Here is a 55037-nt window from a genome sequence, read left to right on the forward strand (position 1 = left end):
AAAGCGGAGGATTTCTGATGGAACTTCTCCAGCACTCAGCATACAGAGGGCCGCGAGATCGACTGAGGGCAGCCCTAGACAATCACAGACCGGGGCATATGGTCTGCGTCATCGGTCCGTCCGGTGTAGGGAAGACCACGATGCGTCGGAGCGTTATGCGTGAGATGTTTGGGAATCCAAACCTGTGGGAAAAGGGGAAAGTTCCTGCCATCGAGACGTTTGCGTGCTTGCCAGTTGGAGCATATTTCAGTTCGCGATACCTCGCCCGCGAGTTGTTGCAAGAGCTTAACGCGCCGACTCTGACTTGGGCGCTGGAGGGCAGATCACCTCGGTCAAGTCCCCCTTCGGACATTCAAGCCGAAGTGCGCGACAGAGACCTTCAGCTTGGACGGTATCAACTCAGGCTCACCGAAGCGGAGTGTTGGTCGTCTGTAAGGCGGTCCATGATTGCGCGTGACTGCAAGTATGTCGCTATCGATCAAATATCAGCGCTTCTGGTGAATCACAAAGACAAGTCACCTGCAGACCATGCATTGCACTTGATGACGTTAGCAGAGTCCGCCGGGTCGATGCTGATAATGAGCGGAATCCACAGGGCAGTTCAACTCTGGTCGATCGGATCCGAGCTTCGCCGAAGTGTGACGTCTATATGGGTTCCGCCATATAGCGTTAGAAGAAAGGAGGACCGGGCTCCATTCTTGCGCCTCCTTATGTCGCTAAGCGAAAGGCACAATTTCTCTAAACAGGACCTATTGATTCGAATGGCGGCGGATCTACTGGTCGCGACGGGAGGTGTCTATGGAGAGGTGGCTCAACTTCTGTCGCGAGCTGCGGATGCGGCCAAGCAGGAAGGAAGCGAGCGGATCCTTAAACGTCACATAGAGGCCTCCTACTATTCAGACAACGATCTTGCCAACCTTTGGCGAGATATCGAGGAATTCGAGGATGCAATGGAGGCTGGAAGCGTCACAGCCAGAGCGAAACAGCTCAAGTCTAGTTGGGCCTTCTCTTATGGGGAGGTGTGCCGTGAAGTCTAGCATTCACCGATTTACCTGGTCGTCCTTGCCTCCACTTCAATTGAAGGGTGTGGGAACGTCGCGAGTTGAATCCTTGGAGCACTACGTTCTACGGCAAGCGTGGACAGTCGGCGTGACCATGGCTAATATGATGTCGATAGTCGGTCCAGCTATTGCTGGTGGGCGTAGAGGACAAGTCATGGGCTCGGGCAAGTATTGCGGTCCCAGCCGTGACTTCAGTCACCGTATCAGCACGCTCAAGATGCTGACCGCCCAGGACGACCTGCAGTGCGGCACATTCTGGGTTTTGGAGGACGTACTGGCAACCTACGGAGGAGGCCGAGACACAACGCGCCGCCGCTGGTGCCCAGTGTGCTACCGCGATTGGGACGATGATCTCTCATATGAGCCGCTATCGTGGATCGTCGACATTCAAGCTGAGTGTGACCTGCATAAATGCAAGCTCGAAACCACCTGTTCAAGGTGTGGCGCGGACCAGCCGAGCTCAACAGACTACCAGCGGCGCAGAAGATGCCACAAATGCAAGCAATCGCTTTCCGGTGATGGCGCCGCCGCAGCGATTACTGGCGACGAGGCATGGGGTCAGCAGCAGCTTGCATCCATAATCGAACTTTGCGCGACGCCCTCACAACCCCAGATTCCCTTCGAAAACTATGTTCGATTCGTGAAACTGCTCGTTGACGGCCATCCGATGAGGCGGGCATATCCTAACGCTCTCAAGGCGGAATTTTACCGCGCTACCAAGAACTTGACCAGGGGTCGGACGACCATTCGTGCCATTGTCAATCTCTGCGCTCTCCAGTCCATCTCAGCACGCGACATCTTGCTAAGCCCGGATGCGGCGGCTTCCGAGCCGCTGTTGGATCTTTGGTTTAGCTATGCAACGTTAAAGCTACCTGTTGGGAGGCATGCGGAGCGGCTCGAGCGATGTGCCAAATGCTTTTCAGATGTTCTGAAAGCATCCGAGAAAGACCACTATGTGCCGCAGATGAAAGTTGTACTTAGACGCTTCAGGCTCAATAGGCAGTTGCTAAGAGAGATGCACCTTGACGTCTACGAGGAGTACAAATTGAGATACGAAGAGCAAGGTCCGTACAGTCAAAGAGTTCACTTGAACAGGGCAATGGATCTTGCGCTACAGATGGTTGAAGGAGATGCAGACCAAGCAGGATCCCACCGCAAACTTCAGCAGGCAGCCAAGCAAATCGGCCAGCGATGCAATGTGTCGCTGGATGTGGGATTCTCGGTGATGCTCGGAGCACGAAACGTGCTGAAGGCGCTAAGTGAAAACCGCTTACGAAAACAGCCGTCTGGTGGCCGGCGACCACATAGCGTCGCCTAGCCCTCGCGGCCTCTGTCAATTTTCATTCGTCTCGTGAGCCAGTCCTAACTCGGCGCGAATACGCTTCAAGACCAGATCGCGCAACGGTCTACGGAGCGAACCATCAATGGCTGCGGCATAGATGTCATCATCTCGATCTCCGATGGGCAGGCCCTCCAAGCGTAGCGAAGCCTGAGCTTCAATGATTGCTTGGCGAAGCTGACTTCTACTGGCCATTGCCGCCCCGGAGGTTTAGCTGATTCTAGCGAGAGTTCACATGACGAGGGTTTGCCATGAGGGCTCTAATCCTTCGGATCCGACGCAACTTTGACCTAACGCCGTTGCTTTCGGTGACGCTAGTAGGCTGTACCGCTCGACACCGGCGTCTCTTGGAACTTGGTGAAGTGACCGAGTTGCCTAGGATCGCAGCGGCCCGAAGCTATCCCGGCCGCATTGGCCCTGATCCAGGTCCGCTTCTGGCCAGAAGCGGATACTGCAAACATTGCTGCCTGAGCGCACTCTCCAAAGGCAAGGGGAGCGCCTGCTGTTCGCCCGCTGTCACATCAACTGCGACTAGCTGAAATCTTTGATCGCCTACCTGGGAGGGCATTCCGCGCACCAGCATCCTGTTCGATCTGATGACTAATGATTCTCAGGACTTGCTGCGGTACCGGTGTACGGCTGCCCCGCTATCACTACTTGATCAGGAAGTCATTCAGTGATTTTCCGCTTGCTACCAGCTCGGCTATCCATCGCGGTTGCCGCCCTCGACCGGACCACGTCTGGCCGCGCACTGCAGGATTGCGGTACTTGGGGGCGGTGTTGGGCACTGTCGATTTGGCAGACCTCCGATCACCTCGCTTCTTGGCGGTTTCAGAGGGCACGATCACTGAAGCGCCGTAGAGTTCCTCTATCGTGTATCCATGATCCTTGACGTACTTGTTGATCTTGGCGCGCATCGCTGTGGCCTTAGGGCGTGACAGCACTTTGGACTGCTGCTTCTCCGCCTGAGCAATCAGTGAGCGAAGTTCCTTGGCAGAAAGGCCGCTGATATCAATAGTCATGAATTCTTCCCCGCTGTCGAGGCCCTAGCCTATTCTCAAATGACATTGCGTGTCACTCCACATCCACTATGAGTCGCTCAATCACAGGATCGACTACTAAAAAGTGGATCGTGTTAGCTACTTTCTCACTACACATGATTTTTACGTGGCATATGGAACTGAGGACTAAAGACGCGCCGTGAGTGATTGCTGTGGCGTCGCCAAGAGTTCTTTGAGATCGCCAGTTTGAGGCATTGGATCAATCGACGTTAGACTCAAGTGCTTTCCGTAGCAGATCAGGGAGGCAAGGCGCATAACCGTGAGATCAATTCCCTTCATTGTCGCTGCCGCGTTGGCGGGAACTTCGCTGGCTGCAGATGCTTCTGAGGATAACCTCCATAGAGATCCTTACTTTGATCCAGGAGGCGCCGTCAGGTTCAACTATGGCTGGCTCGACTACGGGCCGACCAGCCGCCTGCAGCTTGAACTGCTGCGCGCAGACCTTGACGCTGGATCCGGACCGTTTTCCTTCTCTGCCCAGTACCGCTGGTACGATGGTTTCGACGCCGTGCATCACGCGTACGCGGGCTGGCAGTTCTCCGATGTTACCCAGCTGAAGGCAGGTATCCAGCAAGTCCCGTTCGGGCTGCTCCCTACCGTTTCGCAGAGTTTCTGGTTCGGCTCCGGCTACTACCTGGGCGTCGAGGATGATTACGATCCGGGCCTTGTAGTGATTCACCGCAGCGGCAGCACAACCTGGCATCTTGGCTGGTTCTCCGGAGACGAATACGGGTCCGGGGCTCGCTACGATCGCTACTCCTTTGATGTCGCGCAGACCGAGGCGTTGCCGTATCGCGAGCGGCAACGACTGCATGCACGCGTGGAGAGCGCGCGCGACTGGGGCGGCGGCGAACTGTTGCTGGGCGCATCAGCGTTTGCTGGCAAGGTGCAGAACACTCAGACACGGCGTCACTACGGTCATCAGGGCGCTGCCCTCCATGCACAGTGGCAGCGCGATGGTTGGACCGCGCAGCTGCAGTGGGCGCGGTACCGGTATGACGTGCCCGGAGATCGCATCGCAATGTCGGCGTTCCAATCCCCCTTCCAGGTTGCAGCGCAGGCGGATGTGCCAAGCGCCAACATCGCCTATTCGTTCGGCCAGAAGGGCTGGCTGGATGACATCACCTGCTATAACAACCTCAGCATGACCCGCCCGGTCGGGCACCGCGCGGGCCTTCGTGATTCGTGGCAGAACGTGACCGGTTGCAGCCTGCAGAAAGGCATCATGCTCACCTATGTCGACTGGATCGCTGGCCGCAACATGTGGTTTGCTGGTGGTGATGGTATCGGCATCGACGAAGGAGGCCCTTCCAGCTGGCATTCGCGGCTGAACCTCAATATCGGCTTCTACTTCTGATCGGCCTCGCGCAAGCCGCAGGTTCTTCCACCCAATAACACGGAGGTATCCATGCAGAGCACGGCTCCGCAACATCCCCCCGTTCGCCAGCGGATCCTTCCGCAGGTGTTCATTCCCACGGCAGCCATCGTCATCGCGCTGCTCGCGCTTGCCGCCTTCGCGCCCGAAATGGCCACGCGGTGGTTCACCGCGGCCAAGTCATGGGCAGCCAATGATGCAGGTTGGTTCACCATCCTTGCAGTAGCCGGCTTCCTGGTCTTCGTTGTCGGCGTCGCCATCAGCAGTTACGGCCGCATCAAGCTCGGCCCTGACCACAGTACGCCGGACTACAGCTACGGCTCCTGGTTCGCCATGTTGTTCGCTGCCGGCATGGGCATCGGTCTGATGTTCTTCGGCGTTGCCGAGCCCATCATGCACTACGCCACGCCGCCGGTTGGTTCGCCCGAGTCGGCCGCCGCTGCCCGCCAGGCGATGCGCATCACGTTCTTCCACTGGGGCATCCACGCATGGGCGATCTACGCTGTGGTGGCGCTGTCGCTGGCGTACTTTGCGTACCGACACAATCTCCCGCTGCGTGTCCGCTCCGCGCTGTATCCGCTCATCGGCGACCGTATCCACGGCCCGTTGGGACATGCCGTAGACACGTTTGCCGCGCTGGGTACCATCTTCGGCCTTGCCACCTCGCTGGGGCTGGGCGTCATGCAGATCAACGCCGGCCTGAACTACCTGTTCGGCCTGGAGGTCAGTACGCTCGCCCAGGTTGGCTTGATCACCGTCATCACACTGGTGGCCACCGGATCGGTCGTGGCTGGCCTGGACAGCGGCGTACGCAGGTTGTCCGAGCTCAACATGATCCTGGCGGCGGCGCTGCTGGCCTTCGTGCTGGTCTGTGGACCCACCGTTCACCTGATGCAGGCGCTGGTGCAGAACACCGGCATGTACGTTTCCCAGCTGTTCTCGATGACCTTCAACCTTTATGCCTACGAACCCACTGGTTGGCTGGGTGGCTGGACGCTGTTCTACTGGGGCTGGTGGATTGCGTGGTCGCCCTTCGTTGGCATGTTCATCGCGCGCATCTCACGTGGACGCACCGTCCGTGAGTTCGTGGTGGGGGTGCTGCTCGTACCGCTTGGCTTCACATTCCTGTGGATGACCATCTACGGCAACACCGCGTTGCACATGGTGCGGGCGGAGGGCATACAGCAGTTGGTGCAGGCGGTCTCAACCGACAGCTCGATGGCGCTCTTCGAGTTCCTGGAGCACCTGCCGCTGACCATGCTGACCTCTTCGCTGGCGGTCATCCTGGTTGCGCTGTTCTTCGTAACCTCAGCGGACTCCGGTGCCCTGGTAATCGACATGCTCACCTCGAAGGGTGAGCAGGAATCGCCGGTCTGGCAGCGGATCTTCTGGGCGCTGCTGGTCGGCGGCCTGGCGATTGCATTGCTGGTGGCTGGCGGGCTGGAATCGTTGCAGGCTGCCACCATTGCCAGCGCGTTGCCATTTACGATCGTCATGATCCTGATGTGCTGGGGACTGCTGAAGGCCATGCATCTGGATGCCACCAAGCGCTCGATCCTGCGCGAGGCACGTATCCTACCGGGTACCAGCGAGGATTGGCGGGCGCGCCTGCGCCTGCTGGCGCACAACCCGTTGAAGATCGAGGTGACCGGCTTCATCGAGCAGCGCGTCATTCCTGCATTGGAAGAGGTTGCCGCTGAGCTTCGCAAGCAGGATCTGCCGGTCCAGGTCTCCAAGGGAGAGGATGGTCGTGCGTGGCTACAGGTTGGCCATGGCGAGGAGATGGACTTCTTCTACTCCGTACGGCCCCAGCCCTATGAGCCGCCGACGTTCGCCCTGCAGGATCCCCGTCGGCCGGTCAGCGAGGGCACCCGTCATTACCGTGCGGAGGTCTATCTGCGGGAGGGCGGGCAGGACTACGACGTCATGGGGTGGACCAAGGTTCAGCTCATCCACGATGTGCTCGATCAGTACGAACGCCACCGTCAGTTCCTGGACAAGGTGCGCTCGTAGAATCCGTACACAGATGCCGCCCGGAGGGGCGGCATCTGCCTTGGGCCGGGCATGACCCTGCCTTTGACGTGGCCTCGGCACCCGACCGTGCTATTGATGGTCGAACTGCTCAGGAAGTAGCCCATGCTCAGCCGACTGAGGCTCGCAGCCAGCAAAGTTACCAAGCGGATGTGGTTCCGTTCGACCCTGTATGGCGCCCTAGGCATCATCACGGCGTTGGCCGGCGCGTTCCTGAAGTTCCTCATTCCCGTTGGCCTTGCCGCACGGATCGGCGCAGATTCCGTCGGCAACATCCTTGGCATACTTGCCGCGTCAATGCTGACGGTCACCACCTTCTCGCTGTCCACCATGGTCTCGGCATACGGCTCCGCATCCAGCAGCGCCACCCCGCGCGCGGCCCGCCTGCTGATCGAAGACGCCCGGGCCCAAGGTGCGCTGGCCACCTTCATTGGTGCCTTCCTGTTCTCGATCGTCGGCCTCATCGCGCTCAGCACCGGCATCTACGGAGACAGCGGCCGGCTTGTCTTGTTCGGGGCAACCATCGCGGTCATCATCGTCATCACAGTGACGTTGCTCCGGGCTATCGAGCAGTTCTCACGCTTTGGCCGCGTTGGCGAAACCATCGATCTGGTGGAGCGGGCGACCAAAGCAGCAATGAAGCGCCGCGCCGAGGAGCCTCGGCTCGGCGGAGCCAGTGCGGTCCCGGTAGGGAAGGGGGCGATACTGCTGGTTGGCGATCAAATTGCCTACGTTGAACATGTGGACGTCGCCCGGATTGACGGCATTGCACAAGAACATGATCTGCGAGTTCATCTGCTCTGCCAGCCGGGTACGTTCGCGACCCCAGCCCGTCCCTTGATAGCCATTGAAGGGAATCCACTTCCGGACGTGCAGAGTGAAGTGATCTCAGCCATCTCCTTCAGTGACGCGCGCTCCATCGAGAATGACCCACGGTTCGGGCTGGTCGTGCTTGCGGAAATTGCCCAGCGAGCCATGTCACCTGCGGTGAACGACCCTGGCACCTGCATCGACGTCATCGGGACCTGTGTCAGGCTGCTCTGTGCATGGGCCAGCCACACCGGGGACGCTGCGACGTGTGAAGTGCTCTATCCGCGTGTGCACGTGCAGTGCCTCGATGTCCGCGACATGTTCGAGGATGCATTCACACCAATCTCCAGGGATGCCGCCGGCTCGCTGGAGGTCAACATCCGGCTGCAGAAGGCCTTCGTAGCGTTGGCAGGGTCCTCGAATGAAGCGACAAGAGTCGCATCACAGGCGCATGCCCGCATTGCGTTGGAGCGCGGCCTATTGGGCATGGATTTCGAAGCTGATCGCAAGGCGCTTCGAGCCGTCGTATCTTATTTGACTCTGGAAGATGTGGACCAACGTTCGTAGTATCTTCCTATCAATGCCTTTGAAGCGCTGCGCTGGCTATCAGTACTCGGCTGTGGTCTGGAACACATACGGTCAGCTCACCTTCCACAGCATGTATGCGGCAGTAATGAAGATCAGTACTGCAAATACCGTGTTCAGAGCTCCACGATAGCTGGCAAGCTTCGTCGAAATTGCTGCTCCTGCAGTACCGCCAGCCATCCCGGCAACGACGAACACTGCCGCGAGCTTCCAGTTGATCAGGCCTGCATGCGCGTAGTTCAGTGCGGTGGTCATGCCGAATGCGGCGACGGCGAGGAGCGAGCTTCCGACTGCGGCAATGATCGGCATTCCCGTCGCGGCCACAAGTGCGGGCACGATGAGGAAACCTCCGCCAATGCCAAAGAAGCCAGAAAGCCCACCGGCAGTGGCGCCCAGCCCAATCAGTGCGGGTGCATTGCGTCTGCCGAGCCGAGCGTCCGCGAAGCCAAGCGTGTTGCGCCTGCGAAGCATGGCGATGCCGACAATGACCATGACCACAGCAAACAGCGCCAACAGCCTGTTGCCGTCGAACGCCTTGCCCAAGCTGGAACCCAGGTAGGCGCCCGCGATCCCCGCCAGGGCGAAGACCGAGGCACAGGGCCAACGAACATTCCCTCTACGGGCATGTATCACCAGATTCGACACCGCGTTGACCGCCACTGCCAGGGCGCTGGTACCGATAGCCACATGCGGATCTTCCACTCCGACCACGTAGAGCATCAGTGGTACCGCCAGGATGGATCCGCCTCCGCCAACCACGCCGAGGACGAAGCCGACCAGGACGCCAGACAGGCCGCCCAGCACCCACTGCAGCATAGATAGCGTTTCCATATGTCAGTCGGCGGACGCCGGACCTTGCTGCAGCCGTGTTGCGATGGAGGAAAGGTCGTAGCCTGCGTCCGAGGCAACAGACAGGACGTGGGCAAACGCCGCTCCGTTGTGAACGACTTCCGACAGCGCCCAAAGCATCGCAGCGCGGGTGCCGGTTCTGCAATACGCGGCAATAGGGCGTGGCAGCGCGTCGATCAACTTGGCAAAGGTATGCACCTGATCATCGGTAATGACACCAGGCACTACCGGAAGATAGGCAAATTGCATGCCCGCCTGTTGGCAGGCAGCCTGCAGCGCATGGTGACTGGGCTGCTCCGGCTGTTCGTCGTCGGGCCGATTGCAGATCACGCTCCCAAAGCCCTGCTCCTTCAGAGCTTCAATATCCTCTGGCAGGAGCTGACCGGATACCTTGAGGTAGGCAGAGAGTGGCTTGAGGTTCATGGTTGTCCCGTAGTTGCAGTGGGGCGATGAATGAGGCCATGCAGGATCACGCCTGCGATCATTGCCGTGGTGAAGATGATCGCGAAGGGCTGGCCGGTTCCCAGCAACGCGATGGCAGGGCCGGGACACACTCCGGCCAGTCCCCATCCCAGGCCGAATATCGCCGCACCGATCACAAGGCGCCGATCGATGATGCGATGGGTGGGAATGTGCAGCGATGCGGCAAGCAGCGGCGTTCTGCGGGCGCGTATCCACAAGTAGGCTGCGCTGGATGGGATCAGTGCGCCCAGCATGACCAGCGCCAGAGAAGGGTCCCAGGCGTCGCTCACATTAAGGAAAGCAAGCACGCGGGCTGGGTTGGCCATATCGGATACGACCAGTCCCAGTCCGAAGAGTGCGCCGCACAGGAACGCGGCGAGACGGGTCATGCCGTGCCTCCCGCCACAATCGGTACTAGGGTCGCCGTGGCCATGCCCATGAGCATGAACACGCAGGTAGCCATCGCCGACCGAGGCGATGCCCGGCCCAGGCCGCAGACACCGTGCCCACTGGTACAGCCAGCGCCAAGGCGAGTTCCGTAACCCACCAGCAGTCCGGCAATCACCAATACCACTGCTCCGTTTGCGGAGAGCGCCGGCAATAGTATGGGCCTGGCCGCCAATGCCAAGCCTGACGCCAGGGCAAGTCCTGCCATGAACAGGGCTGCACTCCCGCGTCCGCCGTCACCCGGCATGCCCAGTGTCTTGGCAAGCAGACCCGAGATGCCGGCAACGCGGCCGAGAAGGACCAGATAGGCACCGGCCGCTGTTCCGATCATGGCACCGCCAGCGAGCGGCCAGTACCAGGCCAAATGAGAGAGCGTCATAGCAGGTCCACCGGCAGCTTGAGGTAGCGCACGCCGTTGTCCTCGGGTTCGGGCAGATGGCCGGCGCACATGTTGACCTGCACTGACGGCAGGATCAGCCGTGGCATCGGAAGCGTGGCATCACGAGCCTCCCGCAGTTCCACAAACATGGCTTCGCTCACGCCCTCGTGCACATGCATGTTTGTTGTCCTTTCGGCACCGATGGTTGTTTCCCATGCGAAATGGTCCCGGCCGGTGGCTTTGTAGTCATGGCACAGGAATACGCGGGTGGCGTCGGGTAGGGACAGCAGGCGCTGGATCGAGCGATACAACTGGCGAGCCGAACCACCTGGAAAGTCGCATCGGGCGGTGCCGTAGTCCGGCATGAACAGCGTATCTCCAGGAAACACGGCGTCGCCGATCACGTACGCCAGACAAGCGGGAGTGTGGCCTGGCACGTGCAGCGACATAGCCTGCAGATTACCGATTCGGAAGGAGGCACCGTCGGCGAACAGGCGATCGAACTGGCTGCCATCCCGCTTGAATGCAGTACCGGCATTGAAGACCTTGCCGAAGGTTTCTTGGACTGCGGTGATGTGTTCGCCAATAGCCAGCGCGCCTCCCACCTGCTCCTGCAGCCATGGAGCCGCGGACAGGTGGTCGGCATGCGCGTGGGTTTCCAGCAACCATTGCACCTGCAGGCGCTCGGCACGCACGTAGTCCACCAACGCCGATGCGGAGGAAGTGGACGTGCGGCCTGCGGCCATGTCGAAGTCCAGGACGCTGTCGATGACGGCGCACGCTGAAGAAGTTGGATCGCGTACGACGTGGCTGGCAGTAAACGTAGCAGGATCAAAGAACGTCTTCACGGAAGGCGAGGGAAGCAGGCCGGCACGCGCATCGCTGACTAGGCGCACAGCCTGCTCCAGGGGGGCGTCTGTCTCTACGGATGGGATCATGACTGGCTCCAGGAGGCTTCGTGGCCTGAGAATTACATAGTTACCTAATATGTGCAACTATTGAAGCATGCTAGATTGGACGGGCCACCCATGGTGTTCGCATCACCTCAGCCGCCCAAGTTGCCATTGCCTGTGACCAGCCCCCCATTCAGCCCGTCTGACCTAGCCACGATGAAGGAGCGCGTGCCCGAAGTGGCCGAGTTGCTGCGCTTCATGGCCACCCCCTCGCGCCTGTTGCTGCTATGCCAGCTCGCGCAAGGTGAAATGACGGTGGGCGGACTTGAGGACGCAACTGGCATTCGACAGCCGGCGCTCTCCCAGCAACTGGCCGAACTCCGCCAACGAAAGCTTGTAGCGACCCGGCGGGAATCGCGGTCGATCATCTACCGCATGGCAGACCCGCGCGTTGCAGCACTGCTGGGCGCGATGCATGGGATTTTCTGTGCGGACGATGCATCAACTTGAAGTGGCCTAAGGCGTCCTAGAAGGGACGAGCTAGACTCACTGACCTAGGGGAATTTAGGCCATTGGCGTAGTCTGCCCCAAAACCAATTGACCGCAGCAGGCTCGAGGTCTGCTGCGGTCTAGGGATGTTTATCAGGGATGGGGTGGATGTCTGCTTATGGCCGATAGCGGGACATAGGACCCGTGGCGAATGTCCACCTGTTCTTTGGCGATTCGGTCAGAGCTCAATTCAGTCTGATCAACTGCCTACCAGCTTGTCGACCTCGCCTGCGAAATGATCTTGGGATCTGGGAAGCTACCCATTGAGAATGCACCGAGGCGACCGCAATGCCGGATTTCCCCTCAGGCGCTATGCCGGCCTACAATAGACCGTCAAATACCTAACGGATCGGCTAGCGATGACTCCACCCTGAGGCTTGATTGAAGAAGCGATCCAGACACTTAGGTCTGGAAGGGTGCCTGTTTCTTTAGTTTGGCGCGCACGGCTGTGCGCGGAGATCATTTCCTATGTCTGCAATTTATCCCCTGCGCCAGCAATGGCTCGGTAACATCCGTGGTGACCTGCTGTCGGGCATCGTCGTTGCGCTAGCCCTGATTCCTGAGGCAATCGCGTTTTCCATCATCGCCGGCGTCGACCCAAAGGTAGGTTTGTATGCCTCGTTCTGCATCGCCGTCATCACCGCCATCGCCGGTGGCCGCCCTGGCATGATCTCGGCTGCGACCGGCGCCATGGCGTTGGTGATGGTTACGCTGGTGCGCGAGCACGGCATCCAGTATCTGTTTGCCGCCACCATCCTGGCCGGCGTGCTGCAGATGCTGGCCGGCGCCCTGCGGTTGGGCTCGCTGATGCGCTTTGTGTCGCGCTCGGTGGTGACCGGATTTGTGAATGCACTGGCGATTCTCATTTTCATGGCGCAGCTTCCCGAGCTCATCGGCATGCCGTGGATGGTGTATGCGATCTGTGCTGTGGGTCTGGCAATCATCTACCTGCTGCCGCTGCTGACCAAAGCCGTTCCTTCGGCATTGGTGGCGATCGTGGTTCTTACGGCCGCTTCCATGTATTTCGGCTTCCAGGTACGCACCGTAGGCGACATGGGGGCGCTGCCTGACAGCCTGCCGTCGTTCCTGATTCCGGACGTGCCATTCACCTGGGAAACACTCCAGATCCTGCTGCCGGTTTCGGCGACTTTGGCGGTCGTTGGCTTGTTGGAATCGCTGATGACCGCGCAGATCGTCGAAGACATGACCGATACCCCGAGCCAGAAGAATCGCGAATGTGCGGGCCAAGGCTTGGCTAACACCGTAACGGGCTTCTTTGGGGGCATGGCAGGCTGTGCAATGATCGGCCAGTCGGTGATCAACATCACTTCCGGTGGCCGAGGCCGTCTCTCCTGCCTGGTGGCCGGCGTGGTTCTGCTCCTCCTCGTTGTTTATGGGTCAAACCTGGTAAGTCAGATTCCAATGGCCGCACTGGTCGCGGTGATGATCATGGTCAGCATCGGAACCTTCAGCTGGCGCTCGCTGCGCGAGCTGGCCGTTCATCCCAAGAGCTCTTCAATTGTGATGGTTGGGACGGTCATCGTGACCGTGGCTACCCACGACCTTGCCAAGGGCGTGTTGACAGGCGTGGTCCTGTCGGCCGTGTTCTTCACCCGCAAGGTCGGAAAGATGCTGAGCATCGACGACACCCAGGTCGACATCGACTCGCGCGTCTACGTTGTGAGGGGGCAGGTGTTCTTTGCGTCTGCCGGACAGTTCGTGAGCAGCTTCAACTATCTGGATGTCCCCAAGAACGTCAAAATCGATCTGAAGGACGCCCACTTCTGGGACCTGACCGCCGTTGATGCGCTCGACAGGGTAGTGATGAAGCTGCGCGAGCACGGCGCGACCGTTGAAGTGTTCGGTCTCAACGATGCAAGTGAGACCTTGGTTGATCGCCTGGGAAAGCACCGTACGCCAGGCGCCGCGCTGTCGTCGAGTCATTGAATGAGCGAAGCGGGCACCGAAAGGTGCCCGCCCTGTGCAGCAGATCCCCAACGTGGTACCGGGTGCCATGGACATTCCCACGGCCGCCAAGCTCAACGATCCGGCCGCGCAGCCACACCGGCCACGCATCCTTATCCTGTACGGGTCGCTGCGGCCGCAGTCGTTCAGTCGCAAGCTGGCGCTGGAGGCGCAGCGGCTGCTGGAGCAGTTTGGGGCGGAAACCCGCTTGTTCGATCCACATGATCTGCCGATGCTTGACTCGGTGCCAGCCAGCCACCCCAAGGTGCAGGAGCTGCGCCAGGCCTCGCTGTGGTCGGAAGGACATGTGTGGGTCAGCCCGGAACGCCACGGCACCCTTACGGCGGTATTCAAGAACCAGATCGACTGGCTGCCGCCCGAAGAGGGCAGCGTTCGCCCCACCCAGGGCCGTACGTTGGCCGTGATGCAGGTCTGCGGCGGTTCCCAGTCGTTCAACGTGGTCAACGCGCTGCGCGTGCTCGGCCGGTGGATGGGGATGGTGACAATTCCCAACCAGTCCTCGGTGGCCAAAGCCTGGTAGGAGTTCGATGACGACGGTCGAATGAAGCCTTCGGTGTACTACGATCGCGTGGTGGACGTGATGGAGGAACTGGTCAAGTTCACCCTGCTGGTGCGCGGGCGTAGTGACTACCTGGTGGACCGCTACAGCGAGCGCAAGGGGGCCGTCGAGGCAGCAGCGCTGGCCGCTGCCGCAGGCGTGGTGGAGACCGTTTTGAACCAGAAGGAAAGTGCGTGAGCGCTGTCATCTATCACAACCCAAAGTGCGGCACCTCGCGCAATGCCCTAGCGCTGATCCGCTTTGCCGGGATCGAGCCGGAAGTGATCGACTACCTGGCCAACCCACCCAGCCGTGCGCGCCTGGTCGATCTCATTGCGGCGGCGGGATTGAGCGTGCGCGATGCCATCCGGCAGAAGGGAACGCCGTATGACGAACTCGGGCTAGGCGACGCAGCACTGAGCGAGGAAGCGCTGCTTGATGCGATGCTGGCGCACCCGATACTCATCAATCGTCCTTTCGTACAGACCGATAGGGGTACTCGTCTGTGTCGGCCTTCGGAAGTGGTACTGGAGATCCTGCCGCCGCTGCCCGGGCCTTTCCGAAAGGAAGATGGAGAGTTGGTGACCGGGCACCCGGGAAGCTCGACGCCGTGATCCCAATGCCAGGCTTGGCTCGCCACCGCTGAGAACCACAGGAGGTCATGCCCCATGTCGGCGCTGAATCCCACGACAAGCGACAGCGCATGGCGCGTCTTCCTGGTGTTCCTGCGACTGGGGCTCACGTCGTTTGGAGGTCCAATCGCCCGCCTGAGCTACTTCCGTCTCGAGTTCGTCGAACGCCGCCGTTGGCTGACGGACTGTAGCTACTCCGATCTGGTGGCCCTGTGTCAGTTACTGCCAGGCCCGGCCAGCAGCCAGGTAGGCATGGCGCTGGGCTTGCGTCGCGCCGGCTGGCCTGGCCTGTTGGCCGCTTGGGCCGGCTTTACGCTGCAGTCGGCCGTGCTGATGATCCTCTTCGCTTCGGGCGTTGCCAAATACCAGGCCATCATTGAATCCGGCTGGCTGCATGGCCTGAAGATCGTGGCAGTTGCTGTGGTGGCCCAAGCAGTATGGGGAATGGCCCGATCCCTGTGCCCGGATCGTTTACGGGCAGCGATGGCGGTCTTTGCGGCTGTGTTGACCTTGTCCATGCCCTCGATCGCCGGCCAGATCGTGGTGATCATCGCCAGCGGACTGCTCGGTCGCTGGATACTGAATATCGAACCGGCGTCCGGCCAATCAGACCGCGGCTATTCCGTCTCGCGAAGAACCGGCGCGGTGACACTAGTGCTACTGGTCCTGCCGCTTGTTCTGCTGCCCTTGTGGGCGGTGGCTAGCGGCTCCCCCTTGGCCGCGCTGTTGGAGGGTGTGTACCGCGCTGGCGCCTTGGTCTTCGGCGGCGGCCATGTCGTGCTGCCGCTGCTGCAGACCGCGGTCGTCCAGAGCGGCACCGTGAGCACGGCGGACCTCCTCGCCGGGTACGGCGCGGCGCAGGCGGTGCCGGGCCCTCTCTTCTCCTTTGCAGCGTACCTGGGGGCTATGGCCGAGGGGCCGCTGGGTGGCTGGGCAGGCGGCCTTGCGCTGTTGGTGGTCATTTTCCTGCCAGCCCTTCTTGTGCTCGTGGGGGTGCTGCCGTTCTGGGAGTCTCTGCGCCCCCGCAAGGATCTCCAAGCTTCGATTGCAGGCGTCAATGCCGGGGTGGTCGGCATCCTGTTGGCGGCGTTGTATGACCCGGTGTGGACGAGCGCGATCCATGACCGATGGGATGTCGCGATGGCGTTGGTTGCGTTTGGGCTACTTGTCGTTGTGCGTGCTCCGACTGCACTGGTCGTGTTGCTGGCTGCCGTGGCGGGTTGGACGATGGCGTGATGACGCCGCCAGGCCGGTCAGGAGCGGTTCGGCAGCGGAACCTGATGTCCGCTTCTGGCCGGAAGGGGGCATTTGCCAAAGCTTAGGCTTGGGGAGCAGATATCCAATTCTGGATCTACGGACTCTTATCGGGGGTAACGAAGGCCAGTTTCCGACCCAAAGGGGCATTTAAGCCAACATCTCGCCTAGCCGACGCATCCAACCATGAACTTCGCCATCGGGATCACGCTCTTCCAACATGGCTGCTGTCATGCAAGGGAACGCATGCTGAGCCAACTTTCTCTTGGCGTTGGAGTCTTTAAGCGGACTGCCTACGCCAGCGTGGGCGACAAAAGCTTCCCCGAAGACCTTTGGAACAGCTTTGCCCGCCATGGGGTGATCAGTGACTTCAATCTCAAATCCGAACGCGAGCGCAATGGCGTCCTTGTGCAAGTAGCTCTCAATCTCATGCTTGGTTGTGACGACAGCCCATGACCCGTCCCCACGGTCATTGACCTGCTGCGCGCTTAGGGCATATGCCGGGACATCGCCGTCGTAGATGTGCACCTCCTGCTTGCCTAGGCCCCGCAGGTAGTGGTGATTGACCCAGTGCTCCAGCGTTCCACCGCCTAGGACAACAAATGCAAGTCGCTCATCGGATGAAAGATCTGGCAGGTTGGAGTCGACCTCGTGGAGCGCTTTGGAAAGGGCTTTCAAGGCCAGTACATCGGTTGGACCTTCGACGCACACTAGTACCTGGACCCGGCTGTCAGGCGTTACGCCCAATGCTTCAGCCACCTTACCGAACACGTCGACCCCCGACTCAACCTGCGGCTTTTTCGTGTCAGAGTGGCGAGAGATGTAACGAATGCTCTGCTGGGGTAGCGCCGAGGCAAATCCGGGACTGTGAGTGGTCAATATGACCTGACAGCCGGGGTCTTCTGACAACACCTTGAAGGAGTCGATGAGAATCCGTTGGTTGCTGGGGTGCTGAGCCGTCTCTGGCTCCTCGATCGCGTAGATGATGCTGCGCTTGGTGCTGGTTTTGAGCCGTCGCTCCGCTTCGGCTTTGAAGAAGCTCACCAGCACAAGCCGCCTGACGCCGCTGCCTCGCTTGTTCAACGGTATGCCACCGTCGGTGCTCAAGCCGAGCGAAAACAGTCCCTGCCACTTGGCGGCGGTGGGAGGGCTGAACTCTGGTGTAAGTTCGCTGGCAAGGTTGGGATCGATCGTGGTCAAAGCACTGTGCGTGTTCTTCGCAATCTCTTCGGCCTTCTCGCGAACCTTTGTTTGGATTCGAGCAATGTCATCTTGGACCTCTGCAATGGCAGCAGCGACGGCTGCCTTCATCGGGCTTTGGACCTCGCTGTCCGAGTCCCGACTGCTCCGATCACTTTGGAAGAGAGCGAACATCGGCAAGTGAGGCTCAATCTGGTCCCAGATACGTTTGACGTCCTCCTTGGACTTGCCGACCGCGATTGCGACCTCTTGAAGCTTGAGGTCGCCAGCGGCCGCCCAAAGTGCGCGGCGCATGCCAGGGTTGCCCTTCAATGCAACCGCCAAGCCAAGATCTTTCACCCTCTTCTGGAGCTCCTTCTCCTTCAATTCCAGCAGGTTGTCGTAATTGGCCGCAGTGGGGTGAAACGCAAGCACCAGCACTTCTGCGGATGGCTTCTTGCTGGTGCAGTCGTAGGTTTTACGAATTTTCAGCCGGCCTTCCAAGGTCAAAAGATACTCATCGGCCAACGTGGTATCTGCCCCCGCGTCTAACGTCAGTGTTGGCGGAAGCTCCGAGAACTCACACGTGATCGAAACGGTCTTGTCTACGCTGTGAACATGAGCATCTCCCTGCTCCATGGCCACCACGTCTGCGTTGAAGAATATTTCCAGCGCTTCCAGAATCGCTGACTTGCCGATGTCATTCCGGCCGACAAAAGTAGTCAAGTCGTCCAGTTCGACCCGGATCTCATCCCCATAGCAACGAAAGTTGGTAATGCTGATTGCTTCCAAGCGCATATCTTCGCTCCCCCTGAGCGCCTTCCATGCAGCCAAGCCAGCCGCCACTAGATAGTGCCTCGAGGCTGCGGAAGCGGCAACCGAGGCAATCTGAGGGCCTGAGCAAGGGCGCTAGCCTTCGGCACCTAAGATGGCCCGCTACTCTTAACGCTTCATTCTCACGAATGCGTTCTTGGCTGGCCAAACAGGCGTACGCTCTCATCTGGTTCCGCAGTTCCCTGAACTGTCGAATCTGGGAACCCACCCTGAAACTACAGTTCGGCATAGTTCGTACTCATGCGATTCGCCATAGTTGGTGCCTACAGCACTGACTTTGCCAAAGCGTCCATGAGCGAGGCAGAAAACCGGGATCAACAGGCCTGCCGTTTTGCACTACATTGGTGCAATGACCACCGCGCTCCTGCCCCCCGCCCTCGACGCCCTCGGCACCCCGGTCGCCTGGGCCGACGCCAGCGGCCGTGTGGTGGGCTGCAATCCCGCCTTCGCCCGCTGGCTGGGCGTGAGCGTGCGCCGCCTGCTGGGCCAGCCGCTGGCGTCGCTGGAGGCGCAGGGCGATGCCTTGGCCCACTTCTTGGCCCGCGATGAGCGCGACACCCTGCGCCTGCACCGGCTGGCCCTGGCGCTGCCGGGCGATGCGCCGCGCTTTGCCGAGGGGTGGCTGAGCCGCTGGGACGAGGGCGGCTGGCTGCTGGAGGCGCATCCGGTTGATGAATTCCCGGGGTTGGACCCCACCCAGGCGTTGCCCAGCGCACTCAGTGCCGCGCTCAAGGGCTTGGCGCATGAGCTGCGCAATCCGCTGGCCGGGTTGAAGGGCGCGGCCCAGCTGCTGGCGCGCCGCAACGCGCAGCGCGATCCGGATGAGCGTGAACTGATCGAGCTGATCGGCTCGGAGATCGAGCGCCTGAACGGCCTGCTCGAGCAACTGCTGTCGCCCGCGCCGGCCGCGCCGCATGCGCCGCTCAACATTCATGCCTCGCTGGAGCGCGTGCTGCGCCTGGCCGAGAGCGAGGGCGGCTGGGCGGTGCGGATACAGCGCGATTACGACCCCAGCATTCCCGAATTCGATGGCGATGCGGACCGGCTCACCCAGGCCGTGTGGAACCTGGTCCGCAATGCGATCCAGGCCGGTGCGGGCACCGTCACCCTGCGCACGCGCGTGGAGCACGGCGTGCGCATCACCGATCAACTGCATCCGCTGGCGCTGCGGCTGGAAATCGCCGATGACGGCCGTGGCGTGCCCGAAGACCTGGCCGAGCATCTGTTCCTGCCGCTGGTCAGCGGCCGCGCCGAAGGCACCGGGCTGGGCCTGGCGCTGGCCCAGCAGGTCGCGCGCGAACACCGCGGTACCCTGACCTACCGCTCGCGCCCGGGCCATACCGTATTCACCGTGCTGCTGCCGATCGGGCAGGGCACCCCCGCCGAGGACACTGCCGCCCATGGCTGACCAGGTCGACACCACCGCCCAGCGCGTCTGGGTGGTCGACGATGACCGCGCGGTGCGCTTCGTGCTGTGCACCGCGCTGCGCGAGGCCGGCTACCGTGTCGACGGGTTCGACGGTGCGGCGGCCGCCTTGGCGACGTTGGCCGAGCAGCCGCCGCCGGATCTGCTGTTCACCGATGTCCGCATGCCCGGCGATGACGGGCTGGTACTGCTGGACAAGCTCAAGGCAGCGCATCCGCAGCTGCCGGTGATCGTGATGTCGGCCTATACCGATGTGGCGAGCACGGCCGGTGCCTTCCGCGGCGGTGCGCAGGAATTCCTGTCCAAGCCGTTCGATCTGGATGACGCCGTCGCGCTGGCGCAGCGGGTGCTGCCCGCGCCGGATGTCACCCTGGCCGAGCCGAGCGAGGCCGCCAGCGCAACGCCGCCAGATCAGCGCCCGCAGCTGGTCGGCGATACGCCGGCGATGCGCGCGCTGTTCCGCGCCATCGGGCGCTTGGCGCAGGCACCGCTGTCGGTGCTGATCAACGGCGAAACCGGCACCGGCAAGGAACTGGTCGCGCATGCGCTGCACCACGAGTCGCCGCGCGTGCAGGGGCCGTTCGTCGCGCTCAATACCGCGGCGATTCCCTCCGAGCTGCTGGAAAGCGAACTGTTCGGCCATGAGGCGGGCGCGTTCACCGGTGCGCAGCGTCGCCATATCGGCCGCTTCGAGCAGGCCAATGGCGGCACGCTGTTCCTGGATGAAATCGGCGACATGCCATTGCCGCTGCAGACGCGTCTGCTGCGCGTTCTGGCTGAAGGTGAGTTCTTCCGCGTGGGGGGGCGCGAGCTGATCCGCGTGGATGTACGGGTGATCGCCGCGACTCACCAGGACCTGGAAACGCTGGTGGCGCAGGGGCGCTTCCGCGCCGATCTGCTGCACCGGCTGGATGTGGTGCGGTTGCGGTTGCCGCCGCTGCGTGAGCGCCGCGACGATGTCGCGCAGCTGGCCGAGACCTTCCTGGCCGCGGCCGCACACAAACTCGATACGCCGCCCAAGCGGCTGACAGCTGCTGCGCTGCAGGCGCTGCGCGAGCACGACTGGCCTGGCAACGTGCGTGAACTGGAGAACGTGTGCTGGCGCATGGCGGCGCTGGCGGCGGCCGACAACATCGGCGTGGCCGACGTGGACAGCGCACTGCATCGGGGTGCCGGTGCACCGCGCTCGCGCAGCGCCGGCGATCCGGGGCAGTGGGAAACGCTGCTCTCGGCATGGGCGCGCCAGCGGCTGGCGGAGGGTGCCGAAGGCCTGCACGCGCAGGTGCGCGATCGCGTTGATCAGGCGCTGCTTGAAGCGGCCCTGCAGATCACCCACGGCCGCCGTGCCGAGGCCGCCGCGCGGCTGGGCATGGGCCGCAACACCCTCACCCGCAAGCTCGGCGCCGGCCGCCGCCGCGGCGGATGAACCGCATGTCCACACCGCGTGTGCGCCATGTCCGGGCCGCTTTCATGGCCTGTGGACGACCACACGGTTAGTTTGCAACCAAGGAGTCTTTCCCATGCGCAGTTCCCATGTCGTCTTCGCTGCGGTGATCGCGGTCGGTCTGGCCGCCTGCGGCAGCACACCGCCGCCGCGCCCCGTCGCCCCCGTCGTACCGGTGGTCAGCACCGCGCAGATGGCCGAGGCGAACCTGTCGCCGGCGTCGGCCAGTCTGGTCAGTGGGCGCTTGGCGCTGGTCCCAGATGCCCGTGGCGTGCACATCACCGGTGTCATCGGTGGTCTGCAGCCGCTGCAGGTGGCCGGGTTCCACATCCATGAGCGCGGCGACTGCAGTGCAGTGGATGCCAGCAGCGCCGGTGCGCATTTCAATCCTGCCGGCCAACCGCACGGCCGCAACAGTGCCGGTGCGCATCATGCCGGTGACATGGACAACCTGCGCGCCGATGCGCAGGGCCGCGTCAACGTCGACATCCGCCTGCCAGCAGTTACCCTTGGCGGCGGCGCAGCCACCGATATCGCCGGACGTGCCCTGATCGTGCATGCCAACGCCGACGATTACCGCAGCCAGCCGGCCGGCAACGCCGGCGCCCGAATTGCCTGCGGCGTCATCCGGGTCGTGCGCTGATCGCGCCGCTCCACGACGTCGTTTCTTCCAACGCTACCCGCAAGGAGATCCACATGCGCCTGATCCACACCACGCTGTTCGCCGCCATTGCCGCGCTCGGCCTGACCGCCTGCAACAAGCCGGCCGACACCACGCCGGAAGCCACCCCGGCGGCCGAAGCCACCGCGGCCCAGCCGACCGCTGAAGCGACCCCCGAGGCACCGCCGGCAATGACCAGCGAAGCCCATGCCGACCACACCGCCAGTGCCGAGCTTGCTGCCACCCAGGGCAATGACGTCAAAGGCAACGTGACCTTCAGCGTCGTCGACGGCAAGGTCCACGTGAAAGGCCAGGTCAGCGGCCTGAAGCCGAACAGCGAGCATGGCTTCCACATCCATGAGAAGGGCGACTGCAGTGCGCCGGACGGCGCCAGCGCCGGTGGCCACTTCAACCCGGGCAAGGAAGACCACGGCAGCGTTGCCACCGCACCGCACCACGGCGGCGACATGCCGAACATCAAGGCCGACGCCCAGGGCAATGCCGTGGTCGACGCTCCGGTCTCGACCAACGTGAACATCGGCAAGGGCGATGATTTCGACATCATCGGCCGCGGCCTGATCGTCCATGCCGACGCGGATGACTACAAGACCCAGCCGACCGGCAATGCCGGTGCACGCCTGGCGTGCGCGGTGATCAAAGCGGCCCCGTAATCCGGGCCGTGGTTGACGAAAAACGCCGGCATTCGCCGGCGTTTTTTTTAGCGCGCCAGCAGTTCGCGCGCGTCCTGCCCGGCCTCGCAATGCACGAACAGCACCGGCAGGCCGTGCGCTTCGAGCACGGCGGCCATCTGCCGCTGGCGGATCAGGTACTGGTCGTAGATGCCCTGCAGGCGATCGCAGTCGCCGGTGCCGTGGTTGTAATACGCACACCATCCCGCCGGATCGAACAGCGCCATACGCACTTCGCCGTCAGCGTATCGAAGCAGCGGCTCCGGCGCGGCGTCGAGCCACTCTTCCACGTGCGGGGCCATCAACGCGGTTTCGATCAGCGGCCACAGAATCGCCAGGCCCTGGTTGTCGTACTGCATCGACATCATCGCGGCGAGGTCATTCACCGTGAAATAGCGGGCGTGCTCGATCTGCGCGCCGAAGGCGTTCTGCGCCTGCAGCGCGGTGTCGGCCTGCGCCATGCCCTGGGCAAGCAGCACTTCTTCCAGCGCTTCGGCGACGGCCTGCGTCTGCGCCACTTCGGTGCCGGTCAGCAGGAACGGCACCACCCGCAGGCCGCCGCCGGTGAGGCTGGCATCGGCCTGGAACGGCAGCGGCACCTCGCCGTCGGCGCCGGCACCAAAGGCCAGCACGCGCGGGCCCTGGTTGCGGCCCGGGGCGCGCATCTGCAGCTCTTCCAGGCGCCGGTGCACCGGCCAGCCCGGACGCAGGATCTCAGCGGGATCGAAATGGGCGCCGGCGAACACGAAGTCCAGCCCGCTGACGCCGGGCACCAGCTTGGCCAGATCGCGGCCGACGCGTTCGGCCAGTTCACCAGCCTGTTCGGAGGACAGCGCGGCATGGCGCGGGGCGTCGCCGCCGGCCAGTTCCAATGCCAGTACGCCAATGGCATTCATGCCGTGGTCGGGTTTGCTCATGGTTTCACGGTTGGCCCATCACAGGGCGGCAGCTACACTTGGCCCCATTATGCCTGCTCCTTCGTGCAGGCCATGTTGCAGACACCCCTCCCATGCCAGGTATCTCCATGCCCAACGCCCGTCCCGTCGCCATCCTCGGCGGCGTCCGCATTCCGTTCTGTCGCCAGAACACGGCTTATTCGGACGTCGGCAATCTCGGTATGTCGGTGCGCACACTCGGTGCGCTGGTCGAGCGCTTCGGCCTGCACGGCCAGCAGCTGGGCGAAGTGGCGATGGGCGCGGTGATCAAGCATTCCAGCGACTGGAACCTGGGCCGCGAGGCGACGCTGTCCTCGGGCCTGTCCCCGCTGACCCCGGGCATCACCATGCAGCGCGCCTGCGGCACCTCGCTGGATACGATCATCGCGGTGGCCAACAAGATCGCGCTGGGCCAGATCGATTCGGGCATCGGCGGCGGCTCGGACACCACCTCCGATGTGCCGATCGTCTACGGCAAGAAACTGCGCGCGCGCCTGCTGGCGGCCAACCGCGCCAAGAGCACCGGCGACAAGCTCAGGGCGCTGACCCGCGGCTTCAAGCTGAGCGAACTCAAGCCGGAATTCCCGGGCGTGGCCGAGCCGCGCACCGGCAAGAGCATGGGCGACCACTGCGAAGACATGGCCAAGGAATGGAACATCTCCCGCGACTCGCAGGACGAGTGGGCGGTGTCCTCGCACAAGAAGCTGGCCGCCGCCTATGAGCGCGGGTTCTTCACCGATCTGATCGCGCCGTTCCGCGGCGTGGAGCGCGACAACATCCTGCGCGCCGATACCTCGCTGGAAAAGCTGGCCACGCTGAAGCCGGCCTTCGACAAGGTCTCCGGCCGCGGCACGCTGACCGCCGCCAACTCCACCCCGCTCACCGATGGCGCCTCGGCGGTGCTGCTGGCCAGTGAAGAATGGGCGCGTGCGCATGGCCATGAGCCGCTGGCGTACCTGCGGGATTCGCAGGTGGCGGCCGTTGATTTCGTGCATGGCGAAGGCCTGCTGATGGCGCCGACCATCGCCGTGCCGGAGATGCTCAAGCGCAACGGCCTGACCCTGCAGGATTTCGACATCTACGAGATCCACGAGGCGTTCGCCGCCCAGGTGCTGTGCACGCTGCGCGCCTGGGAAAGCGAAGACTACTGCCGCAATCGCCTCGGCCTGGATGCGCCGCTGGGCAAGATCGACCCGGCCAGGATCAATCCGCTGGGTTCCTCGCTGGCCACTGGCCATCCGTTCGCCGCCACCGGCGCCCGCGTGATCGCCACGGCGGCCAAGCAGCTGGCCGAGCGTGGCGGTGGCCGCGCGCTGGTCTCGATCTGCACCGCCGGCGGCATGGGCGTGGTGGCGATCGTCGAGCGCTGATGGTCGCGCGGCGTTGAACGAAGAAGGCCGCCCTTGGGCGGCCTTCTTTTTTGCATCCGGCGCAGGTGTGCACCATTCGGCTCAGGTAGTGCCGGCCAGCGGCGGGCACTACCAGGAACCACGCCGCCTTTTACGGCAACCGCGGGTTGCCGAATTCGTCCCGCTCCACGTGCAGGCGATCTTCTTCGACGTGGATGCGTCCCTGATCCATGTGCAGGCGATCCTGCACCGGTGCCGGTTCGCCCATCAGCGATTGCTCTTCGATGGTGGCGCGCTCGGGCACGATCGGGTCCAGCGGCGTGGTGGTCGACGCACGGGCGAGCGCCACGCTGTCATCGCCACGATGCTGGCGCAGCGCATTGGCGAAGCACTGCGAGGCCAGGGCGGTTTCGCCGCGATCCAGGAACAGCTCGCCCAATGCTTCCCACGCGGCCGGGCCGGCGCCGGCGGCGATCGCGCGGTGCAGGTAATCCTCGGCCAGGGTGTGTTGGCGCTGGCGGGCGGCAATGCGGCCCAGCGCGAGCAGCAATGCGGGGCTGGAAGGCTGGGTGGTCAACCAGCGCTGCAGGTTGGCCTGGCGCGTGGCCAGTTTCTCCACCGGCATCTGGCCGTAAAGCGTCACCACCGATTCATCCCAGCGCGTGTCCAGCGCCTGCTCCAGGTTCAGCAGCGCCGGTTCGTCCCAGTCCAGGGCAACCGCCCGCAGGGCGTAGGCCGAGACCACGTCCGGATCGCTGCGCAGGGCCTTCGGCGTGGCTTCCCACTGCGCGGCCAGCGCGTTGACGTCACCGGCTTCCAGCAGCGACTGCGCGGCAAGGCGGATCTCCAGCTCGGCCACGGCCGCGTCCGGCAGCACCTTCTGCTTGCGCAGCGCGCCCAGCTGGCCATACGCCTCATGCGCACGATCGGCACGGGCCAGCGCTTCGGTACGCAGCCACAGGCCGCGCGGCGGCAGCGGCTGGATCGCGGCAACGTCCAGCACGTTGATTGCATCCACCGGGCGCTCCTGCGCCAGCAGGCGCTCGGCAAGCAGCAGGGCATGGCTGGTCGCATCTTCGGTGGCCAGGCGCTGCAGGTACTGGTTGGCCGCCGCATCGTCGTCGCGCGCCTGCGCACTGCGCACGGCGGTGACCAACGCGACAGCGCTCACTTCCTTGTCTTCGGCGGCGCTGGTCAGCAGCTTTTCGGCGCGCTGCCAGTGGCCCTGTTCGTGGGCCTGCAGGCCTTCGGTCAGGCGGGCGCGGCCCTGCTTGCGGCGGTAGCGGCCCCAGGCGCGGAACGGCGAGGCCAGCAGGCTCCACAGCAGCCACAGCACCAGCAGCCCGACCAGCACCATCAGGGCGACCTGCGGCACGGTGGAGCGGTAGTCGGTGCCGCCGTAGCGGTAGATCACTTCACCGAACTGGCCCAGCTGCTCAGTGCCCAGCCATTGTGAGGCGATCACGCCCAAGGCCACGGCCAGAAGCAGGACCACCAGAGATTGAAACGGCTTCATCGATTATCTCCCGTTACGCATCGAGCGCAGTTGCTGCAGGGTGCTGCCCAGTTCTGGCAGCGATGGACGCAGCTCGCAGGCGCGCAGTTGATGCAGTTCAGCACGTTGCTCGCGCAGAGCAGGTGAATCCGGCCACAGCCGCGGCAGCCACAGCGCGACGCGGTCCAGCGCCTGGACATAGCCGGGCTGATCGCCACGCTCCACCGCTGCCCGGGCCAGGGTCAGTTCCAGCTGCAGCGAATCCCACGCGGCCACGCGGTCAGCCTCGCTCAGCGGGCCCTGCAGGCGGGTGGGGGTGATGGTCACGAACGGCGCCAGGACCTGATGCCACCACGGGCTGGCCGCGCGGTCGGCGGGGGCGTCGATCTGCTCAGGCAGGCTGGTCAGCGCCTGGGCGAAGCGGGCCAACCGTGCCTGGGTCTGCGCGCGCACGCCGGGCCCGAGCGCATCCACTGCATTGCGCTCCTGCATCAATGCCTGCCGCAGGTTCAGGTATTCGTTGCCCTGCACATCGTCCAGCGAAGCGGCCGCCAACGCATACAGGCGCTTGGCCCCTTCGGCGTCGTCGGCGTAGGCCAGCCGCTGGCCGGCCTGGCTCAACAACAGCTCGGCCTCTTCCAGCTGCAGCGCCTGGGCGCCGTGGCGGGTGCTGTCGGCCAGCTTGGCCAGGTTCTCTTCGAGCAGCGCATTGCGCTGGCTCAGGCCCAGCATTTCATCGCGCAGCACGCGGTTGGTGGCGGCGGCGTCCTGCACGCGCTGGGAGGTCGAGCGCTGGTCGCGGCGCAGTGCCTCCACGCTGTCCAGCAAACCCTGCACCTGCAACTGGGCATTTTCCTCGCGCAGCCGCTCCTGCACCTGTCGCGATTGCCATTGCGTCCAGCCCCAGGCAGCGCCACCGGCCAACACGGCCAGCGCCGCGATCGGCACGATCCAGCGCAGGGGGCGGCTCGGAGAGGGGGGCGAAACAGGGTCGTTCATACGGGGGGCATCCTTGTCGCGCGCGCCGGGCAATCCGCTTGGCTGGCGAGCGACGTGGGGCACAGCATCGCCCGCCGCCCGAGCCGCCTGCAAGAGCGCCCGGGCTGCCTGTTCAGGAAGATGCGGGCGGGATGAGCGCGGCGTGTGCGGCCGCGACCAGCTGCCCCGGCAGCGGCCCCGCCGCGACCCGTACCTGCGCGAAGCCAGCGGCGCGCGCCTTCGCGGCCAGCCGCTCGCTGGCGGCGACCACGATGGCCGCACGCAGCGGTGCCTGCAGATCGCCGGGCAGCCGGGCCAGCAACAGGGCCAGTGCCTCGCCGCTGCTCAGTGCCAGCACCCACGGCCCGGCCGCGCGACGCAGTCGCTGCAGCGTGCGCGGTGCCAGGGCCAGCGGCCGGCGCGCATACACGTTGGCGCGCAGCAGCTCGGCACCGCGTTGCGCCAGGGTCTGCGCGATCACCCCGCGTCCGCCGGGGGCGGTGACCAGGCCCGCGCGCAGGCCGTGCAGGTCCGCCAATGCCGGCAACGCGAGCAGGCCCTCGCTGTCCATCCGCGCCGGCGCAGCGATGTCCTGCGCGCCCTGGCGGTTCAGTGCCGCGGCCGTGCCCGCACCGACCGCAAGCCACTGCCCCGGGTGAGGCGCGGCCAGGTTCACCAGGCGCGCGGCCGCCTGCACCGCCGCCGGGCTGCTGAAGACCACGCGCTCGGCCGCCAGCGCGGCCTCCAGGGTGGCGCGGGTGGCCGCATCGCCGCGGGCCTGCAGCGCCCACGGCGAGAGCGCGATGACACGCGCGCCCGCCGCCTTGGCGGCACGCCGCAGCGGCGCATGCTGGCCACGCGGGCGCAGCGAGATCAGGGTCCAGGGCGCGACTTTCGTTTCGGTGTTCATTGCGGGCATTATGCGAGCCCTTCGATGTGACGTGATCAGCCAGATGTCCGCAACCGATTCCCTGCCGGCGCAGTTGTCCGCGCTGCAGCATGTCCTGGATGCCATGCCGCCGGTGGCGGCCATGCAGATCCGGGTCCACGACTACCGCGAGGGCGTCCTGCACATCCATGCTCCGCTGGCGGCCAACGTCAATGACAAAGGCAATGCCTTCGGCGGCAGCCTGGCCTCGGCACTGACCCTGTCCGGGTGGGCGCTGGTGACGCTGCGGCTGCGCCTGGCGGGATTCGATGCGGATGTCTATGTCGCCGACAGCCACATCCGCTACCTCGCCCCGGTCTATGGCGATCTGCACGCCCAGGCCCAGGCCGATGCCGAAACCGACTGGGACAGCTTCCTGGCCACCTTCGCCCAGCGCGGCAAGGCGCGCATCAGTCTCACCGCCCGCCAGCCGGGCGAGGGCGACAGGGCGGCGGCCGAGCTCAGCGGTCGTTTCGTGGCCTTCGCCAAGCGGTAGGATGGGCGCCTTGCCTATTGGGGAATTCGCATGCGCCGTACGCTTCAGATCCTGCTGATCGCCCTGTTCGCGCTGACCAGCGTGAGTGCGTTGGCCGCCGAGCAGAAGACCACCAGGAAGCAGCGCAAGGCGTTGGAGGAGACCCAGGTCAAGTACGACGCCACCATGCGCTGGGGCACCGTCGAGGACGCGCTGCCGTACCTGGATCCCGAGTACGCCCGGGCCCACCCGATGACCGACCTGGAACTGCGCCGCTTCGAGCAGGTGAAGATCTCCAGCTATCGCGCCGGCGAGAACGTGCCGTTGCCCGATGGCCGGGTTGGACGCAACGCCGAGGTGCGGGTGATCAACAACAACACCCAGTCCGAGCGGACGGTACGGGTCCGGGAGATCTGGCGCTGGGACGCCGAGGGCAAGCGCTGGCTCCAGGCCAACGGCCTGCCGGACCTCTGGCAGGAACGCTGACCCCCGCCCGCACGGGGCTGGACGCCGATTCGCCCGCATGTGCGACAATCGGCGCCCGCTTATCGACCCGTGATCTTAGTGAATTACGAAGAGTTGCTGGCCTTTGCCGGCCGAAACCCGATGTTGTCGATGGCCCTGGTCGGCCTGACCGTGGCCATCATCGTGACCGAAGTCCGTCGCCTGTTCCGCGGCTTCAAGTCGCTCAAGCCGGCCGAACTGACCCAGCTGATGAATGCCGGTGGCGCCATCGTGGTCGATCTGTCTTCGAGCAGCGATTTCGAGAAGGGCCATATCGCCGGCAGCCGCAACGTGCAGCCGAGCCAGTTCGGTCCGGAGCACAAGCTGGTCGCCAAGGCCCAGCAGAGCCCCGTCGTGCTGGTGTGCCGTACCGGCAATGCTTCGGAAACGGCCGCCAAGGCGCTGAAGAAGGCCGGTTTCACCCAGGTCAACGTGCTCGACGGTGGTATCCCGGCGTGGCAGCAGGCCGAGCTGCCGCTGGTCAAGGGCCGCAACTGATCCCCATCCGATTGCAGTGCATGCCTTGTGCCCGGCGCACAGCGCCCCCATCGCAGGGCATGTAACAATCCGTTTTTACAGCATTCATTTTTGGAGCAACAGGAAATGTCCGAAGAGAACACCAACGGCGCCGTCGCGCCGGTCGACGCCGCTACCGGTCCCTCGTTCACCGTCGAGAAGATCTACGTCAAGGACGTTTCGTTCGAATCGCCGAACGCTCCGGCCGTCTTCAATGACGCCGTGCAGCCGGAACTGCAGCTCAACCTGAACCAGCGCGTGCAGCGCTTGGGCGAGAGCGCCTTCGAAGTCGTGCTGGCCGTGACCCTGACCTGCAAGGCCGGCGAGAAGACCGCCTACGTGGCCGAAGTGCAGCAGGCCGGTGTGTTCGGCCTGGTCGGCCTGGACCCGCAGTCGATCGACGTGCTGCTCGGCACCCAGTGCCCGAACATCCTGTTCCCGTACGTGCGTTCGCTGGTGAGCGAGCTGATCCAGGCCGGCGGCTTCCCGCCGTTCTTCCTGCAGCCGATCAACTTCGAAGGCCTGTACGCCGAAACCCTGCGCCAGCGCCAGGAACAGGGCGAAACCTCGCTCGCCGATTCCGAGCCGGCCGGCAACGCCTGATCGGCGCTGCAGTCGTACGGATGAGCAACCACGCAGACAAAATCGCGGTTCTCGGCGCCGGCTCCTGGGGCACCGCCCTGGCGAGCCTGCTCGCGCGGCACGGTCATCCGACCGTGCTGTGGGGGCGCGACGCGGCGATGGTCGAAGCCATCGACCAGCGCCACGAGAACACCCGTTATCTGCCGGGCATTCCGCTGCCCGAGTCGCTGCGCGCGACCACCGACCTGGCCGCTGCCGTCAAGGACGCCGCCTGGGTCCTGGTGGTGGTGCCGTCGCACGCCTTCGGTGAAACCGTGCGTGCACTGGCGCCGCTGCGCCCGGCCGATGCCGGCGTGGCGTGGGCGACCAAGGGCTTCGAACCCGGTTCGGGCCGGTTCCTGCACGAAGTGGCACGTGAGGTCCTCGGGCCGGATGTGCCGCTGGCGGTGGTGACCGGTCCGTCGTTCGCCAAGGAAGTCACCCAGGGCCTGCCGACCGCGATCACCGTGCACGGTGACGCGCCGGACTTCGCCCAGCAGGTGGCCGATGCCATGCACGGCCCGGCGTTCCGCGCCTACACCGGCGATGACATGGTCGGTGCCGAGCTCGGCGGTGCGATGAAGAACGTACTGGCCGTAGCCACCGGCGTGGCCGATGGCATGCAGCTGGGCCTCAACGCCCGCGCCGGCCTGATCACCCGCGGTCTCAACGAAATGCTGCGGCTCGCCGCGGCGATCGGCGCCAAGCCGGAAACCCTGATGGGTCTGGCGGGGCTGGGCGATCTGGTGCTGACCTGCACGGGCGATCTCTCGCGCAACCGTCGTCTGGGCCTGGCCCTGGGCCGCGGCCAATCGTTGAACGATGCGGTGCGTGAGATCGGTCAGGTGGTGGAATCGGTGCAGACCGCCGATGAAGTGATGCGCCAGGCGCGGCGTCACGGCATCGACCTGCCCATCTCCGACCGTGTCCGCGCCGTGCTGCACGGTGAGCAGACCCCGGAAGAAGGCTTGCGTGCGCTGTTGGCCCGCGAGCAGAAGCCGGAGTATCCGGACACGCTGTTCAAGTGATGCACCAAAAACCCCGGCAGACGCCGGGGTTTTTTTTTCAGGGCCAGAACGAAACAACCCGGCACGGGGCCGGGTTGTTTCGTGGCGTACCGACGAGGGTGTCGCCAGGTGCTGCATATAAGTGAAGCCCGGCGTGAGCCGGGCTTCATGGCGCAGGGGAGAGAGACCGCGCCATCCAACAACGTACCGCGGTGTTGCGTACCGCGTATTACCAGGTGAAGCGCGGACCGACGAACCATTCCTTGTCGCCGCCCTTGGCCAGCTTCACTTCGCCGGCCAGGCCCCAGTTCTGGTTGAGCTTGGCCTGGGCGCCGACGCGGCCGTAGAACTCGCCGTCCGGGTTGATGCCGTGCTTCTTGCTGTAATCCTCGTAACCGGCCATCACGTAGCCTTCGAAGTTCGGGGTGAACGCGCTGCGCACGCCGACTTCGGTCGAGTAGCCGTTGAAGTCCAGACCGTGCTTCGGATCGAACTTCTGGTAAGCAACGCGGGCGACCAGATCGGTGGTCGGGGCGATGCCGTAGTTGTAGCCGACACCGACCTTCCACTGGTCCACATCATTGCTGCCGCGCTTGGTTTCCTGCGCGTTGTAGTCACCGAAGACGTGGAAGTTCGGCGCCACGGCGACCGAGCCCTTCACCGCCCAACCGTCGGCGTCGCCGCCCTTGGCATCGGTGTTCACGTAGCCGCCTTCAACATAGTTGTACGACAGACCGTCGGTTGCCGAAGCAGCGAACGGCAGTGCAGCGAGCAGACCCAGGGCAAGCAGGGAAGTCTTCATCATCGGGGACACCTTTTTATTTTTTGGTTTTGTCCGCCAGCAGAGGGAGGGGGAAATCGCTGCTGGCGACAGGTGTGAATTATCCGTTAGCCACCCCAATTAGCCCTGAATATCAAACTGAGCAGTACATAAATACAAGGCTATTTCAAGGAACTTTGGTGACGCGATCTGCTAAGCACGCGCGCACTCCATCGCAACGATGACGGTGCATCGTCGATGCAGGCAGTAATGAACAAGGTCCGTTTGCCGGACGGCCGCGCTCAGCGTTCGCCGTCGCGCAGGTAATCGAACAACTCGGCGTCGCCTTTGAGGCCGAGCTTCAACATCGCATCGCCTTTCTGGCGGCTGATGGTACTCACGCTTTTGTGCAGATGGATGGCGATCTCTTTGACCGTCATGCCGCTGCCGAGCAGGCGCAGCACTTCCACCTCGCGTGGCGACAACGGTCGCGCTTCGCCTTCCTCGACGCTGTTCGTGCCGATCGCGTCAATGCGTTCCTTCAGCGACTGGCTGACGTAGGGCATGCCGCGCTGCACGGTCTGGATCGCCAGCGGCAGCTCATCCATCGAGGAGGTCTTGTCGACCAGGCCGAGCACACCGGTGGCCACCACCATGCGCAGGATCGCCAGGTTGTTGGAGACGCTGAGCATCAGCACGGGCATGTCGGGAAAACGCCGGCGGATCATGGCGATCATCGCAAAGCCATCGGCCTGCTGGCCGCCGGGCATGGAGTAATCGGTGACCAGCACATCGCAGGGGTGGTCGGACAGGGCGGACATCAGCTCGGCCACGGTACTGGCCTCGGCCACCACCTGGCCAACGCCGCTGGATTCGATCACGGCCTTGGTGCCGATCCGTACGACCGGATGGTCATCGGCAATGATAATGCGCAGGGTCATGGACTAGTATTGCCTGTAAGGCAGCCGTCGGGCCGTGCCGGGATGGGGATATCATTCTACGGAGATCAGGCAGCATGCGTGTCCACGTCGTTCGCTGGCTGGTGCTGTTCGTGCTCGCAATGGCGGCAAGCGTGTCGGTATCCGCCGCCCCGCCGCCGGCCTTGTCGCCCCGGCAGAGCGAGTGGCTTGGCAGGCACCCTACCATCATCCTGGGGATGTACGACAGCGGCTGGCCGCCGTTCGAATCGATGCGCGACGGCAAACCGGTCGGGCTGGGATACGACTACCTGAGCCTGCTCACCAAGCAACTGGGCGTGCAGGTCAAGGTGCGGATGTACCGCGACTGGACCGATGTGCTGGATGCGGCATGCCGGGGCGAAGTCGACGTGGTGATGAACATCACCCTGACCGCCGACCGCACCCGCTGCATGGTCTACACGCGTCCCTATGCCGATGCGCCACTGGCCCTGGTCGGTCGCCCTGGCGATACCCGGGCCTCGGCCGATCCCGACCTGCGCGGCCTGCGGGTGGTCACCGAGCGTGAGTTCGTCACCAGCGAGGAAGTGCGCGCGCGCTTTCCCGCGGCCCGGCGCGTGATCGCCGCCAATACCACTGCCGCGCTGGCCATGGTTGGCAAGGGCGAAGCGGATGTGTACATCGGCAATGCCTACGTGGCGACGACGCTGATCGCCGAGCAGCGGCTGACCGATGTCGCGCTGCTGCGCCCCAGCGACCTGCCGCCCGAACGCCTGCACTTCGGTGTGCCCAATGCCAAGCAGCCGCTGGCCGAAGCGCTGGACGCGGGCTTGGGCGCGCTGGCCGAGACCGAGCGGGAGCGCCTGCAGCGGCGCTGGCTGAAGACGCCGGAGTGGTCGGTGCAGTCGCAGATGATCCTGGGCAATGCCGAGAAGCGTGTACTGGCGACCCCGTTGCGGCTGGCGTTCGCACCGAATGCGGCGCCCCTGGCGTTCCTCGATGCTGCCAACCAGCCCAGCGGGGTGGCGGCCGAGTACCTGCGTCTGCTGCGCAATGTGGGCGCGCACTTGAACCACGTGCCTGCGCATGACTGGTTCGACACCCGCGAACAGCTGCGACGCGGTGACGTCGACGCGATCATGGGCATTCCCAACGACTCGACCTACCTCGGCGACGATTGGGTGTTCAGCCAACCCTTCATCACCGTTCCCAATGTGATCGTCACCGCCAGCGGCAGCCCGTCCGTGCTGGGCATCCGCGATCTGGACGGGCGCAGCATCCTGCTGACCGATCCGGACCGCCTGCGTGGCTACATCCTGCAGCAGGCGCCGAACGCGCGCATCGTGCCGGCGCGCAGTGCCGAACTGGCCCTTGCGCGGCTGGCCCACGGCGATGCCGACGCCTACATCGGCAATCTGGCGCTGGTCGATCGGATCGTGCGTGAGCGTTACCCGGCGCAGCTGCATGTCGCCGCGCCGGCGGGGTTCAGCGACCGCCTGTCGCTGGCGGTCAAACGCCAGTACGCCCCGTTGGCCACCACCTTCGACCGCATGCTGGTCAACATGAGCGCACGCGAGCACGAAGCGATCCGCAGCGACTGGCTCTCGGCCGAGTACCGCAGTGATCTGGACTGGCGCGGGATCGCGCGCTGGGCGGTACCGCTGGCACTGGTGCTGCTGACCGCGCTGCTGGTGCACGGGTGGGGCCACTGGCGCCTGCGCAACGAAGTGGCGATGCGCCGCCGTGCCGAGCAGCGCCTGGCCGAGGTCACCGACAACCTGCCGGCCATCGTTTACCAGGGGCGACGCGAGCGCGACGGGCGGCTGTCGTTGCCGTATATCGCCGGCGACACCGAAGCGCTGTTCGGCGTCACCTCGGCCGAAGCCATGGCCGACGAAAGCGTCTTGATGGACCGCATCGACGAACGCGACCGCGCCGGTGTCCGCCAGGCGATGGAGCGCGCCGCACGCGACTTCACGGCGTTGGACATGGAATTCCGGACGTCCCCGCGCGGCACGTTGCGCTGGGTGCGTTCGCGCGCGCTGCCCTACGATGCCGACGATGGCGCACTGCTGTGGAGCGGTTACTGGGTCGATGTCACCGAGGCACGCGCGCAGGCCGATGCGCTGGCGCTGGCCAAGGCCGCGGCCGAACGCGCCACCGCCGCCAAATCCGAATTCCTGGCCACGATGAGCCACGAGATCCGCACGCCGATGTCCGGTGTGCTGGGAATGGTGGAGGTGCTCTCGCACACGTCGCTGGATGGCGAGCAGCGCCGCATCATCGGCGTGATCGAAGACTCGGCGCAGATGCTGCGGCAGATTCTCGACGACCTGCTGGACTACTCCAAGATCGAAGCCGGCGCACTGTCACTGCAACCGCACCCGGTCGCGCTGCGCGCGCTGCTCGGCAACGTGCAGCAGCTGCTGGCGCCGCAGGCGATGGCCAAGGGGCTGGAGCTGCGGATCGATATCGACGACGACGTCGCGGCCATGCATCTGACCGATGGCATGCGCCTGCGCCAGATTGCGTTCAACCTGCTCAGCAATGCGATCAAGTTCACTCACGCCGGTGAGGTCGACATCGCGCTGACGGTGCTCGACACCGACACGGAGGGTGCGCAGCAGCTGCGCCTGACCGTGCGCGACACCGGCATCGGCATCTCGGCCGAACAGCGCGAACGTTTGTTCGCTCCGTTCGCGCAGGCCGACGCGGCCACGAGCCGGCAGTACGGTGGCACCGGGCTGGGCCTGAGCATCTGCCAGCGCCTGGTGGCGATGATGCACGGCACGCTGACGCTGCACAGCGTGCCCGGGGAAGGCACCCGCGTGGAGGTGCTGCTGACCGTGCCCACGGTGCCGTTCGAGGAGCAGCCGGGTGCCGCCGAAGAACAGGCGCAGACCCTGCCCTTGCCGGCCGCGCTGCTGCAGCGGCGGGTATTGATCGTCGAGGACCATCCCACCAACCAGGCGCTGATGGGCTGGCGCATGCAGCAGCTGGGGTTGCCCCACGTGCTGGCCGAGAACGGCGAGCAGGCGCTGGCGTTGCTGGCGCGCACCCGCTTCGATCTGGTCCTCACCGATTGCCGGATGCCGGTCATGGATGGCTATGCCATGACGCGCCGCATCCGCGAACAGGAGCGCGATCGCGGCAGCGCGCGGCTGCCGGTGATCGCCCTGACCGCCAGTGCCATGGAGGACGATCTGCAGCGCTGCCGCGAGGCCGGCATGGATGATCTGCTGGCCAAGCCGGTGGCCTTGGCCGCCTTGCGCCATGCACTGCTGCAGTGGCTGCCGGATGAAGATCCGCTTGCCTCTGCCGCCGCGCAGGCCCCGGGCGCAAGCGACGCGCCGCCGGATCGGGCGGCACTCGTGCGCCGGTTCGGCTCGGCGCATGTTGCCGGGGTGTTGATCGAGAGCCTGTGCACCGCGTCCGCGGACGATCTGGTGCAGCTGCAGGTGGCCTTGGAGGCGCAGGCGGGGCCCGCGCTCGTGGATGTACTGCACCGGCTGGTGGGCGGGCTGGCGACCCTCGGTGCGGACGCGCTGGCGGCCCGGGCGCGCGGCCTGATGGACAGCGTCGACGAAGACGGCGTGGCGGCGCACGCCGGCGCGATCAGCGCGTTCGATGCGGCGCTGCGCGCCTATCTGGTGCAGCTGCAGGCGTCCTGAGCGCGGCCACGGCGATCAGCGTTGCTGCTGCAGGTACTCGATCACCTGCCGCCGGCGTTCCGGGTCGGCGGTGGTGTTGACCATGCGGGTGCCCGGTATCACCTGCGTGGGCGAGCGCAGGAACGCATCCAGGGTCTGTTCGTTCCAGGTCAGCCCGGCATCGCGCATCGCGTTGGAATACGGATAGCCGGCGACACTGCCGGCGCGCCGGCCGATCAGCCCGTGCAGGTTCGGGCCGAAGCGGTGCACGCCGCCGGCGCTGACCGTGTGGCAGCCGGCGCAGATCGCGAACGCGCGCTGCAGCTCCTGCTGATGCGCCTGCTCCGGCGTCTGCGGCGCGCGCGCACACGCGGCCAGCAGCAGGCAGGCCAGCAGCGGCAGCGTCGATCGGAACGCTCGGGCCATGGTGCAGGCCGGGCTGATCACATGCCCGAGTAGTTCGGGCCGCCGCCGCCCTGCGGGGTCACCCACACGATGTTCTGGGTCGGGTCCTTGATGTCGCAGGTCTTGCAGTGCACGCAGTTCTGCGCGTTGATCTGCAACTGCTCGTGCCCATCGCTGCCGACGAACTCGTACACGCCGGCCGGGCAGTAGCGGGCTTCCGGACCGGCGTACTCGGCCAGGTTGATCCGCACCGGCACGCTGGCGTCCTTGAGCGTCAGGTGGCTGGGCTGGTCTTCGGCGTGGTTCGTGCTGCTCAGGAACACCGAGCTGAGCCGGTCGAAGGTGAGCACGCCGTCCGGCTTGGGATAGTTGATCCTGGCGTGCTTCGACGCCGGCTCCAGGCAGGCGTGGTCCGGCGTGCTGTGGCGCAGCGTCCACGGCGGGTTGCGGATGCCCAGCTTGGGCAGCAGCCACTGCTCGATGCCGGTCATCAGCGTGGCCACGGTCTGGCCCTTCTTGAACCACTGCTTGAAATTTTTGGCCTGCTGCAGCTCGGCGTGCAGCCAGCTGGTCTCGAACGCCTGCGGGTAGGCGCTGAGCTCATCGTGCTGGCGATCGGCGGCGAGCGCATCGAAGGCGGCATCGGCGGCGAGCATGCCGGTCTTGATCGCGGCATGGCTGCCCTTGATCCGGCTCACGTTGAGGTAGCCGGCCTCGCAGCCAACCAGCGCGCCACCGGGGAACACGGTCTTGGGCAGCGACATCAGGCCGCCGGCGGTGATCGCCCGGGCGCCGTAGCCGATGCGCTTGCCACCTTCCAGGTGCTTGCGGATGTCCGGATGGGTCTTGAAGCGCTGGAACTCTTCGAACGGGCTCAGCCACGGGTTCTTGTAGTCCAGCCCGACCACATAGCCGATCGAGACCTTGCCGCCTTCGGCGTGGTACAGGAACGCGCCGCCGTAGGTATCGTTGTCCAGCGGCCAGCCGGCGGCATGCACTACCAGACCCGGTTCGTGCTTGGCCGGATCGATCTGCCACAGCTCCTTGATGCCGATCCCGTAGGCCTGCGGATCCTTGCCGGCATCGAGCTGGAAGCGCGCGATCAGCTGGCGGCCGAGGTGGCCACGCGAGCCCTCGGCGAAGATCGTGTACTTGGCGTGCAGCGCCATGCCGCGTTCGAACGCGGGGCCGGGCTGACCGTTCTTCTCGATGCCCATGTCGCCGGTGGCAACGCCGATCACCGCACCGTCCTCGCTGTACAGCACTTCGGCGGCCGGGAAACCGGGGAAGATCGCCACTTCCAGCGCTTCGGCCTGCTGTGCCAGCCAGCGGGTGACCTCGCCGAGGCTGACGATGTAGTTGCCTTCGTTGTGGAAGCACTCCGGCAACAAGGCGTTGGGCGTGCTGCGCGCGCCAGTCTCGTTGAGGAACAGGAATTCGTCGCGGGTGACTTTCTGCTTCAGCGGTGCGCCGCGCTCGGCCCAGTCCGGGAACAGCTCGCTCAGTGCCCGCGGATCCATCACCGCACCGGAGAGAATGTGCGCGCCGGGTTCGGAGCCTTTCTCCAGGATGCAGACCGACAGCTCGCGGCCGGCCTCGATGGCGCGCTGGCGCAGCCGGATCGCCGTGGCCAGGCCAGCGGGGCCGCCACCGACGATCACCACATCGAATTCCATCACTTCACGCGGGGGCAGGACGTTGATTTCTTCGCTCATGGGGCTGCGTAACTCGTGGGTAGTGCCGCGGGTTGAACGGCGGCGGTTGCCTGGGAATCGCGCGTGTCACACCACGGCGAAACGGTGGATCAGTGCGCCAGAGTACCGGCACGGCGCATTTAAGCCTAGATCGCCGACGATGACAGCGGTGTCGCTGCGTGTTCGCCGCCAGGATGCTGCGGCGCAACAACCGCGTCGTGGCGCTGTCCCTTGGCCCATTCCGGCACAACGACCACAATGGGCGCCTGTTCCACCGCCACCTGCCGGGATGCCATGTCACTGAATCCGTTTGATCTGTTCGATATCCGTTCGCTGCTCAGCGAGGAGGAACGCGCGGTGCAGGCGGCGGTGGCGCGCTTCACCGACACGCGGGTGCTGCCCATCATCGGCGATGCGTTTGACGAGGGGCGCTTCCCGGAGGAGTTGATTCCCGAGGTGGCTGCACTCGGTCTGCTGGGCTCCAGCCTGCCCGAGCAGTACGGCGGCGGCGGACTCAACGCCGTCAGCTATGGCTTGATCTGCCAGGAATTGGAGCGCGGCGATTCGGGGCTGCGCAGTTTCGTCTCGGTGCAGAGCTCGCTGTGCATGTACCCCATCTACGCTTACGGCAGCGAAGAACAGCGCCTGCGCTGGTTGCCGGACATGGCCACCGGCAAGGTGATCGGCTGCTTCGGCCTGACCGAAGCGCATGGAGGTTCGGATCCGGCGGCGATGAAAACCCGCGCGGTGCGCGACGGCGGCGACTGGGTGATCAACGGCAGCAAGATGTGGATCACCAGTGGGCCGGTGGCGGACATCGCGATCGTCTGGGCGCATACCGAAGATGGCATCCAGGGCTTCGTGCTGGAAAAGGGCATGGCCGGGTTCACCACGCAGGAGATCAAGCACAAGATGAGCCTGCGGGCCTCGCTGACCGGTGCGCTGTTCTTCGACAATGTGCGCGTGGCCGACCGCAATCGCCTGCCGAACGTGCAGGGCCTGAAGGGGCCACTGGGCTGCCTGAACCAGGCGCGCTACGGCATCAGCTGGGGCCCGATCGGTGCCGCGGTGGCGTGCCTGGATGAAGCCCTGGCGTACACCAAGCAGCGCGTGCTGTTCGGCCGGCCGGTGGCGGCCACGCAGAGCGCGCAGATCAAGCTGGCCGACATGGCGCGGCGAATCACCACCGCACAGCTGCTGGCCCTGCAGCTGGGGCGCCTGAAGGATGCCGGCCAGCTGCAGCCACAGCAGGTGAGCCTGGCCAAATGGAACAACTGCCGCATGGCCATCGACATCGCGCGCGAGTGCCGCGACCTGCTCGGCGGCGCGGGTATCACGACCGAACACGTGGCGATCCGGCATGCGCTCAATCTGGAATCGGTGATCACCTACGAGGGCACCGAGACCGTGCACCAGCTGGTGATCGGGCGCGAGCTGACGGGGATCAATGCGTTCTAAGCCGGCAGGTGCCGACCGTTGGTCGGCACGGCGTCTTATTCCCCGCCGGCGAACCCGTTCTGGCGCCACGCCTCGTACATCACCACCGCAACGGTGTTGGACAGGTTGAGGCTGCGGTTGTCCGGGCGCATCGGCAGGCGCAGGCGGCGGCCGTGGGGCAGGCTGTCGAGCAGGTCCTGGGGCAGGCCGCGGGTTTCCGGGCCGAACAGGAAGGCATCGCCATCTTCGAACTGCTGGGTGTCGTAACGCACGCTGCCGCGGGTACTCAGCGCGAACAGGCGCTTGGGCGCAATCACCTGCAGGGCGGTCTCCAGATCTGGATGGACCTGCAGTCGAGCGTATTCGTGATAGTCCAGGCCGGCGCGCTTGAGCTGCTTGTCGCTCAGGTCGAAACCGAGCGGCTCGATCAGGTGCAGCCGCGCGCCGGTGTTGGCGCAGAGGCGGATCACATTGCCGGTGTTCGGCGGGATTTCGGGTTGGAACAGGACGACATGGAACGTGGGCGTGGCAGTCATCGGCGAAGTGTACGCCGTGGCTGCGGGGGACCGCAGCTACGGCTTACTGGCGGATCAGGGTCGAGGCGGCGGCAGCGGCGGTTTCCAGGGCCAGGGCCTGCAGATCGGCAGCCGACGGACGCACCTGCAGGGTCGGCAGGTTGATGATCACTTCGTTGGCGACCGCGGTGGCGGCAGCGGTGAAGGTGGCGACGTAGCCGCGGTCACGGGTCTGTTCGGCAGCCAGCGCCTGGCGCTGTTCGGCGGTCGGGCGGACTTCGACGGCCGCCAGCGTGGTGACGCGGCGGTTGGCGGTCAGTTCGGCGCGGTAGTCGGCAATCATGCCGGCGGTCGGGCGGACTTCCACGACGGCCAGGGTCGGGATGCTGCTGGTGCGCTCAACCTCGGCCTGGGCAATCTGGTCGGCCGACGGGCGGACCTGCACGGTGTCGAAGGTGACGATGGCGGGGGCGGCCTGCACCGACGAAGCAAATGCGGAGCCGGCGGCGAGGGCGATGGCGATGGCGAGCGTCTTGGTGTTCATGGCGAGGTCCTGTTTAGTGTTGGTGAGCAGTGGTGTGGTAGTAAGGTAGTACACCGATTCGTGGCTTGCAAGAACAATTTCAACTTTCTTGTTTTTGTTCAGCATCCAGTCAGTTTCGGTTTGATCCATCACTTCCTTGCCATATACCAAGCAGGTCGCATGCCAACTTTCAGGCGTTGATTTCAAAGGGTTTTTTGCGCAGAGGTGGTGTCCGCTGTCCGGACACTTGTCCGCCGGAGGGTCGCGAGGCTGTCCGTTTTGCCCCCAATGACTGTTGGCCGATGCCTTTTGCCCGGGCGGCGCGCTAGCATCCGGCTTCACTTTCATGACCAAGGAACCGGAATGACCGTCCAACTTCGACCGCGTGCCGCGCTGCTGGCCGTAGCGCTCTCCGCCGCTCTGGGCTCCCTGGCGCCCGCACCGGTCCTGGCCAAGCCGGCCACGGTGGCCAAGGTCGACATTCCGTTCGAGCAGTTCACCCTGCCCAATGGCCTGCGCGTGGTGGTGCACACCGACCGCAAGGCGCCGATCGTGGCCGTCAACATCTGGTACCACGTGGGCAGCAAGGACGAGCCCGCCGGCCGCACCGGTTTCGCGCACCTGTTCGAACACCTGATGTTCCAGGGCAGCGAGAACCATGACGGCGAATATTTCGAGCCCTTCAAGCAGGTCGGCGTGACCGGCCAGAACGGCACCACCAATACCGACCGCACCAATTACTTCGAGAACGTGCCGACCACCGCGCTGGACATGGCGCTGTGGATGGAGTCCGACCGCATGGGCCATCTGCTCGGCGCGATCGACCAGGCCGCGCTCGACGAACAGCGTGGTGTGGTCCAGAACGAGAAGCGCCAGGGCGAGAACCAGCCGTATGGCCAGGTCTGGGAAAAGCTGACCCGCGCGATGTATCCGGCCGGCCATCCGTACCACCACAGCGTGATCGGCTCGATGAACGATCTCAACGCCGCCTCGCTGGATGACGTGAAGACCTGGTTCCGCACCTGGTACGGCCCGAACAACGCGGTGCTGGTGCTGGCCGGCGACATCGACGTGGCCACCGCGAAGGAAAAGGTCGCGAAGTACTTCGGCGACATCCCGGCCGGCCCGAGCATGGCCCAGCCGAAGGTTGACGTGGCCAAGCGCGAAAAGAGCACGCGCGAAGTGATGACCGACAAGGTGCCGCAGGCGCGCATCTACCGCGCCTGGAACGTCGCCCAGGTCGGCACCACCGACATCGACCAGCTGCAGCTGTTCGCGCAGGTCCTTGGCGGTGCCAAGTCCTCGCGCCTGGACCAGCGCCTGCTGCACCAGGACAAGCTGGTGGACAACATCAGCGCCGGTGCCTACAGCTCGCAGCTGGGCTCGAACTTCGTGATCATGGCCAGCGTCAAGCAGGGTGTGGATCCGGCCAAGGTCGAGGCGATCATCGATGAAGAAGTGAAGCGCCTGGCCAAGGACGGCCCGACCGCCGATGAGCTCAGCCGTGGCAAGACCGCCTTCCGCGCCGGCTTCATCCGCGGCATCGAGCGCATCGGGGGCTTCGGCGGCAAGGCCGACGCGTTGGCCGAGTGCACCGTGTACGAAGGTGACCCGGGCTGCTTCCGCAAGTCGCTGGCCACCATCGATGCAGCCACCGCCGCGCAGGTGCGCGATGTAGGTGCCAAGTGGCTGGGCGCTGGCGATCACACCATCGTGGTCGAGCCGGGCGCGCGCGTTACCCTGGCCGAACTGCCGTCGGAAACGCCCAAGCCGTTCACCGTGCCCGCCGTGGATCCCCGCTTCACGACCCTGCCCAAGCAGGTCGACCGCAGCACCGGCGTGCCGCAGACCAAGACCTTCCCGGACCTGAAATTCCCCGAACTGCACCGCGCCACGCTCAAGAACGGCACCCAGGTGATCCTGGCCGAGCGCCATGACATCCCGGTCGTGCAGTTCAGCTATGAATTCCCGGGCGGCTTCACCGCCGACCAGGGCCGCAAGTCCGGCACGGCCAACTTCACCATGGGCCTGCTCACCGAAGGTGCCGGCAAGCTCGGCGCGCTGCCTTTCGCCGATGCGGCCGATGCACTGGGCGCCAAGCTCGATGCCTCCGCCTCGCTGGACAGCACCAGCGTGTACCTGTCCGCGCTGAAGGAAAACCTGGCCCCGTCGCTGGCCCTGTATGCGGACATGCTGCGCCAGCCGCGCTTCGACCAGACCGAGATCGACCGCGTCAAGGCCACCTGGATCGCCGGCATCCAGCAGGAGAAGGTCAACCCCAGCGCGGTGGCGATGCGGGTGATGCCGACCCTGCTGTACGGCGCGGGCCATCCGTATGCGATCCCGTTCACCGGCAGCGGCAATGAAGTGGACATCCAGTCCATGACCCGCGAAGACCTGGTCGACTTCCACCGTGACTGGCTGCGCCCGGAGCAGGGCACGCTGATCGTGGTGGGTGACACCACGCTGAAGGAAATCGTGCCGCTGCTGGAGCGCCAGCTCGGCAACTGGAAGGCCGAAGGCCCGGCGCCGCAGGTCAAGGCCCCGGTGGATGTCGCCCGTCCGGCGCATGCCCGCGTGTACCTGATCGATCAGCCGGGCGCAGTGCAGGCCAACCTGTTCGCCAGCCAGGTGGTCCCCTCGTCCAAGGACCCGGGCTCGACCCGCTTCGATATCGCCAACGGCGTGCTCGGCGGCGACTTCACCTCCCGCCTGAACATGAACCTGCGCGAGCAGAAGCATTGGTCCTACGGTGCCGGCAGCAGTGCCAGCAATACCCTGGGCCAGCGCCCGTGGGGTGCCCGCGCACCGGTGCAGATCGACAAGACCGCCGAGGCGATGCAGGAGATGCAGAAGGAGATCGCTGAGTTCGCCAGCGGGGCCAAGCCGGCCACCCCGGCCGAAGTGGCGCGCATCCGCAACATCCAGAACCTCAGCCTGCCCGGCGCCTACGAGACCGCCAGCGCGGTAATGGGCACCATCAGCGGGATCGTGCGCTACCAGCGCCCGGACGACTATGTGGTCCAGCGCAAGGCCGAGATCGAGGCGATGACCCCGGCCCAGGTGCAGCAGGCCGCGGCCACGCTGGACCCCAACGCCCTGACCTGGGTGGTGGTGGGTGACCTCAAGCAGACCGAGGCCCCGGTGCGTGCGCTCAACCTTGGCCAGGTGCAGGTCATCGATGCCGAAGGCAAGGTGGTCGATGCTCCGGCTGCTCCGGCTGCTCCGGCTGCCCCGGCGCCGAAGGCCCGCTGACGCCCGCCGCTGGCCGGCCACCGTGCCGGCCAGCAGCTCAGGTGCCGGGGTTGCTCCCGGCGCCTGATCACCCTCGATTCAGTTGTTTCCCGCACACTCCCTTACGTATTCCAGCCAGGCCTTGTCCATGCGCATTCTGCTTTTGTCCGCCCTGATCCTCAGCGTTTCCGCCTGCACCTGGGTGCCGATCGAGTCGTCCGGCAAGACGGTCCGCGTACTGCCGGCCGGCCCCGCGCCGAGCGGCTGCCAGAGCAAGGGCGAGGTGGTGGTGACCGTGAAGAGCAAGGTCGGCTTCTACAACCGCAACCCGCTGCGCGTGCAGGAAGAGCTGGAAACCCTGGCCCGCAACGAGGCGCCCAGTGCCGGTGCCAATGCCGTGCAGGCGTCTGGCCTGCCGGCCGATGGCAGCCAGCGTTTCCTGGCCTTCCAGTGCCCGCCACGCTGAACCCTTCACCCCGCGCCCGGACCATACGCCCAGGCGTGAATTCGTAAAGGTGCGGTGAAAGCCGTGCCGGCTTACAATAGCGCCCCCTTCGCCTGAGCCTTGGCGCTAACTGATGCTCTTCAAGAATGTCTCGATCGCCGGCCTGGCGCACATCGACGCGCCGCACACGCTGACGTCCAAGGAAATCAACGAACGGCTGAAGCCGACGCTGGATCGCCTTGGCATCCGTACCGACGTGCTCGGCGATATCGCGGGCATCCACGCCCGCCGCCTGTGGGATGCCGACATGCTGGCCTCCGACGCCGCCACGCTGGCCGCCCGCAAAGCACTGGAAGACGCCGGGATCGGCGCCGACAAGATCGGCCTGCTGGTCAACACTTCGGTCAGCCGCGACTACCTGGAGCCGTCCACGGCCAGCATCGTCTCGGGCAACCTGGGCGTGGGCGACGAATGCATGACCTTCGACGTCGCCAATGCCTGCCTGGCCTTCATCAACGGCATGGATATCGCCGCCCGCATGCTGGAACGCGGCGAGATCGACTACGCGCTGATCGTCGACGGTGAAACCGCCAACCTGGTGTACGAGAAGACCCTCGAGCGCATGGCCCTGCCGGGCGTGACCGCCGATGACTTCCGCAACGAGATGGCCGCCCTGACCCTGGGCTGCGGTGCCGCGGCGATGGTCATGGCGCGCACCGAGCTGGTGCCCGATGCCCCGCGTTACCGCGGTGGCGTGACCCGCTCGGCCACCGAGTGGAACCAGCTGTGCCGCGGCAACCTGGACCGCATGGTCACCGATACCCGCATGCTGCTGATCGAAGGCATCAAGCTGGCGCAGAAGACCTTCGTCGCCGCCCGCGAAGCACTGGGCTGGGCCGTGGAGGAACTGGACCAGTTCGTGATCCACCAGGTCAGCCAGCCGCACACCGCCGCCTTCATCAAGAACTTCGGCATCGACCCGAAGAAGGTGATGACGATCTTCGGCGAGCACGGCAACATCGGCCCGGCCTCGGTGCCGATCGTGCTGAGCAAGCTCAAGCAGCTGGGCAAGCTGAAGAAGGGCGATCGCATCGCGCTGCTCGGCATCGGCTCGGGCCTGAACTGCTCGATGGCCGAAGTGGTCTGGTAACCCATTCGCCGCAGCCTGCTGCGGCGTTTCTTCCGGGGCCGGTTCTGCCGCACCGGAATTGAACATCAAGGGCCGGTTCTGCCGGCCCTTTTCACAGGTGCGATTGAATGCCCCAGCTGCCCGGTTACCCCGCCCATCCGCACCGCTTCCAGGTGCGCCCCGGTCTGTCGATGAGCTATCTCGACGAAGGCCCGCGCGATGGCGAGGTGGTGGTGATGGTCCACGGCAACCCGTCGTGGAGCTATTACTGGCGCACCCTGGTGGCCGGCCTCTCGGACAAATACCGCTGCATCGTGCCGGACCATATCGGCATGGGCCTGTCGGACAAGCCCGATGATGCGCACTACGAGTACACCCTGCAGTCGCGCGTGGATGACCTGGACGCGCTGCTCGCGCACCTGGGCATCACCGGCCCGGTGACCCTGGCCGTGCACGATTGGGGCGGCATGATCGGCTTCGGCTGGGCGCTGTCGCACCACGCGCAGGTCAAGCGCCTGGTGGTGCTCAACACCGCCGCCTTCCCGATGCCGGCCGCGAAGAAGATGCCGTGGCAGATCGCGCTGGGCCGCCACTGGAAGATCGGCGAGTGGCTCATCCGTACCTTCAACGCCTTCTCCTCCGGTGCCTCGTGGCTGGGCGTAGAACGGAAGATGCCGGCCGATGTGCGCCGCGCGTACGTGTCGCCGTACAACAGCTACGCCAACCGCATCAGCACCATCCGCTTCATGCAGGACATCCCGCTGTCACCGGCCGACAAGGCCTGGTCGCTGCTGGAGCGTTCCGGCCAGGCCCTGCCCAGCTACGCCGATCGCCCTGCGTTCATCGGCTGGGGCCTGCGCGACTTCGTGTTCGACCATCACTTCCTGAAGGGCTTCCAGGCCGCGCTGCCGCAGGCGCAGGTGCATGCCTTCGAGGATGCCGGCCATTACGTGCTGGAAGACAAGCACGAGGTGCTGGTGCCGAAGATCCGCGCCTTCCTGGATGCGAACCCGATCTGATCGGCGTGACGACCCACGGTCGTCATCTACCCATCAACCGGGTGGGGTCCGAACCCACCCCCGGTAGAGCCGACCGTTGGTCGGCTGCCCTTCGTTCCGGGCCATGAACCCGGACGGGCCCCTTCACGCCGCGATCGGTGCCTGCGGCGGCGCCGGCGAATTGCCGTTGTCATCGGGATGATCATCGTCATTGTCCGCCTCGTCGCGCCAACGCCAGTCCGCCAGGGTCAGCGCCGGCATGCCGTGCGCGATGCGCGCCTTGTCGCACTGCGGGCTGGCCTTGCCGTATTCCCACGAGGCATCCACCTCACGGCACACGCTGGGGCGGTTGGGGTGGATGCTGCAGCGCGAATACACCCCGATCTCCGCATCCAGCGCCACGCAGTAGACCGGCTTGGACAGGGTGCCGCGCATGCACAGCCGGTGCGGGTCCAGCACTTGGGTGAGCTCGTGCGGGACGCCGCCGGGGGTGACCTCGTCCGATTCCATCCAGTGGAAGGCCACACGGTATTGGGTGCAGCAGGCGCCGCAGGTGAGGCAGGGATGGGGCATGGGGCACCGGCCTTGGGCGGCAGGGAAGCAGGAGGGAAGGGCGCGAATTTTCCACGCCAATGGCCGGCGCGCAAGAATTTTCTGCAGCGGCGACAATGAACGGATGAACAGCGCCATCAATATCGCCGCGCGCCTGCCCGAGCTGGCCCGTGAACGCCCCGACCAGATCGCCATCCGCTGCCCCGGCAAGCCCGGGCCTGGCGGCATGGCGCGTTATGACGTCACCCTGGATTACCGCACCCTCAACGCCCGCAGCGACGCGATGGCGGCCGGCCTGGCGGCCCACGGCATCGGCCGCGGCGTGCGCGCGGTGGTGATGGTGCGGCCCTCGCCGGAGTTCTTCCTGCTGATGTTCGCGCTGTTCAAGAACGGCGCGGTCCCGGTGCTGGTCGACCCGGGCATCGACAAGCGCGCGCTGAAACAATGCCTGGATGAGGCCCAGCCGGAGGCCTTCATCGGCATCGGCCTGGCCCATGTGGCGCGCCTGGCGCTGCGCTGGTGCCGCTCTGCACGCCTGCTGGTGACTGTCGGCCGCCGTTGGGGCTGGGGTGGCACCACCCTGGCCCGGCTGGAAGCCCAGGGCGCCACGGCCGCCCCTGCGCTGGCCCCGACCGATGGCGAGGAGGTCGCGGCGATCCTGTTCACCAGCGGCTCCACCGGCGTGCCCAAGGGCGTGGTCTACCGTCACCGTCATTTCGTGGGCCAGGTCGAGCTGCTGCGCGCCGCCTTCGGGATGGAACCGGGCGGGGTGGACCTGCCCACCTTCCCGCCGTTCGCCCTGTTCGATCCCGCGCTGGGGCTGACCTCGGTGATCCCGGACATGGACCCCACCCGGCCGGCCAAGGCCGATCCGCGCAAGCTGCATGACGCGATCAACCGGTTCGGCGTCACCCAGCTGTTCGGCTCGCCGGCGCTGATGCGGGTCCTGGCCGATCACGGCCAGCCGCTGCCCAACGTGCGCCGGGTGACCTCGGCCGGCGCCCCGGTGCCGCCGGACGTGGTCGCGCGCATCCGCCGCCTGCTGCCCGACGATGCCCAGTTCTGGACCCCCTACGGCGCCACCGAGTGCCTGCCGGTGGCGGTGATCGAAGGCCGCGAGCTGGAGAACACCCGCCAGGCCACCGAGGCCGGCGCCGGGACCTGCGTCGGCCGCGTGGTCGCACCGAACCAGGTGCGCATCATCGCCATCGACGACGCGCCGCTGCCGGGCTGGTCGCAGGCCCGCGTCCTGGCCACCGGCGAGGTGGGCGAGATCACCGTAGCCGGTCCCACCGCCACCGACAGCTACTTCAATCGCCCGCAGGCGACCGCGCAGGCGAAGATCACCGAGACCCTGACCGATGGCAGCACGCGGGTCGTGCACCGGATGGGCGATGTCGGCTATTTCGATGCGCAGGGGCGGCTGTGGTTCTGCGGGCGCAAGACCCAGCGCGTGGAAACCGCGCAGGGGCCGCTGTATACCGAGCAGGTCGAGCCGGTGTTCAACGCGCTCGATGGCATCGCCCGCACCGCGCTGGTCGGCGTAGGTGCGCCGGGCCGGCAGCAGCCGGTGCTGTGCTACGAACTGCAGCCCGGCACCGTCGATTCGCCCGCCCTGGTCGAGCGCCTGCGCCGGGAAGCGGCGGCACACGCACACACCGCGCGCATCGAGCATTTCCTGCCGCACCCGGCCTTCCCGGTCGACATCCGCCACAACGCCAAGATCGGCCGCGAGAAGCTCGCGGTCTGGGCCACCGCGAAACTGGAGCAGCACGCATGAAGATCCTCGTTACCGGTGGCGGCGGCTTCCTCGGCCAGGCCCTGTGCAAGGGGCTGATCGAGCGCGGTCATCAGGTGCTGGCGTTCAACCGCGGTCATTACCCTGCGCTGCAGGCGATGGGCGTGGGCCAGATCCGCGGCGACCTGGCCGACGCGCAGGCGGTGATGCACGCGGTGGCCGGCGTCGATGCGGTCTTCCACAACGGGGCCAAGGCCGGTGCCTGGGGCAGCTATGACAGCTACCACCAGGCCAACGTGGTCGGCACCGACAATGTCATTGCCGCCTGCCGGGCGCACGGCGTGGGCAAGCTGGTCTACACCTCCACGCCCAGCGTGACCCATCGCGCCACGCATCCGGTCGAGGGCCTGGGCGCGGACGAAGTGCCGTATGGCGAGAACTTCCAGGCGCCGTACGCGGCCACCAAGGCGATCGCCGAGCAGCGCGTGCTGGCGGCCAATGATGCGCAGCTGGCCACCATCGCGCTGCGCCCCCGGCTGATCTGGGGCCCGGGCGACCAGCAGTTGGTGCCGCGCCTGGCCGAGCGCGCCCGCGCCGGCCGTTTGCGCTTCGTCGGCGATGGCCAGAACAAGGTCGATACCACCTACATCGACAACGCCGCGCTGGCCCACTTCCTTGCCCTTGAACATCTGGCCCCGGGCGCGGCCTGCGCCGGCAAGGCGTACTTCATCTCCAACGGCGAGCCGCTGCCGATGCGCGAGCTGCTCAACAAGCTGCTGGCCGCCGTCGGTGCCCCGCCGGTGACGAGGTCGATCAGCTTCAAGACCGCTTACCGGATCGGCGCGGTCTGCGAGCGGCTGTGGCCGCTGCTGCGCCTGCGCGGCGAACCGCCGATGACCCGCTTCCTGGCCGAGCAGCTGTGCACGCCGCACTGGTACAGCATGGAACCGGCGCGCCGCGACTTCGGCTATGTGCCCCGGGTCAGCATCGAAGAAGGGCTGGCCCGGCTGGCATCTTCATCGAACGCACAGGAATCCATCACTCCCTGAACACCGCAGGTTGGTGAACATGGCCCCACGCCAACTCCGGCACGCATCAACGCGAGGGTCGACATGCTGCATTACGCCGTCATCTTTTTTGTCATCGCCATCATCGCGGCGGTACTGGGTTTCTCGGGCATTGCCGGCGCCGCCAGCAACGTCGCCTGGATCCTGTTCGTCGTCTTCCTGATCCTGGCGGTGGTGTCGATGTTCCGCAAGCGGACCTAGTGTCCGGCGCGTCCCGCGCCACCTCTCTCCGGCGTGGGACGCGCTGCGGAAACCATGACGGCCTGACATCGGCAACGATGATCAGGCCGTCGTTGCAATGGAACTGCGCAGGTCGCGCTCGTGCGCATGCCGGGCCATCGCCAGTTCCAGCAATCGCGTGATCAAGGCGGTGTAATCCAGCCCGCTGGCCGCCCACAGCTTGGGGTACATGCTGATGCGGGTGAAGCCGGGCAGGGTGTTGATCTCGTTGATGACCACCTCGCCGGCCGCGGTCAGGAACACATCCACGCGGGCCAGGCCGGCACAATCCAGTGCCTGGTAGGCCTGCACGGCGATCTCCCGGATACGGGACTGCTCGGCCTCGGTGATGGCCGCCGGCACCACGATGTCCGCACCGCTTTCGCTGATGTACTTGGTGTCGTAGGAATAGAAATCATCGTGCACGACCACCTCGCCACAGACGCTGGCCTCGGGGTGTTCATTGCCGAGCACGGCGCACTCGATCTCGCGGCCGGTGATCGCTGATTCCACCAGCGCCTTGTGATCGAACGACAGCGCCAGCGCGAGCGCGGTGTGGAACTCAGCCTCGTTGCGCACTTTGCTCACGCCCACCGAGGAACCCTGGTTGGCCGGCTTCACGAACAATGGCGTGCCCAGTTCGGCGACCAGCGCGGTGTAATCGGCCCGGGCTGCAGTAACCCGGTTGAAGCAGGCGAACGGTGCCACGGCCAGCCCGGCATCGCGCAGCAGGCGCTTGGCCACGTCCTTGTCCATCGCCACCGCCGAGCCCAGCACGCCGGAGCCGACGAAGGGCAGATTGGCCATGCGCAGCAGGCCCTGCAGCGAGCCATCCTCGCCCAGCGTGCCGTGCACGATCGGGAACACTACGTCGATCTGCTCCAGCGCGGTGGCCGGATCGGTCGGGACCAGCTGCTGGCGCTCCAGGCCGGGCCGCACCGCCACCGCATTGCCTGAGCGGTGCAGTGCGATCCGTGCCGGGTCGCTGGCGTTGAGCAGGAAGTCGCGCGGGTCGCTGACATGCCACTGGCCCTGCTTGTCGATCCCGATCAGGCTGACCTCGAACCGGTCCTTGTCCAGCGCATCGAGAATGTTCTTCGCCGATTGCAGCGAGACCTCGTGCTCGGCCGAACGGCCACCGAAGATGATGCCTACCCGGGTCTTGCCCATACCTGTTGCCGCTCCTGTCGCTGTGTTGGGGAGCCATAGCATGAACCGAGTCGGCGCCCGGGAAAATGCGGGTGCGGTGTCGATGCGGCGGACACCGCCCGCGTGGCGGCGCGTGATGCCTGCGCACGCCCGCCGTTCAAGGGCACACGGTAGAATGCGGTGATGGCCCGTTCCCTGCTCTCTTCCCTCAAGCCGCTGGCTGGCAATGCGCTGCAGCTCACGCTCAACCGCGCGCTGGCACTCGACCCGGACACCCGCAGCGCGCTGGCCGCGCTGGATGGCCGCCACATCGCCCTGACCCTGGAATCGCCCGCGCTGGCGATGCGGATCGGGGTGGACGGTGAGCGGCTCACGGTCGGCCCGGTCGATCCGCAGCAGGAGCCGGACCTGGCCGTGCGCAGCACGCTGGGCGGGGTGCTGGCCCAGCTGCCGTTCCTGGCCAATGCCCGCCGTGGCGGTGAGGCCCCGGCCGGGCGGGTCAAGGTGTCCGGCGATGCCGAGCTGGCCCGCCGCCTGCAGCAGCTGGCGACCCGTTTCGATCCGGACTGGCAGCAGCCGTTCGTGCGCGTGTTCGGCGAGGTGATGGGCGTGCAGATCGCCAACACCCTGCGCTCGGCCCTGCAGCACGCCCGCCGCGGCGCGTCCGACCTGGCGCATAGCGCCGCTGAATTTGTCACCGAGGAGTCGCGCGACGTGGTACCCCGAGCAGAACTGGATGCCTTCCACGACGATGTGGACGTGATGCGCGACGACGTTGAACGCATGGCCGTGCGCGTCCAGCGCCTGCGGCAGGTGGGCGCATGAAGGCGATCTTCCGGGCCAGCCGCATCGGCCGCATCATCCTGCGTTACCGCCTCGACGATCTGCTCCAGGGCACCCCGGCCGAACGCTGGCTGCGCCTGGCCAAGCCGTTCGTGCCGCGCGCCTCGGCCGACATCGCCGCACAGTCGCGCGGTGCGCGCCTGCGCCTGGCGCTGCAGGACCTGGGCCCGATCTTCGTCAAGTTCGGCCAGATCCTCTCCACCCGCCGTGACCTGATCCCCGCCGACGTCGCCAACGAGCTGACCCTGCTGCAGGACCGGGTCAAACCGTTCGATGGCGCCACCGCACAGGCCATCGTCGAGCGTGCGCTCGGCCGCCCGGTCAGCGAAGCCTTCGCCAGCTTCGATCTGCAGCCGCTGGCCTCGGCCTCGATCGCCCAGGTGCACGCGGCCACGCTGGCCGATGGCCGCCAGGTGGTGGTCAAGGTGCTGCGCCCGGACATCGAAAAGCAGATCGATGCGGACATCGCGCTGCTCAAATCCGCTGCGGCGCTGATCGAGCGCGCGCACCCGCGCGCCGACAAGATCCGCCCGCGCGAAGTGGTCGCTGAAGTCGAGAACACCCTGGCCGCCGAACTGGATCTGCAGCGCGAAGGCGCCAATGCCAGCGTGCTGCGCCGGTTCTGGATGGATTCGGACGATCTGTATGTGCCCGAGGTGATCTGGAGCCATACCGCCGAGCGCGCGCTGACCCTGGAACGCGTGTGGGGCATTCCGTCGGACGACATCGTCGCGCTGGACAAGGCCGGCATCGACCGCAAGGCGCTGGCCGCCAAGGGCGTGCGGGTGTTCTACACCCAGGTGTTCCGCGACAACTTCTTCCACGCCGATGCGCACGCCGGCAACATCTGGGTCGACACCGATCCGGCACGCCGCGACAACCCGCGTTTCATCGCGCTGGATTTCGGCATCATGGGCCAGCTCTCCGAAGAAGATCAGTACTACCTGGCCGAGAACTTCATGGCCATCTTCAACAAGGACTACCGGCGCATGGCCGCGCTGCATGTCGAAGCCGGCTGGATGCCCAACAACGTGCGCATCGATGAGCTCGAAGCGGCTGCGCGTTCGGTGTGCGAGCCCTATTTCACCCGCCCGCTGTCGCAGATCTCGCTGGCCGAGGTGCTGATCAAGCTGTTCCGCGTCGCCCAGCGTTATGAGCTCACGTTGCAGCCGCAGCTGATCCTGCTGCAGAAGACGTTGCTCAACATCGAAGGGGTTGGCCGTCAGCTCGATCCGGAACTGGATATCTGGGCGGTCGCGCGGCCGGTGCTGGAACGCATCCTGCGCGAGCGTTACAGCCCACGCCGCGTACTCAAGGAAGTGCGCAAGCGCCTGCCTGAAATCATGACGCATACCCCGGACATGCCGCGCCTGGTCCACGCCTGGCTGCGCCAGCAGGTGGAAGGTGATCACGAACTGTCGATGCGCTCGCGCGATCTGGCCGCGCTGAATGTCAGCGTGCAGAAGCTGCAGAAGCGCGCGGTGGCCGCGATCGCCGGCGTCGGCCTGATGATCGTCGCCGCAGTGCTGTATGGCCTGCAGCCGGGGGGCTGGTACTTCGGCGATGCGCCGGTGTGGAGCTGGGTGACCGGCGCGGCGGGCGTGTTCTCGCTGGCCAGTGCCTGGTGGCGCCGCTGAGATGACGCTGCAGGCGCTCAAGGACGAACTGGCCCGCTTCGGCGCCGACAACGACGCCACCCATCCCGAGCGTGCCCAGCGCATGCTCAATATCACCCCGGATACTGGCGAACTACTCGGCGTGCTGGTGCGTGCCACCGCCGCGCGGCGAGTGTTGGAGGTCGGCACCTCCAACGGCTATTCCACGTTGTGGTTGGCCGAAGCATGCGCTGCCATCGGCGGGCGGGTCACCACGCTGGAGTACGCCGCCGACAAGATCGCCCTGGCGACAGCCACCTTCGCCCGCAGCGGCTTGGCCGAGCGGATCGAGCTGGTCCACATCGATGCCGGTGCGTGGCTGCGCGCTGCGGCCGAGGCCAGCATCGACCTGCTGTTCCTGGATTCCGAACGCAGCCAGTACCTGGGCTGGTGGCCGGACCTGCGTCGTGTGCTGCGTCCTGGTGGCCTGCTGGTGGTCGACAACGCCGTGTCGCATGCCGACCAGATGGCTGCCTTCGAGGGGCAGGTGCGCCGCGATCCGCAGTTCCACTGCGTGCGGGTGCCGATCGGCAACGGCGAACTGATCGCGGTACGCGACGTCGCCTGAATCGCATTTGTTGGCGCTGCCTGCAGCGGGCGGGGATAATCGGTCGGTGAACGACATCGATACCGACATCGCAACCCTTCCTGCGGCCGCAGTGGCCCCCCTGCAGCTGCTGCATCTGGACGACCAGCTCGCCGTGGTCAACAAGCCCGCCGGGCTGATGGTCCACGACAGCAAGCTCGCCCGGGGCGAAGACGACTTCCTCGCCGACCGCCTCCGCGAACAGCTCGGCAAGCCGATCTTCCTCGTC

The 55037-nt window shown here is 65.3% G+C and carries 52 protein-coding genes and 1 pseudogene (2 of these 53 running past the window's edge); 34 read left to right on the top strand and 19 right to left on the bottom strand.

Going from position 1 to position 55037, the window contains the following annotated elements:
* From ACTT2I_RS18700 to ACTT2I_RS18710, 3 genes are all read left to right on the top strand, one after another.
* Positions 1 to 18 carry the 3' end of a hypothetical protein gene (locus ACTT2I_RS18700; RefSeq protein WP_049441713.1) on the top strand. Its footprint begins 213 nt before the window's first position, so the window shows 18 of its 231 coding nt (coding positions 214–231); its start codon lies beyond the left edge, outside the window; it ends in the stop codon at positions 16 to 18.
* A gap of 80 nt (positions 19 to 98) precedes the next feature.
* On the top strand, positions 99 to 1037 hold the full coding sequence (locus tag ACTT2I_RS18705) for an ATP-binding protein (RefSeq protein WP_258390958.1): 939 nt from the start codon (positions 99 to 101) through the stop codon (positions 1035 to 1037).
* Positions 1038 to 1215: 178 nt separating this feature from the next.
* Complete coding sequence (locus ACTT2I_RS18710; RefSeq protein ID WP_146256390.1) at positions 1216 to 2379, top strand: hypothetical protein; 1164 nt, start codon at positions 1216 to 1218, stop codon at positions 2377 to 2379.
* A 674-nt stretch (positions 2380 to 3053) separates the two neighbouring features.
* On the opposite strand, the gene ACTT2I_RS18715 is transcribed toward ACTT2I_RS18710, so the two are convergent.
* Complete coding sequence (locus tag ACTT2I_RS18715) at positions 3054 to 3422, bottom strand: H-NS histone family protein (RefSeq protein ID WP_075675701.1); 369 nt, start codon at positions 3420 to 3422, stop codon at positions 3054 to 3056.
* Between the two features lie 298 nt (positions 3423 to 3720).
* Here ACTT2I_RS18715 and ACTT2I_RS18720 point away from each other — a divergent pair, with 298 nt between their 5' ends.
* The 3 genes from ACTT2I_RS18720 (at position 3721) to ACTT2I_RS18730 (ending at position 8244) form a co-directional block, all read left to right on the top strand.
* Positions 3721 to 4818 (top strand): hypothetical protein, encoded by a 1098-nt coding sequence (locus tag ACTT2I_RS18720; protein ID WP_049441715.1) that lies wholly within the window; start codon positions 3721 to 3723, stop codon positions 4816 to 4818.
* A 51-nt stretch (positions 4819 to 4869) separates the two neighbouring features.
* Positions 4870 to 6849: a BCCT family transporter gene (locus ACTT2I_RS18725; protein ID WP_049441717.1), complete on the top strand. Its 1980-nt coding sequence runs from the start codon at positions 4870 to 4872 to the stop codon at positions 6847 to 6849.
* A gap of 123 nt (positions 6850 to 6972) precedes the next feature.
* Positions 6973 to 8244, top strand: coding sequence for a DUF2254 domain-containing protein (locus ACTT2I_RS18730; RefSeq protein WP_049441718.1), 1272 nt, complete (start codon positions 6973 to 6975; stop codon positions 8242 to 8244).
* Between the two features lie 72 nt (positions 8245 to 8316).
* Here ACTT2I_RS18730 and ACTT2I_RS18735 read toward each other — a convergent pair whose 3' ends face one another.
* Genes ACTT2I_RS18735 through ACTT2I_RS18755 form a run of 5 tightly spaced genes read right to left on the bottom strand, consistent with a single transcriptional unit; the run spans position 8317 to position 11337 of the window.
* A complete protein-coding gene (locus ACTT2I_RS18735; RefSeq protein WP_049441719.1) occupies positions 8317 to 9078 on the bottom strand; it encodes a sulfite exporter TauE/SafE family protein in 762 nt (253 codons plus the stop codon).
* An 18-nt stretch (positions 9079 to 9096) separates the two neighbouring features.
* Positions 9097 to 9534 (bottom strand): TIGR01244 family sulfur transferase, encoded by a 438-nt coding sequence (locus ACTT2I_RS18740; RefSeq protein ID WP_049441720.1) that lies wholly within the window; start codon positions 9532 to 9534, stop codon positions 9097 to 9099.
* Positions 9531 to 9962: a YeeE/YedE family protein gene (locus ACTT2I_RS18745; protein ID WP_049441722.1), complete on the bottom strand. Its 432-nt coding sequence runs from the start codon at positions 9960 to 9962 to the stop codon at positions 9531 to 9533. The genes ACTT2I_RS18740 and ACTT2I_RS18745 overlap by 4 nt, the downstream gene beginning before the upstream one ends.
* Positions 9959 to 10399, bottom strand: coding sequence for a YeeE/YedE family protein (locus tag ACTT2I_RS18750; RefSeq protein ID WP_080355804.1), 441 nt, complete (start codon positions 10397 to 10399; stop codon positions 9959 to 9961). The genes ACTT2I_RS18745 and ACTT2I_RS18750 overlap by 4 nt, the downstream gene beginning before the upstream one ends.
* The gene (locus ACTT2I_RS18755; protein WP_239683842.1) at positions 10396 to 11337 is read right to left on the bottom strand and encodes an MBL fold metallo-hydrolase; all 942 of its coding nucleotides are present in this window, start codon (positions 11335 to 11337) and stop codon (positions 10396 to 10398) included. Before ACTT2I_RS18755 ends, ACTT2I_RS18750 begins: the two co-directional genes overlap by 4 nt.
* Positions 11338 to 11508: 171 nt before the next feature.
* On the opposite strand from ACTT2I_RS18755, the gene ACTT2I_RS18760 reads away from it, so the two are divergent.
* The 5 genes and pseudogenes from ACTT2I_RS18760 to chrA all read left to right on the top strand — a co-directional run bounded on the left by ACTT2I_RS18760 (position 11509) and on the right by chrA (position 16233).
* Positions 11509 to 11802, top strand: coding sequence for an ArsR/SmtB family transcription factor (locus ACTT2I_RS18760; protein WP_049441866.1), 294 nt, complete (start codon positions 11509 to 11511; stop codon positions 11800 to 11802).
* A gap of 507 nt (positions 11803 to 12309) precedes the next feature.
* Complete coding sequence (locus ACTT2I_RS18765; RefSeq protein ID WP_049441724.1) at positions 12310 to 13788, top strand: SulP family inorganic anion transporter; 1479 nt, start codon at positions 12310 to 12312, stop codon at positions 13786 to 13788.
* A gap of 67 nt (positions 13789 to 13855) precedes the next feature.
* Positions 13856 to 14563 (top strand): annotated as a pseudogene (gene arsH / locus ACTT2I_RS18770) (arsenical resistance protein ArsH).
* A complete protein-coding gene (gene arsC, locus ACTT2I_RS18775) occupies positions 14560 to 14979 on the top strand; it encodes an arsenate reductase (glutaredoxin) (RefSeq protein WP_049441725.1) in 420 nt (139 codons plus the stop codon). The pseudogene arsH and the gene arsC overlap by 4 nt, the downstream one beginning before the upstream one ends.
* Before the next feature lie 54 nt (positions 14980 to 15033).
* Positions 15034 to 16233: a chromate efflux transporter gene (gene chrA, locus ACTT2I_RS18780; protein WP_049441726.1), complete on the top strand. Its 1200-nt coding sequence runs from the start codon at positions 15034 to 15036 to the stop codon at positions 16231 to 16233.
* A 168-nt stretch (positions 16234 to 16401) separates the two neighbouring features.
* Here chrA and ACTT2I_RS18785 read toward each other — a convergent pair whose 3' ends face one another.
* Positions 16402 to 18228 carry an ATP-binding protein gene (locus ACTT2I_RS18785; RefSeq protein WP_111105525.1) on the bottom strand — a complete coding sequence of 609 codons (1827 nt, stop codon included), beginning with the start codon at positions 18226 to 18228 and terminating at the stop codon, positions 16402 to 16404.
* Positions 18229 to 18613: 385 nt separating this feature from the next.
* Here ACTT2I_RS18785 and ACTT2I_RS18790 point away from each other — a divergent pair, with 385 nt between their 5' ends.
* The 4 genes from ACTT2I_RS18790 (at position 18614) to ACTT2I_RS18805 (ending at position 22466) form a co-directional block, all read left to right on the top strand.
* Positions 18614 to 19672, top strand: coding sequence for a two-component system sensor histidine kinase NtrB (locus ACTT2I_RS18790; protein ID WP_293980974.1), 1059 nt, complete (start codon positions 18614 to 18616; stop codon positions 19670 to 19672).
* On the top strand, positions 19665 to 21116 hold the full coding sequence (ntrC, locus tag ACTT2I_RS18795) for a nitrogen regulation protein NR(I) (protein ID WP_421100078.1): 1452 nt from the start codon (positions 19665 to 19667) through the stop codon (positions 21114 to 21116). The genes ACTT2I_RS18790 and ntrC overlap by 8 nt, the downstream gene beginning before the upstream one ends.
* A gap of 94 nt (positions 21117 to 21210) precedes the next feature.
* Positions 21211 to 21777: a superoxide dismutase family protein gene (locus tag ACTT2I_RS18800; protein WP_421100079.1), complete on the top strand. Its 567-nt coding sequence runs from the start codon at positions 21211 to 21213 to the stop codon at positions 21775 to 21777.
* A 53-nt stretch (positions 21778 to 21830) separates the two neighbouring features.
* Positions 21831 to 22466, top strand: coding sequence for a superoxide dismutase family protein (locus ACTT2I_RS18805; protein ID WP_293980981.1), 636 nt, complete (start codon positions 21831 to 21833; stop codon positions 22464 to 22466).
* Positions 22467 to 22513: 47 nt separating this feature from the next.
* Here the strand turns inward: ACTT2I_RS18805 and ACTT2I_RS18810 are convergent, their stop codons facing one another.
* Positions 22514 to 23401 (bottom strand): hypothetical protein, encoded by an 888-nt coding sequence (locus ACTT2I_RS18810; protein WP_293980983.1) that lies wholly within the window; start codon positions 23399 to 23401, stop codon positions 22514 to 22516.
* Positions 23402 to 23493: 92 nt separating this feature from the next.
* On the opposite strand from ACTT2I_RS18810, the gene ACTT2I_RS18815 reads away from it, so the two are divergent.
* Positions 23494 to 24789: an acetyl-CoA C-acetyltransferase gene (locus ACTT2I_RS18815; RefSeq protein ID WP_088434825.1), complete on the top strand. Its 1296-nt coding sequence runs from the start codon at positions 23494 to 23496 to the stop codon at positions 24787 to 24789.
* A 130-nt stretch (positions 24790 to 24919) separates the two neighbouring features.
* Here ACTT2I_RS18815 and ACTT2I_RS18820 read toward each other — a convergent pair whose 3' ends face one another.
* From ACTT2I_RS18820 to ACTT2I_RS18830, 3 genes are all read right to left on the bottom strand, one after another.
* On the bottom strand, positions 24920 to 26284 hold the full coding sequence (locus tag ACTT2I_RS18820) for a heme biosynthesis protein HemY (protein ID WP_088434824.1): 1365 nt from the start codon (positions 26282 to 26284) through the stop codon (positions 24920 to 24922).
* A 3-nt stretch (positions 26285 to 26287) separates the two neighbouring features.
* Positions 26288 to 27262 (bottom strand): uroporphyrinogen-III C-methyltransferase, encoded by a 975-nt coding sequence (locus ACTT2I_RS18825; protein WP_088434823.1) that lies wholly within the window; start codon positions 27260 to 27262, stop codon positions 26288 to 26290.
* 112 nt (positions 27263 to 27374) lie between these two features.
* Positions 27375 to 28151 carry a uroporphyrinogen-III synthase gene (locus ACTT2I_RS18830; RefSeq protein ID WP_421100080.1) on the bottom strand — a complete coding sequence of 259 codons (777 nt, stop codon included), beginning with the start codon at positions 28149 to 28151 and terminating at the stop codon, positions 27375 to 27377.
* A 43-nt stretch (positions 28152 to 28194) separates the two neighbouring features.
* Between ACTT2I_RS18830 and ACTT2I_RS18835 the strand changes: the two genes are divergently transcribed.
* The 5 genes from ACTT2I_RS18835 (at position 28195) to ACTT2I_RS18855 (ending at position 31313) form a co-directional block, all read left to right on the top strand.
* Complete coding sequence (locus tag ACTT2I_RS18835) at positions 28195 to 28665, top strand: YiiD C-terminal domain-containing protein (protein ID WP_088434866.1); 471 nt, start codon at positions 28195 to 28197, stop codon at positions 28663 to 28665.
* Between the two features lie 30 nt (positions 28666 to 28695).
* Entirely contained in the window at positions 28696 to 29130 is a 435-nt protein-coding gene (locus tag ACTT2I_RS18840; protein WP_421100081.1) for a hypothetical protein, read from the top strand.
* Between the two features lie 78 nt (positions 29131 to 29208).
* Positions 29209 to 29646: a rhodanese-like domain-containing protein gene (locus ACTT2I_RS18845; RefSeq protein WP_088434820.1), complete on the top strand. Its 438-nt coding sequence runs from the start codon at positions 29209 to 29211 to the stop codon at positions 29644 to 29646.
* Between the two features lie 105 nt (positions 29647 to 29751).
* Complete coding sequence (secB, locus tag ACTT2I_RS18850) at positions 29752 to 30267, top strand: protein-export chaperone SecB (protein ID WP_019184891.1); 516 nt, start codon at positions 29752 to 29754, stop codon at positions 30265 to 30267.
* A gap of 20 nt (positions 30268 to 30287) precedes the next feature.
* Positions 30288 to 31313 (top strand): NAD(P)H-dependent glycerol-3-phosphate dehydrogenase, encoded by a 1026-nt coding sequence (locus ACTT2I_RS18855; protein ID WP_088434819.1) that lies wholly within the window; start codon positions 30288 to 30290, stop codon positions 31311 to 31313.
* A 208-nt stretch (positions 31314 to 31521) separates the two neighbouring features.
* Here ACTT2I_RS18855 and ACTT2I_RS18860 read toward each other — a convergent pair whose 3' ends face one another.
* Together ACTT2I_RS18860 and ACTT2I_RS18865 are read right to left on the bottom strand one after the other, a co-directional pair.
* On the bottom strand, positions 31522 to 32094 hold the full coding sequence (locus tag ACTT2I_RS18860) for an OmpO family porin (RefSeq protein WP_172407593.1): 573 nt from the start codon (positions 32092 to 32094) through the stop codon (positions 31522 to 31524).
* A 260-nt stretch (positions 32095 to 32354) separates the two neighbouring features.
* Positions 32355 to 32993 carry a response regulator transcription factor gene (locus ACTT2I_RS18865; protein ID WP_088434817.1) on the bottom strand — a complete coding sequence of 213 codons (639 nt, stop codon included), beginning with the start codon at positions 32991 to 32993 and terminating at the stop codon, positions 32355 to 32357.
* Between the two features lie 74 nt (positions 32994 to 33067).
* Here ACTT2I_RS18865 and ACTT2I_RS18870 point away from each other — a divergent pair, with 74 nt between their 5' ends.
* Positions 33068 to 36640, top strand: a complete 3573-nt coding sequence (locus tag ACTT2I_RS18870; RefSeq protein ID WP_421100082.1) for an ATP-binding protein — start codon at positions 33068 to 33070, stop codon at positions 36638 to 36640.
* Positions 36641 to 36655: 15 nt separating this feature from the next.
* Here the strand turns inward: ACTT2I_RS18870 and ACTT2I_RS18875 are convergent, their stop codons facing one another.
* Both ACTT2I_RS18875 and ACTT2I_RS18880 read right to left on the bottom strand, forming a co-directional pair.
* Positions 36656 to 37045, bottom strand: coding sequence for a c-type cytochrome (locus ACTT2I_RS18875; RefSeq protein WP_421100083.1), 390 nt, complete (start codon positions 37043 to 37045; stop codon positions 36656 to 36658).
* Positions 37046 to 37062: 17 nt separating this feature from the next.
* Positions 37063 to 38739 carry an electron transfer flavoprotein-ubiquinone oxidoreductase gene (locus tag ACTT2I_RS18880; RefSeq protein ID WP_293981006.1) on the bottom strand — a complete coding sequence of 559 codons (1677 nt, stop codon included), beginning with the start codon at positions 38737 to 38739 and terminating at the stop codon, positions 37063 to 37065.
* A gap of 273 nt (positions 38740 to 39012) precedes the next feature.
* On the opposite strand from ACTT2I_RS18880, the gene ACTT2I_RS18885 reads away from it, so the two are divergent.
* Entirely contained in the window at positions 39013 to 40176 is a 1164-nt protein-coding gene (locus ACTT2I_RS18885) for an acyl-CoA dehydrogenase family protein (RefSeq protein WP_421100084.1), read from the top strand.
* Between the two features lie 35 nt (positions 40177 to 40211).
* On the opposite strand, the gene trmL is transcribed toward ACTT2I_RS18885, so the two are convergent.
* Positions 40212 to 40691: a tRNA (uridine(34)/cytosine(34)/5-carboxymethylaminomethyluridine(34)-2'-O)-methyltransferase TrmL gene (gene trmL / locus ACTT2I_RS18890; protein WP_088434814.1), complete on the bottom strand. Its 480-nt coding sequence runs from the start codon at positions 40689 to 40691 to the stop codon at positions 40212 to 40214.
* Positions 40692 to 40734: 43 nt separating this feature from the next.
* A complete protein-coding gene (locus ACTT2I_RS18895) occupies positions 40735 to 41214 on the bottom strand; it encodes a hypothetical protein (protein WP_421100085.1) in 480 nt (159 codons plus the stop codon).
* Positions 41215 to 41556: 342 nt separating this feature from the next.
* Here ACTT2I_RS18895 and ACTT2I_RS18900 point away from each other — a divergent pair, with 342 nt between their 5' ends.
* From ACTT2I_RS18900 to ACTT2I_RS18915, 4 genes are all read left to right on the top strand, one after another.
* A complete protein-coding gene (locus tag ACTT2I_RS18900; RefSeq protein ID WP_443096742.1) occupies positions 41557 to 44448 on the top strand; it encodes a M16 family metallopeptidase in 2892 nt (963 codons plus the stop codon).
* Positions 44449 to 44575: 127 nt separating this feature from the next.
* Positions 44576 to 44893, top strand: a complete 318-nt coding sequence (locus ACTT2I_RS18905) for a DUF4156 domain-containing protein (protein WP_088434811.1) — start codon at positions 44576 to 44578, stop codon at positions 44891 to 44893.
* 112 nt (positions 44894 to 45005) lie between these two features.
* Positions 45006 to 46022, top strand: a complete 1017-nt coding sequence (locus ACTT2I_RS18910) for a 3-oxoacyl-ACP synthase III (protein WP_019184878.1) — start codon at positions 45006 to 45008, stop codon at positions 46020 to 46022.
* A 107-nt stretch (positions 46023 to 46129) separates the two neighbouring features.
* Positions 46130 to 47020 (top strand): alpha/beta fold hydrolase, encoded by an 891-nt coding sequence (locus ACTT2I_RS18915; protein WP_088434810.1) that lies wholly within the window; start codon positions 46130 to 46132, stop codon positions 47018 to 47020.
* Between the two features lie 123 nt (positions 47021 to 47143).
* On the opposite strand, the gene ACTT2I_RS18920 is transcribed toward ACTT2I_RS18915, so the two are convergent.
* The gene (locus tag ACTT2I_RS18920) at positions 47144 to 47572 is read right to left on the bottom strand and encodes a YkgJ family cysteine cluster protein (RefSeq protein ID WP_088434809.1); all 429 of its coding nucleotides are present in this window, start codon (positions 47570 to 47572) and stop codon (positions 47144 to 47146) included.
* Between the two features lie 103 nt (positions 47573 to 47675).
* On the opposite strand from ACTT2I_RS18920, the gene oleC reads away from it, so the two are divergent.
* The 3 genes from oleC to ACTT2I_RS18935 all read left to right on the top strand — a co-directional run bounded on the left by oleC (position 47676) and on the right by ACTT2I_RS18935 (position 50557).
* On the top strand, positions 47676 to 49331 hold the full coding sequence (oleC, locus tag ACTT2I_RS18925; protein ID WP_421100087.1) for an olefin beta-lactone synthetase: 1656 nt from the start codon (positions 47676 to 47678) through the stop codon (positions 49329 to 49331).
* Entirely contained in the window at positions 49328 to 50338 is a 1011-nt protein-coding gene (oleD, locus tag ACTT2I_RS18930) for a 2-alkyl-3-oxoalkanoate reductase (protein WP_088434807.1), read from the top strand. Before oleC ends, oleD begins: the two co-directional genes overlap by 4 nt.
* Positions 50339 to 50401: 63 nt before the next feature.
* A complete protein-coding gene (locus ACTT2I_RS18935; RefSeq protein ID WP_019184873.1) occupies positions 50402 to 50557 on the top strand; it encodes a DUF1328 domain-containing protein in 156 nt (51 codons plus the stop codon).
* An 81-nt stretch (positions 50558 to 50638) separates the two neighbouring features.
* Here the strand turns inward: ACTT2I_RS18935 and ddlA are convergent, their stop codons facing one another.
* The gene (gene ddlA, locus ACTT2I_RS18940; RefSeq protein WP_293983569.1) at positions 50639 to 51745 is read right to left on the bottom strand and encodes a D-alanine--D-alanine ligase; all 1107 of its coding nucleotides are present in this window, start codon (positions 51743 to 51745) and stop codon (positions 50639 to 50641) included.
* 162 nt (positions 51746 to 51907) lie between these two features.
* Between ddlA and ACTT2I_RS18945 the strand changes: the two genes are divergently transcribed.
* The 4 genes in view from ACTT2I_RS18945 to ACTT2I_RS18960 are tightly spaced (at most 46 nt apart) and all read left to right on the top strand, a layout consistent with a single transcriptional unit that may run on beyond the window.
* Positions 51908 to 52549: a ubiquinone biosynthesis accessory factor UbiJ gene (locus ACTT2I_RS18945; RefSeq protein ID WP_293983566.1), complete on the top strand. Its 642-nt coding sequence runs from the start codon at positions 51908 to 51910 to the stop codon at positions 52547 to 52549.
* Complete coding sequence (gene ubiB / locus ACTT2I_RS18950) at positions 52546 to 54204, top strand: ubiquinone biosynthesis regulatory protein kinase UbiB (protein ID WP_293983563.1); 1659 nt, start codon at positions 52546 to 52548, stop codon at positions 54202 to 54204. Before ACTT2I_RS18945 ends, ubiB begins: the two co-directional genes overlap by 4 nt.
* Position 54205: 1 nt before the next feature.
* Positions 54206 to 54790, top strand: a complete 585-nt coding sequence (locus tag ACTT2I_RS18955) for an O-methyltransferase (protein ID WP_421100088.1) — start codon at positions 54206 to 54208, stop codon at positions 54788 to 54790.
* A 46-nt stretch (positions 54791 to 54836) separates the two neighbouring features.
* On the top strand, positions 54837 to 55037 hold the beginning of the coding sequence (locus ACTT2I_RS18960; RefSeq protein WP_421100089.1) for a pseudouridine synthase. The gene runs 540 nt beyond the window's last position; only the first 201 of its 741 coding nucleotides appear in the window; its start codon is at positions 54837 to 54839; the stop codon falls past the right edge of the window.

Source organism: Stenotrophomonas sp. PUT21 (assembly GCF_052232875.1).
In the GTDB taxonomy this organism is placed as follows: domain Bacteria; phylum Pseudomonadota; class Gammaproteobacteria; order Xanthomonadales; family Xanthomonadaceae; genus Stenotrophomonas; species Stenotrophomonas maltophilia_N.

Excerpts from the sequence above, each read along its gene's own strand:
- ACTT2I_RS18705 (WP_258390958.1), top strand. The coding sequence starts at position 99 with ATGGTCTGCGTCATCGGTCCGTCCGGTGTAGGGAAGACCACGATGCGT.
- ACTT2I_RS18710 (WP_146256390.1), top strand. The coding sequence starts at position 1,216 with ATGGGCTCGGGCAAGTATTGCGGTCCCAGCCGTGACTTCAGTCACCGT.
- ACTT2I_RS18715 (WP_075675701.1), bottom strand. The coding sequence starts at position 3,422 with ATGACTATTGATATCAGCGGCCTTTCTGCCAAGGAACTTCGCTCACTG.
- ACTT2I_RS18725 (WP_049441717.1), top strand. The coding sequence starts at position 4,870 with ATGCAGAGCACGGCTCCGCAACATCCCCCCGTTCGCCAGCGGATCCTT.
- ACTT2I_RS18730 (WP_049441718.1), top strand. The coding sequence starts at position 6,973 with ATGCTCAGCCGACTGAGGCTCGCAGCCAGCAAAGTTACCAAGCGGATG.
- ACTT2I_RS18735 (WP_049441719.1), bottom strand. The coding sequence starts at position 9,078 with ATGCTGCAGTGGGTGCTGGGCGGCCTGTCTGGCGTCCTGGTCGGCTTC.
- ACTT2I_RS18740 (WP_049441720.1), bottom strand. The coding sequence starts at position 9,534 with ATGAACCTCAAGCCACTCTCTGCCTACCTCAAGGTATCCGGTCAGCTC.
- ACTT2I_RS18745 (WP_049441722.1), bottom strand. The coding sequence starts at position 9,962 with ATGACCCGTCTCGCCGCGTTCCTGTGCGGCGCACTCTTCGGACTGGGA.
- ACTT2I_RS18750 (WP_080355804.1), bottom strand. The coding sequence starts at position 10,399 with ATGACGCTCTCTCATTTGGCCTGGTACTGGCCGCTCGCTGGCGGTGCC.
- ACTT2I_RS18755 (WP_239683842.1), bottom strand. The coding sequence starts at position 11,337 with ATGATCCCATCCGTAGAGACAGACGCCCCCCTGGAGCAGGCTGTGCGC.
- ACTT2I_RS18760 (WP_049441866.1), top strand. The coding sequence starts at position 11,509 with ATGAAGGAGCGCGTGCCCGAAGTGGCCGAGTTGCTGCGCTTCATGGCC.
- ACTT2I_RS18765 (WP_049441724.1), top strand. The coding sequence starts at position 12,310 with ATGTCTGCAATTTATCCCCTGCGCCAGCAATGGCTCGGTAACATCCGT.
- chrA (WP_049441726.1), top strand. The coding sequence starts at position 15,034 with ATGTCGGCGCTGAATCCCACGACAAGCGACAGCGCATGGCGCGTCTTC.
- ACTT2I_RS18785 (WP_111105525.1), bottom strand. The coding sequence starts at position 18,228 with ATGCGCTTGGAAGCAATCAGCATTACCAACTTTCGTTGCTATGGGGAT.
- ACTT2I_RS18790 (WP_293980974.1), top strand. The coding sequence starts at position 18,614 with ATGACCACCGCGCTCCTGCCCCCCGCCCTCGACGCCCTCGGCACCCCG.
- ntrC (WP_421100078.1), top strand. The coding sequence starts at position 19,665 with ATGGCTGACCAGGTCGACACCACCGCCCAGCGCGTCTGGGTGGTCGAC.
- ACTT2I_RS18800 (WP_421100079.1), top strand. The coding sequence starts at position 21,211 with ATGCGCAGTTCCCATGTCGTCTTCGCTGCGGTGATCGCGGTCGGTCTG.
- ACTT2I_RS18805 (WP_293980981.1), top strand. The coding sequence starts at position 21,831 with ATGCGCCTGATCCACACCACGCTGTTCGCCGCCATTGCCGCGCTCGGC.
- ACTT2I_RS18810 (WP_293980983.1), bottom strand. The coding sequence starts at position 23,401 with ATGAGCAAACCCGACCACGGCATGAATGCCATTGGCGTACTGGCATTG.
- ACTT2I_RS18815 (WP_088434825.1), top strand. The coding sequence starts at position 23,494 with ATGCCAGGTATCTCCATGCCCAACGCCCGTCCCGTCGCCATCCTCGGC.
- ACTT2I_RS18820 (WP_088434824.1), bottom strand. The coding sequence starts at position 26,284 with ATGAAGCCGTTTCAATCTCTGGTGGTCCTGCTTCTGGCCGTGGCCTTG.
- ACTT2I_RS18825 (WP_088434823.1), bottom strand. The coding sequence starts at position 27,262 with ATGAACGACCCTGTTTCGCCCCCCTCTCCGAGCCGCCCCCTGCGCTGG.
- ACTT2I_RS18830 (WP_421100080.1), bottom strand. The coding sequence starts at position 28,151 with ATGAACACCGAAACGAAAGTCGCGCCCTGGACCCTGATCTCGCTGCGC.
- ACTT2I_RS18835 (WP_088434866.1), top strand. The coding sequence starts at position 28,195 with ATGTCCGCAACCGATTCCCTGCCGGCGCAGTTGTCCGCGCTGCAGCAT.
- ACTT2I_RS18840 (WP_421100081.1), top strand. The coding sequence starts at position 28,696 with ATGCGCCGTACGCTTCAGATCCTGCTGATCGCCCTGTTCGCGCTGACC.
- secB (WP_019184891.1), top strand. The coding sequence starts at position 29,752 with ATGTCCGAAGAGAACACCAACGGCGCCGTCGCGCCGGTCGACGCCGCT.
- ACTT2I_RS18855 (WP_088434819.1), top strand. The coding sequence starts at position 30,288 with ATGAGCAACCACGCAGACAAAATCGCGGTTCTCGGCGCCGGCTCCTGG.
- ACTT2I_RS18860 (WP_172407593.1), bottom strand. The coding sequence starts at position 32,094 with ATGAAGACTTCCCTGCTTGCCCTGGGTCTGCTCGCTGCACTGCCGTTC.
- ACTT2I_RS18865 (WP_088434817.1), bottom strand. The coding sequence starts at position 32,993 with ATGACCCTGCGCATTATCATTGCCGATGACCATCCGGTCGTACGGATC.
- ACTT2I_RS18870 (WP_421100082.1), top strand. The coding sequence starts at position 33,068 with ATGCGTGTCCACGTCGTTCGCTGGCTGGTGCTGTTCGTGCTCGCAATG.
- ACTT2I_RS18875 (WP_421100083.1), bottom strand. The coding sequence starts at position 37,045 with ATGGCCCGAGCGTTCCGATCGACGCTGCCGCTGCTGGCCTGCCTGCTG.
- ACTT2I_RS18880 (WP_293981006.1), bottom strand. The coding sequence starts at position 38,739 with ATGAGCGAAGAAATCAACGTCCTGCCCCCGCGTGAAGTGATGGAATTC.
- ACTT2I_RS18885 (WP_421100084.1), top strand. The coding sequence starts at position 39,013 with ATGTCACTGAATCCGTTTGATCTGTTCGATATCCGTTCGCTGCTCAGC.
- trmL (WP_088434814.1), bottom strand. The coding sequence starts at position 40,691 with ATGACTGCCACGCCCACGTTCCATGTCGTCCTGTTCCAACCCGAAATC.
- ACTT2I_RS18895 (WP_421100085.1), bottom strand. The coding sequence starts at position 41,214 with ATGAACACCAAGACGCTCGCCATCGCCATCGCCCTCGCCGCCGGCTCC.
- ACTT2I_RS18900 (WP_443096742.1), top strand. The coding sequence starts at position 41,557 with ATGACCGTCCAACTTCGACCGCGTGCCGCGCTGCTGGCCGTAGCGCTC.
- ACTT2I_RS18905 (WP_088434811.1), top strand. The coding sequence starts at position 44,576 with ATGCGCATTCTGCTTTTGTCCGCCCTGATCCTCAGCGTTTCCGCCTGC.
- ACTT2I_RS18910 (WP_019184878.1), top strand. The coding sequence starts at position 45,006 with ATGCTCTTCAAGAATGTCTCGATCGCCGGCCTGGCGCACATCGACGCG.
- ACTT2I_RS18915 (WP_088434810.1), top strand. The coding sequence starts at position 46,130 with ATGCCCCAGCTGCCCGGTTACCCCGCCCATCCGCACCGCTTCCAGGTG.
- ACTT2I_RS18920 (WP_088434809.1), bottom strand. The coding sequence starts at position 47,572 with ATGCCCCATCCCTGCCTCACCTGCGGCGCCTGCTGCACCCAATACCGT.
- oleC (WP_421100087.1), top strand. The coding sequence starts at position 47,676 with ATGAACAGCGCCATCAATATCGCCGCGCGCCTGCCCGAGCTGGCCCGT.
- oleD (WP_088434807.1), top strand. The coding sequence starts at position 49,328 with ATGAAGATCCTCGTTACCGGTGGCGGCGGCTTCCTCGGCCAGGCCCTG.
- ACTT2I_RS18935 (WP_019184873.1), top strand. The coding sequence starts at position 50,402 with ATGCTGCATTACGCCGTCATCTTTTTTGTCATCGCCATCATCGCGGCG.
- ddlA (WP_293983569.1), bottom strand. The coding sequence starts at position 51,745 with ATGGGCAAGACCCGGGTAGGCATCATCTTCGGTGGCCGTTCGGCCGAG.
- ACTT2I_RS18945 (WP_293983566.1), top strand. The coding sequence starts at position 51,908 with ATGGCCCGTTCCCTGCTCTCTTCCCTCAAGCCGCTGGCTGGCAATGCG.
- ubiB (WP_293983563.1), top strand. The coding sequence starts at position 52,546 with ATGAAGGCGATCTTCCGGGCCAGCCGCATCGGCCGCATCATCCTGCGT.
- ACTT2I_RS18955 (WP_421100088.1), top strand. The coding sequence starts at position 54,206 with ATGACGCTGCAGGCGCTCAAGGACGAACTGGCCCGCTTCGGCGCCGAC.